Source organism: Microbacterium sp. (assembly GCF_044508325.1).
Lineage (GTDB): Bacteria > Actinomycetota > Actinomycetes > Actinomycetales > Microbacteriaceae > Microbacterium.
Map to the genome: position 1 here is coordinate 102,524 of NZ_JBIQHX010000004.1, position 54,639 is coordinate 157,162.

Here is a 54,639-nt window from a genome sequence, read left to right on the forward strand (position 1 = left end):
GATGCGCGTGGCTGTCAAGCCGACCGTGCGGGGATCACGGCAGGCGCTTGGGGCGGATGACGCGGCCCGGCGCCGTGTTCGTCGAGCGGGCCGGCACCGGCCAGGGGGCGGGCTGCGGATTCGGCTCCTCGCGGGGCTCCGGCTCCGGCTGCGCATCCGAGCGCACCGGGACCGAGCCGGTCGTGAGCTCGAGCGCGACCTTCTGCTCGAGCACCTCGATAGCGCCGTCCGACAGCGAGATGAGCCCGTCGAGCTCCTGCCGTACGCGGCGATAGGCGACCTGGCGCTCGGCCGGGGTCGCGGCCTGGTCGATCGCGACGGTCAGCAGCTGCTTGGCGGTGTCGAGACGCTTTCGCTCGTCCTCGCTGAACGACGAGTCCCGGAGGCGCCGCGCGTCGCGCTCGGCGACGTCGAACGCGACTTCGAAGTCGGTCACCGCGTCGCGGTACTCGGCCAGTTGCTCGGCGGAGACCTTCGCCTTCGCCGAATCGGGGCGGAGGTTGTCCGCCTTCTTCTTCGCGCGCAGGAATGCGGCCGTCAGTGGCTGGCGTCCGTCGCTCATCGCCGGGAACGCGATGAGCTTCGCGACATCCAGCTCGTAGTCCAGCCAGCGATGGGTCACCGCGTCGTGCGCGGCGAAGAGACGCTCCAGCTGCTGCGCCTGCGATTCGGGCTTCGCGGACGCGAGGGATGCCGCGCCGCCCGGATTCGCCCGTGCCGCCGCCTGCGCGGCCTTCAGCTCGCCTTTCGCCCTGATGATCTCCAGACGCCGCCGGTGCCGGCGCTCCAGCGCCTTCTGCCAGGCGCGCCCGAGACCCCCCAACATGCCCATGATGGGGAAGATGAGCCACCAGAAATGGCCCAGCCACTCGAAGAAGGGCTGCACCCTGCCATCGTAACCGCCCGGATTCGGGCGGTTTAGCATGGCAGGGTGGAGACGGTCCTGCTGGTGCTCGCGGGCTGGTGGTGGGTCGCGCCGGCGGCCGCAGGCGCCGGCGCCGCCACCTATGCCGGACTCACCGCGAAGAGCCGCCGCGCTCGCCGGCTCGAGCTCGACGCTGCCCGGCACGAAGAGGCCGAGGCGTATCGCGCGCTCATGCACGCCCGCGCCCTCGTGCGCACCGTCCGAGCCGAGCACCTGGCGGTGCGCGCACGCACCGGGATGCTCTCCTCGGAGACGCTGGAGGCCAAGCGTCGCCTGCAGCTGGCCAAGCGAGCGCACAAGTCCGCGGTGCTGGAGCTGCGGGCGACGCGCGCCCGGGTTCGGGCGGCCGCGGAGCAGTACAGCATCTCGTCGCGCACCGATCCGCTGCCGCTGCAGAAGGTGCTGGCGGCGCACGACGCGGTCACCGCGCAGTGGCTTCCCTACGAGGTGGATGCCGCCAAGGCGCTCGAATATCCCGCGATGACCGATGCCCGCCACCCCGCGACGCTGGCGTTCCTGCGGGCGCAGCGCGAGGCGCAGCGGCTGCGGCCGTCCACGGACGAGCGCGTCAGTCCGCAGCGGTTCATCGAGTACCGCACGGCGGTGCGCGTGCTGGAGGCGGCCTTCGCGGAGGCCGAGCGCCGCCACGGGGAGGGCGTCAGCCGAACAGGAGCGCGAAGACCGTGAATCCGCCGCCGACGAGGATGAGCGCGATGATGGTCACCCAGGCCGTCACCTTGATGCGGCGCTGCCGAGCGGTGCCGTACTCCTCGTCGGTCATGTGCCGATTCTAGGCACGCGGCACGGTCGCGCCGAACGCGGCGGGCAGCGTGTCCGCCGATGCGGACCGCAGCTCGTCGAGGGAGACGGTGAACAGGCCCTGCACCTCGAGCTCGTGCTCGCCGGCGGGGGAGGCGTCGGTCACGCCGATGCGCAGCACCGGGTAGCCGCGGCCGTCGCAGAGGCCGCGGAAGCGGACGTCGTCCTCGCGGGGCACCGAGACCAGGACCCGTCCGGTCGACTCCGAGAACAGGGCGGCCGCGGCATCCACCCCGTCGCGATCCATGAGCTCGTCGAGCCAGACGCGGGCGCCGACGCCGAACCGCAGCACGCAGTCCGCGAGCGCCTGGGCGAGGCCTCCGTCGGCGAGGTCGTGCGCGCTGCCCAGGAGCGACTGCTGGGATGCCGCGTGCAGCAGCTGCGCGAGCCGCTTCTCGTGTGCGAGGTCGACCTGCGGCGGCCGGCCGCCGAGGTGATCGTGGATCACCCCGGCCCAGGCCGAGCCGCTGAGCTCGGTCGAGGTCACCCCGAGCAGGTAGATGTTGTCGCCGGGATCCTGCCACCCGCTGGGCACGCGGCGGGCCACATCGTCGATGATGCCGAGGACGCCGACCACCGGCGTCGGGTGGATCGGGGTGTCGCCGGTCTGGTTGTAGAACGACACGTTGCCGCCGGTGACCGGGATGCCGAGCTCGACGCAGGCGTCAGCCAGCCCGGTCACGGCCTGCGAGAACTGCCACATCACTTCGGGGTTCTCGGGGCTGCCGAAGTTCAGGCAGTCCGTGACGGCTGCCGGAACCGCCCCGGTGACGGCGACGTTGCGGTACGCCTCGGCCAGCGCCAGCTGTGCGCCGGCGTACGGATCGAGCTGACAGAACCGGCCGTTCGCGTCCGTGGCGATGGCGAAGCCCAGCCCCGACTGCTCGTCGACCCGGATCATGCCCGCGTCGTCGGGGAAGGCGAGGGCGGTGTTGCCCATGACGTAGTAGTCGTACTGGTCGGTCACCCACGACTTGTCGGCGAGGTTCGGGCTCGCCACCAGCCGCAGGAACTGCTCGCGCAGCACCTCCGGATCGGTCGAGCGGGGCAGGGCGCTCGCCGAATCGTCCTGCAGCGCGTCGAGCCAGGCGGGGTAGGCGATGGGACGCTCGTACACCGGGCCGTCCACGGCGACCGTGGCGGGGTCGACGTTGACGATCTCCTCGCCGTGCCAGAAGATCTGCAGGCGGCCGTCTCCGGTGACCTCGCCGAGCACCGAAGTCTCGACCTCCCACTTCCGCGTCACCGCGAGGAACGCGTCGAGCTTGTCGGGCGCGACGATGGCCATCATCCGCTCCTGGCTCTCGCTCATGAGGATCTCCTCCGGCGTGAGCGTGGGGTCGCGCAGCAGCACCCGGTCGAGCTCGACGCGCATGCCCGAGCCGCCGTTGGCGGCCAGCTCGCTCGTCGCGCACGAGATACCCGCCGCGCCCAGATCCTGAATGGCCTCGACGAGGTCGCCGCGGTACAGCTCCAGGCAGCACTCGATGAGCACCTTCTCGGCGAACGGGTCGCCCACCTGCACCGCCGGCCGCTTGGTGGGTTTGGCGGTGCCGACGGCGCCGTCGGTCCCTGAGCCCGTCGAAGGGTCGGCGAAGGTGTCGGAGGCGAGGATGCTCGCTCCGCCGATGCCGTCGCCTCCGGTGCGGGCGCCGAACAGCACGACCTTGTTGCCCGCGCCGGACGCGTTCGCGAGCTTCAGGTCTTCGTGGCGCAGCACGCCCACGGCGAGGGCGTTCACGAGCGGGTTGCTCTGATACACCGGATCGAACACCGTCTCGCCGCCGATGTTGGGCAGGCCCAGGCAGTTGCCGTAGAACGAGATGCCGCTGACCACGCCGTGCACCACCCGCGCCGTGTCGGGGTGGTCGATCGCGCCGAAGCGCAGCTGGTCCATGACGGCGACCGGACGAGCGCCCATCGAGATGATGTCGCGCACGATGCCGCCCACGCCGGTGGCCGCACCCTGGAACGGCTCGATGTAGCTCGGGTGATTGTGGGACTCGACCTTGAACGTCACCGCCCAGCCCTCGCCGACATCCACGACGCCGGCGTTCTGGCCCATGCCGACCATGAGACGCTCGCGCATGCGGTCGGTCATCTTCTGCCCGAACTGGCGCAGGTGGATCTTGCTGGACTTGTACGAGCAGTGCTCGCTCCACATCACCGAGTACATCGCCAGCTCACCGCTGGTCGGGCGGCGGCCGAGGATGCTCTTGATCTCGGCGTACTCCTCGGGCCGCAGCCCCAGCGCCGCGAAAGGCTGCTCCCGGTCGGGGGTCGCGATGGCGTTCTCGACGGTGTCGGCAACGGGGGTGTTCACGCGGGGGGACTCCAAGTCTCGGGGCTCTGCCAGTCTATCCGCGCCGATCCGGCGCGACCGGCGTACTGTCTGGTCTCATGGCCGCCGCATCCGATCCCCGCAAGCGCCTTCGCGAGCGCGCCGCCGAGCTCGACGAGATGCTCGCCCGGCTCGACCTCGACGCGGAGGCCGTGCGCGCCGACCGGGCCGACGGCACCGCCGACGACGAGCACGATCCGGAGGGTGTCACCCTGTCGGGGGAGTGGCAGCGTCTGGACGCGGTGCGCCGCGGCGTGCTCGCCGAGCGCACGGAGCTCGCCGAGGCGCTCGCCAGGGTCGAGGACGGCACGTACGGCGTCTGCGTGAGCTGCGGTCGCCGGATCCCCGTGGGCCGCCTGCGGGCCCGCCCCACCGCGACGATGTGCGTGTCCTGCGCGGAGGCCGCCGAGCGGCGCTGAGGAGCGTCGGGCCGGCGCGAGATCCACCTCTACCCCCCGCGACGTCGAAGCCCTATTCTGAGGCCGATTGCGCACGGTTCGCACCTGGGGACCCGGACCGCGGTCATGGCGGCGTGCGCGTGGAAAGGCGCTGTGTCATGCCTGATCTCGTGACCCACCGGCCGCACCGCGTCCGCGATGACGACGGGAATGCGCGCGTCGTCGTCGAGATCGAGGACGCAGCCGCGCTCTGGTTCTCGGTGCCGCCGGACGCGGAGGAGCTGCTCAGCGAGCGTGCAGATCACGTCGCGATCGCTCTGCTTCTTCCGGCGATGCGCTACGGTCGCGACCTTCGTGTCGGGGGAGTGGTGACCGACTCTCTTCTGCATCGCCTGAATCATGACGTGCAGGCGCTGGTCCGCGACATCCATCCGGGCTATCGGCGCATCGTGGTCTCCGCCGACGAGACTGCTCCGGCAGGGCGCCCGCCGTCCGGGGTGGCGACCGGGTTCTCGGGCGGGGTCGACAGCTTCGCCACCCTGATGGAGTACGCAGCCGGTTCCGCCGTGCCGGACAGTCTGCGGGTCACGCATCTGCTCAACAACAATGTCGGAGCGCACGGAGACGGAGGCCGAGCGCTGTGGCAGCGGCGGTTCGAGCGCCTCCGGCCCGTCGCGGACGATCTGCGGCTGCCGTTCATCCGCGTCGACAGCAACATCGAGGATCACTATCCCCGAATGGGGTTCATGCAGACGGTGGCCTTCCGAAACGCCGCTGTCGTGCACCTGCTCGGCGGAGGGATCGGTCGTTCGTATCAGGCTTCCGAAGGAGCGTTCCGCAACATCCGGATGCCGCCGCCCCACGGCGACATCGGGTTGGCCGGCGCCATGATCTTCCCGCTGCTGTCGACGTCCGCGCTGACGATGGAGTCGACGAGTTCGGCGTCGTCTCGGATCGAGCGGACGCTCGCGCTGGTCGGATCCCCCCATGCGCGATACCTCGACGTGTGCATCGCCACCGACCCTGACGGGGACGTGAACTGCTCCTCCTGCTGGAAGTGCATGCGCACCATGCTGACCCTGGAGATCGCATCCAGTCTCGATGACTTCGTTCCGACCGTCTTCCGTCGAGCGCCGTACGAGCGGAATCGCTGGGCGTACTACGCGCAGATCCTGTCGTCCACCGAGCCGAACGACATCGAGCTGGTGGAGTACGGCGATCTGCACGACTGGCGATGGGGGCCGCTGTCCCACGCGCGGGCGCTGCAGCGCCGGATCGGATCCCGCCTCCTGGAGCATGCTCGCGCTGTTCGCGACCGCCTCCCTCGAAGCCGGACCATGCAGGAAGATCTTGACACGGGCCTGTCGTGGCTCTAACGTACAACCAAATGGTTGTAGAAAGAGACCTCACCGACCCTCAGCTCACCGAGGAGGAGACCGACCGTGTCTTCCAGGCGCTCGCCGCGGCGACCAGGCGTGACATCCTGCGTCGCACGATCGAGCGCGAGCAGTCGGTGTCGGCACTGGCCCGCGAGTACGACATGTCGTTCGCTGCCGTCCAGAAGCACGTCGCCGTGCTCGAGGCCGCGCACCTCATCGTCAAGCGGGCCGAGGGTCGTGAGCGTCTCGTTCGGGCGGATCCGGCGATGATCGCCCGTGCCCGCGCGCTGCTGGCGCGCTACGAAGACCTCTGGAGAGCGCGGATCGACCGCCTCGACGCACTGCTGTCACAGACCGAAGGAGACTGACATGCCTGTCACCGAACTGACCACCGACGCCGAGGCGCTCACCATGACGCTCATCGCCGACGTCGACGCTCCCGTCGAGCGGCTCTGGCGCGCGTTCACCGATCCGCGTCAGCTCGAGCGCTTCTGGGGCCCGCCCGGATGGCCCGCGACCTTCACCGAGTTCGACTTCACCGTCGGCGGCCGGGCGCGCTACCACATGACCAGCCCGAAGGGCGAGCTCTCGCGCGGCGCGTGGGAGTTCGTGCGCATCGACGAGCCGCAGAGCTTCGAGGTGCTCGACACCTTCGTCGAGGCTGACGGCACGGTGTTCGAGGGCTTTCCCGCGATGCGGATGGCGTACTCGTTCGAACCCACCGAGACCGGCTCGCGGCTGCGCAACGTGACCTACTTCGCGTCGCACGAGGCGCTCGAGCAGGCCGTCGAGATGGGCGCCGTCGAGGGCTCGCAGCTGGCGATGGGCCAGCTCGACGCGGTGCTGCACGACCTGCGCGAATACGCGCAGGGCAAGGGCACCCGCACCGAGCTGCTCGACGACCAGCACGTGCGCATCACCCGTCTGATCGACGGCCCGCAGGAGCTGGTCTGGCGCGCGCACACCGAGCCGGCGCTGCTGGAGAAGTGGATGCTGGGGCCCGACGGCTGGCGGATGTCGGCGTGCGAGGTCGACGCCGTCGCCGGTGGCCGGTACCGCTACGCCTGGGAGCCGCTCGACCCGGCCGCCGGCACGGCGTTCGGCTTCGACGGCGAGGTCGTGCTGATCGAGCCGATCCGCCGCATGGTCACCACCGAGCACATGACCGACACCGACTACCCGTCGACGCTCAACGATCTGAGCCTGTACGAGGAGGACGGTGCGACGCTCGTGACGCTGCTCGTCGAGTATCCCGATCGCGAGACGCGCGATGCCGTGCTCGCGACCGGGATGACCGACGGCATGGAGGCGTCATACGCCCGGCTCGAGGGCGTGCTCGTGTCGCTGCCGGGCTGACGCGCGGCGCGGCCACTCCACACCGTGCACGATTGCGGAGATGTGCAGAAGTGCGTTCGATTGCGCGGCAGTTCGTCCGCAATCCTGCACATCTCCGCGTTCGCGGCACGGGCCGACCCGGCCGGCCGCTCGGCCGCTCAGGCGCTGCGGCGGCGGTGGATCAGCATCGCCGCCGCATAGGCGATGACGAGGATGCCGACGCACCAGGCCAGAGCGATCCAGATCTCCGCACCGACGGCGGTGCCCGTGAACAGAGCGCGGATCGTGTCGACGATCGGCGTGACCGGCTGGTTCTCGGCGAACCAGGCGAGCGGCCCCGGCATCGACTCCGTGGGCACGAAGGCCGAGCTGAGGAACGGCAGGAAGATGAGTGGGTACGAGAACGCGACCGCCCCGTCCATCGACTTGGCGGTCAGGCCCGGGATCACGGCGAGCCACGTGAGCGCGAGGGTGAACAGCATCAGGATGCCGGTGACGGCCAGCCATGCGCCGAGGCCCGCCCCCGTCCGGAAACCGAGCAGGAGGGCCACCCCCACCACGACCGCGAGCGAGATCACGGTGGCCGCGATCGTGGTGAGCACGTGCGACCAGAGCACGCCGGCGCGGGCGATCGGCATGGACTGGAAGCGCTCGAAGATGCCGCTCTGCAGATCCTGGAAGAGGCGATACGCCGTATAGGAGATGCCGGACGCGATCGTGATGAGCAGGATGCCGGGCAGCAGGTAATCGACGTACGAGCCCGAGAACGAGCCGATGTCGATCGCGCCCCCGAAGACGAAGACGAAGAGCAGCATGAACGCGATCGGCATCACGGCGGTCGTGATGATCGTGTCGGGACTGCGCAGGATGCGGCGCAGCGATCGCCCGGTGAGGACGGTCGTGTCGCCGAGGACGTGTGCGGTCATCATGCCGCCTTTCCGGTGTCGTCACCGACGATCGCGAGGAAGACCTCCTCGAGCGTCGGCTGCTTCTGGATGTACTCCGTCTCCGCAGGCGGCAGCATCGCGGTGAGCTCGGCGAGCGTGCCGTTCGCGATGATGCGACCGTCGTGCAGGATCGCGATGCGGTCGGCGAGCTGCTCGGCCTCCTCAAGGTGCTGCGTGGTCAGCAGCACCGTCGTGCCCTTCGCGGCCAGCTCGGTGACCGCTCGCCACGCCTCGATGCGCGCCTCCGGGTCGAGGCCGGTGGTCGGCTCGTCGAGGAAGACGACCGACGGGTCGCCGATGAGACTCATGGCGATGTCGAGGCGGCGGCGCATGCCGCCGGAGTACGTCCCGGCGCGGCGGGCCGCGGCATCCCCCAGCTCGAACCGCTGGATGAGCGCATCGGCGACCACCGCCGGATCGGTCACGTGGCGCAGCCGGCCCACCAGCACGAGGTTCTCGCGGCCGGTGAGCATCTCGTCGACGGCGGCGAACTGCCCGGTGAGACTGATCGCCTCGCGAACCTGCGCGGGCTGTTCGGCGACATCGAACCCGGCGACGACGGCCTGCCCGGCATCCGCCCGCAGCAGGGTCGAGAGGATGCGCACGAGCGTCGTCTTGCCGGCGCCGTTCGAGCCGAGCAGCGCGAAGATCGTGCCGCGCGCGACGTCGAATTCGACCCCTCGCAGCACGTGCAGGTCCCGGTAGGACTTCTCGATTCCACGGACCTGGATCGCGGCGGTCATGACTGCTCCTTCTCTGCCTCATCGATCGCCGTCATCAGACGCGCGCGCTCCTTGTCGACCCACCGCTTGCCGGTGTACGACTGCGCGAACGTCTCGGCGAAGTCGACCGGGTCGTCGCCGACGACCGCGCGCACGGGGGTGCCGTCGGCCGCAGCGCGATCCCACAGATCGACGAGGTCGCCGAACATGGTGACGAGGGTGTCGCCGTCGGTGACACCGCCGCCGGAGTACATGAGGTACCGGTGCACGGCCTTGCCCGCGTCGCGGTAAGGCCCGGGAAGCGCCTCGAGGCGGGCCATCGCCTGTCGGTACTGCTTCTTCTGCTCGAGCGACCCGGTGAGGGTCTCGAACCATCTGGCCATTTCAGTCCTCTTCCTGCGTGTCGTCTTCCTGCGTGTCGTCTTCCTGCGTGTCGTCGTGCAGCTGCTCGATTCGTTCAGCGAGGAAGGTCCACGTCCTCCAGAACTCGTCGAGGTGGTCGCGTCCCTGCTCGTTGAGTGAGTACACCTTGCGCGGCGGGCCCTTCTCCGAGGGCACCTTCTCGACATCGACGAGCCCGCGCTGCTCGACACGAACGAGAAGCGCGTACACCGTGCCCTCGGCGAGCTCGCTGAACCCCTCTTCGCGCAGCCACGCGGTGATCTCGTAGCCGTACGCCGGGCGGCGCGCGAGGTTCGCGAGCACGATGCCCTCGAGAACGCCCTTGAGCATCTCAGTGAGCTGCCCCGCCATATCGCCTCCCGGCACTACTCAGTGTCATTGACTACCACTAGATAGTAACACTGAGTACCGAGAGTGCAAGTGAATCCGCTCAGCCCTCGCCGTCGCGGGTGCCGAACAGTCCCTTGCCATACAGCCGAATGGCGTCGTACGCCTCGCCGTACGTCTTGGGCGCCTTGGCGCCGGGGTCGAAGCGCGCCAGCAGCAGGCCGAGCAGCCCCTGGGCGGGCGAGGTGAGCGGGCGGTGACGATGCGCCTGGACGGTGGCCGCGGCATCCTTCTCTTCCGGATTCGTCGGGATGTACAGGGCCTTGGGCTGCGGCCAGGTGTACGGCTGACGCGGCGCGGTGAGGTTGACGGCGTTGAAGATCGGATTCGCGTTCTGGTCGCGCAGGGTCAGCGGCTTGAGGCCGTGCTGCCGGCAGAGCGTGTTGATGACCGACCCGTGATGCATCTCGTCGTGGATCACCGTGTTCTGCGCGGTGTAGGCGCTCACCACGATGGCGGGCACCCGCACCCCGAGCCGGTCGAAGAGGAACCCCATCTCACCGGCACCGCTGCGGTCGGGCGGGGTCGCCGCCGGTGGCGGCACGTGGTCGTAGGTGCCGCCATGCTCGTCGAAGGTGAGCACGAGGGCCGTATTCATCGCGTTCGACTTGCCGGGGGTGCGGCTCTTGCGGATGGCGTCGTAGACCTCTTGCACGAGGGCGTCGCCGGCGCGCACGTCGGAGAGCGCGCTGTTGTAGAAGTGGTGGCTGCCGCCGCCGTCTTCGATCGTGGTCTCGCGCACCGCGCCGAACGGCGGGTGCATGTCGTTGTGGTTGATGACCATGCGCGGTTCTATGAAGGAGTACGCGGGGAGGTCGCCGTTCTCGACATCGGCGTGGAACTGATCCATGTCGCGGAAGTTCGTCTTCCAGTACTGATGCAGCACCGGAGCGTGCACCATCCCGGTCAGCGAGACGAGCTGGGTGGCGTCGTAGTACACGCGCCATGAGATGCCGGCCTCATCGAGCCGGTTGAAGATCGTCGGCGCGGCCGGCCCGGTGATCCACTTGTAGAAGCCGTCGCCGCCCTGGTTGGTGACGAATCCGTTCGAGGTGGATGCGTGGAAGAACATGCGGTTGCAGAACGTCTGCGACGGCACGGCGCAGAACCAGCGGTCGTACACCGCGAACTCGCGGGGGAGCGTCGAGATCACCGGCAGCTGCGCGGGGCTGAAGCCGCCCATCGCCACCCGGTACTCCTGCGGGGTCGGGTCGGTGCGCCGCTGAAGGCGGAAGTTGATGACGAAGTCCCTCACGAAGCCCGAGTTGTCGGCGGTGGCACCCAGGGGCGGCGTGTTGAACGGCGGCCGCATGCCGTTGCGGCGGATGTCGGCATTGCCGGGCGGGTCGACCGTGCCGAACAGCTGCGCGTGTTGATGTGCGGATACGCCTCACCCGGGTCGGGCTGCGGCGACTGCATGACCGTGTCGGTCGGCCCGTCGTAGACGTAGGCGGGGACGTCTTCGCCGGAGGCGCCGGGGTTCGAGTACGTGCCCTGCGCGAGACCGTCGAACTCGGCCCGGGACTTCTCGTCGGCCGAATACAGATGCCCGAGCAGGTTGTCGAAGCTGCGATTCTCGAACATGACCACCACGATGTGGTCGAAGCCGGGCACCGAGCGCTGCGGCAGCGGCTCGAACTCGGGCGGGTGCGCCATGGCGGCGGAGGTGATCGCCGCGCCCGCTGAGCCTCCGATGGCGAGGCCCGCCGCCCCGGCGCCGGCCCGCCGCAGGAAGTCACGGCGCGAGGTCTCGCGCTCGCCGTCGCCCATGCAACGGATGCTATCGGCCCGAGGCGCGCTCTATGGTGTGGCTATGGCGGAATCGTTCCCCTTCGACCGTGGCGCGCGGTACGGCTCCGCCCTGGTGGGCACGCTCTTCGCCGGCTACCTGTGCATCGCGACGAGCTTCGACGCGTTCATCGAGGCCACGAACTACGCCGGCGCGATCGGCACCGATGTGCCGCTCGTCGACCTCGTCGAGTTCCTGCTGATCCTGGGGCTGTTCATCGCCGCGTTCACGGTCATGCTGGCCAGCGGCGCGCGGCGGCTCGGCGCGGTGACGCTGGCGTGCGTGGTGCTGCTGCTGTGGGCGACCCTCGGCATCCAGCGGGGCATCGGCAACATCCGGCACCCCATCGAGTTCTGGGCGTTCGTCACCGATCAGGGGCTTGTCACGCTGATCGTCGCCCTGGGCGGCTGGCTGCTCGTGCGCGGTCGGCATCCCCTGTCTTTCGTGGTGCTGCTGCTCGCCCTCGTGCCGCCCGTGGTGACCGGCCTGCTGGTGGGCGCTTCAGTGACCTCCGGCGCCTTCACGCTCGTGTCGCTGGGCGTCGTGATCATGCTCGGCATCGGCGGAGCGTGGCTGGCCGTCGTCATCGATCGGGCGATCGGGCGAGCACGTCCTCCAGCGCAACCCACGCCAGCATCGCGCACTTGACCCGGGCGGTGTACTTCGAGACGCCCGACAGGGCGGAAGCATCGCCGAACACGTCCTCTTCGAGCGTGACGGCGCCGCGCGAGCGCAGCGCCTCGCGGAAAGCGGCGATCCGCTCGCGGGCATCGGCCACCGGCATCCCGCCCTCTTCCTCGACGAGCGACGTGAGCATCGAGGCGGATGCCTGTGAGATCGAGCAGCCGTCGCCCGTCCACGTGATCGCGCGCACAACGCCATCGTCGAGGTCGGCGTGCAGGATCACCTCGTCGCCGCACACCGGGTTGCGCTGGTGCGAGCTCGGCTCGCCCGGCTCTCCGCGCCCGTGCGGGTGCTTGGCGTGGTCGAGGATGAGGTCCTGGTAGAGCGCCTGGAGGTCGTCCATCACGCCGCCCCGAAGAAGGCCCGCACACCCGAGACGGCGTCGAGCATCGCGTCGATGTCGGACTCGGTGTTGTAGAGGAAGGCGCTCGCGCGCACGGATGCCGTGAGCCCGAAGCGCCGGTGCAGGGGCTGCGTGCAGTGGTGGCCGACGCGCACGGCGATGCCGCGGGCATCAAGGAACTGGCCGACGTCGTGGGCGTGTACTCCGGCGACATCGAACGCGCACAGCGCGACCCGCTCGGCCCCGGCGGCGGCGCCGAGCAGCCGCACGCCGGGAATCGAGGCGAGGCCCTCGCGCAGGCGCTTCTCGAGCACGAGCTCGTGCGCATGCACGGACTCCATGCCGACGGTCTCGAGGTAACGCACCGCCGCCGCCAGCGTGATCGCCTGCGAGACCGGCTGCGTGCCGGCCTCGAAGCGCTGCGGCGGCGGCAGGAACCCGGCGCGGTCGAGCGTGACCTCGGTGATCATGGAGCCGCCCGTGAGGAACGGCGGCAGCGACTCGAGCACATCACTGCGTCCGTACATGCCGCCGATGGCATACGGACCGAGCATCTTGTGGCCCGAGAACACCGCGAGGTCGACGCCGAGCGCGCGCAGATCGAGCGGCAGATGCGGGGCGGACTGGCAGGCGTCCAAGAGCGTGAGGGCTCCGGCATCCTGCGCGAGCTCGACGAGGGCAGCCACGGGGTTGACGATGCCCAGCGTGTTCGACACGTGCGGGAAGGCCACGACGCGAGTGCGCTCGCCGATGAGCCGAGCGGCGGCATCGAGGTCGAGAGTGCCGTCGTCGTGCACCGGGATGTGGCGCAGCACAGCTCCGGTGCGCGCGGCCAGCTGCTGCCAGGGGATGAGGTTCGCGTGGTGCTCGGCCTCGGTGACGACGATCTCGTCGTCCGGGCGCAGCCTTTCCGCATTCTGCAGCGCGTGGGCGACGAGGTTGATGCCCTCGGTGGCGCCGGTCGTCCACACGAGCTGCTCGGGCTCGGCGCCGACGAAGCTCGCCACGGTGACCCGGGCATCTTCGAACAGCTCGGTCGCCTCGGCCCCCAGCGTGTGCGCACCGCGGTGCACGGCGCCGTTCGCGCGGGTGAGGAAATCGACCTCGGCGTCGATCACGGCCTGCGGTCGCTGGCTGGTCGCGGCCGAGTCGAGGTAGACGAGCGGCGCGCCGTTCACCTGCTCGCGCAGGATCGGGAAGTCTCGCCGCAGCACGGCGGCGTCGAGCGCGGTCGCAGAAGTCACCCCTCCAGGCTACGTCTCGTCAGCGCTCGAGGCTCGAGCGCTCCGCTCGCAGGTGCGCGAGGGAGAGCGCGTCACGCGGACGTCCGGAGCGATCCTCGCCGGCCATCGGGCGCGAGCGCCGGCCGTAGATGAGCTCTGACGAGTCGAGCAGCCATGGAACGAGGGTGATCGAGACGCCGTGGATGAGCATCAGCTGCTGCGCGATGCGCCGTGCCCGGCGATTGTGCAGCAGCACCTCCCACCAGTGCCCGACGATGTACTGCGGCAGGTAGACGGTGGCCACCGTCGGCCCGTGCTCCTCGCGGTGGTGCGCGATGAACGCGGCGACGGGGCCGGCGTAGGCGCGATAGGGCGACTCGACGATGACGAGGGGCACCGGCATCCCGTGTCTCGTCCACTCGTCCTGCAGCGCGTCGGACTGCTCCTTCGAGACGGCGATGTGGATCGCCAGCGTGCGATCGTGCCTTGCGGCCAGCGCGTAGTCGACGGCCTTGACCACCGGCTTCTGCAGCCGGTTGACGAGCACCAGGGCGAGGTCGCCTGCCGAGCCGAAGTGCACGGTGTCATCCATGCGCAGCTCGGTCTCGACGTCGCGGTAGTACCTGTGCACGCCGATCATCAGCAGCGAGAGCACCGGGATGGCCAGGAACACGAGCCACGCCCCATGGGTGAACTTCGTGATCGTCACGATCAGCAGCACGAGGATCGTCATGACCGCGCCGAGGCTGTTGACGGCAAGGCCCGTGCGGGCCTCGATGAGCTCGGCGCGCGGTCCGGGCTGCCGGCGCGTCGCCCCGGAGAGCCCGCGCAGTCCTCGGAGCGCGCGCCGCCAGTGCCGGATCATGCCGAGCTGGCCCAGCGAGAACGAGACGAACACGCCGATGATGTACAGCTGGATGAGGTTCGTGAGGCTCGCCTGGTAGAGCAGCAGCACCCCGATGGCGATGAGGCCGAGGATGATCATGCCGTTCGAGTACACGAGCCGATCGCCACGGGTGCTGAGCGCCTTGGGCGCATAGCCGTCGCGGGCAAGCACCGCGCCGAGCAGCGGAAAGCCGTTGAATGCGGTGTTGGCAGCCAGCAGCAGCACGCAGGCGGTCGCCGCCTGCACGATGAAGAACGGGATCGATCCGGCGCCGAACGTGGCGGCGGCCACCTGTGCCATCAGGCTCGGCTGCACGAGGTGCGCGCAGTCGAACCCGACGAGGTGGCACGGGTTCTCGGCGTAGTGCACCCCTGAGACGAGGGCGAGCACCGTGAGCCCTGAGAACAGCACGATGGCGATGCCGCCCATCATCGTCAGGGTCAGCTGCGCATTGCGCACCTTCGGCCCGCGGAACGCCTGCACGCCGTTCGAGACCGCCTCGACGCCGGTGAGAGCCGAGCATCCGCTCGAGAACGCCCGCAGCACCAGCAGGATCACGGCCGCCTGCGTGATGTCTTCGGCCTGCACGGCGAACTGCGCGCTTGAGGCGATCGGCGGGTGGCCGAGCATCCAGCGCACGAGACCCACCGCGATCATCACCGCGACCGACCCGACGAACAGATAGGTGGGAACGGCGAAGGCCCGGGATGCCTCGCGCACGCCGCGCAGATTGACCACGATGATCAGCACCACGCAGGCGACGGCGAGCCCGACGCGCCACGAGGCGAGCACGGGGAAGGCCGAGATGATGTTGTCGATGCCCGAGGCGACCGAGACCGCCACCGTCAGCACGTAGTCGACGAGAAGGGCCGAGGCGACGACGACGCCAGGCACCTCGCCGAGGTTGGTTCGGGCCACCTCGTAGTCGCCGCCGCCCGAGGGGTAGGCCTTGACGAGCTGCCGGTAGCTGAGCACCACCACCACGAGCACGACGACCACGGCGGTCGCGACCCAGGGGCTGAACGCCAGGAACGCGATGCCGCCGGTGAGCAGGATCATCAGCAGCTCCTGCGGGGCGTAGGCCACCGACGACAGCGCGTCAGACGCGAAGATCGGCAGCGCCATGCGCTTGGGGAGGAGGTGCTCGTCGGCCTGCTCCGACGACAGTGGTTCGCCGAGCAGGATCCGCTTTGCGAAAGGGGCGTCGGCGGCGCCCGGGTCGCGACTTGCATCAGTCACGGCGGGTGACACTACGCCTGCGTCGATAGTCTCGCAAGGGTGGAGGATCAGATCGCGCTCGGGGTGCTCGCGGTCCTCATCGGGGTCTTCGTCGGGGTGCTGCTGTTCGTGCCATTCGTGGCCGTCAGCTACCGGCGGCGCGGGGGCTTGAGCTTCTGGCGGTTCGTCGGGTGGGCGGCGGCGCTGATCTACTTCTGGGCGATCTGGACGTACACCCTGCTGCCGCTGCCCGACCCCGACGAGCTCCAGTGCCGGCAGCCGAACCTCGACCTGCTCGCGTTCATCGACGACATCCAGCGCGCGATCGCCGCACCCGGGAGCCCGCTGACGAACCCGCTGATCCTGCAGCTGGTGCTCAACGTCGCCCTCTTCCTGCCGCTGGGGTTCTTCGTGCGGGTGCTGGGCGGCCGCGGCGTCGTGGTGGCGACGCTGATCGGCCTCGGTGTGTCGCTGTTCATCGAGACCACGCAGCTCACCGGTGTGTGGGGGCTGTACCCGTGCGCGTACCGCGTCTTCGACGTCGACGACCTGCTCACCAACACGCTCGGTGCACTCCTGGGCGCGCTTGTGGCCTTCGCCGTGCCGAAGCACCATCGCGGCTTCGCGCGATCACCGGATGCCGGCGAGCCCGACCCGGTGACCCGGGGTCGCCGCTTCGTCGCCATGCTCTGCGACTACATGGGCGCCGTCGTCCTCCAGGTGGTGCTCGCGATCGGGGTGCAGCTGCTGCTGTTCGCCGTCGGCGAGGAGCGCCTCATGGAAGAGGGTCAGCTGGCCGGCGTCCTCAGCAGCGGCCTCACCGCAGCCCTCTGGCTCGGGATCGCGCTCGGCACCGGCCGGACGATCGGCGATCTCGCCGTTCAGCTGCGCTACACCGGGAGCACCCTGCCGACCTGGCTGTCGCGGACGCTGCGGTGGCTGGGCGGCATCGGCGGGTTCCTCCTGGTGGGCATGCTCCCGGGATCGTGGGCGCAGCTGAACATCGTGTTCCTGCTCGCGTGCGCCGTGCTGCTGTTCACGACGAAGCAGGGCAGAGGGCTGCCGGGCCTGATCAGCGGTCAGGGCCTGATCGACGCCCGCAGCCGCGAAGCGGTCAGTCCAGGAACTCCCGCGCGGTGACCACCAGCGCCTCGACGCCGTTCTCGATGGTGGGGTGGATCAGGGGTGCGAACAGAGGCGAGTGGTTGGTGGGGATGTCGCGCTCGAGCGTGCCGGCCGCCTGCGCGGCCGCGAAGGCCGCCGGGTCGACGCCGCCCCAGAACCAGAACACGAGCGGCGCGCCCGATTCGCGGGCGAACCAGGAGACGTCCTCGCTGCCGGTGAACATGCCCGGGTCGACGACCGAGTCCGTGCCGAAGCGGGCTGCCAGCGCCGAGACCACGCGGGCGGTGGCGGCGGGGTCGTTGATGGTCGGGGGGAGTGTGTGGTCGGTCACGATGACAGGCTCGTCGTCCGCCCCGGATGCCTGCGCCTCGGCGCGGACGATGCGCTCCACCTTCTCGAGCACCCGCGCGCGGGCCTCGTCGTCCGGGTAGCGCAGGCTCAGCTCGAGCGTCGCCTCCGCGGGGATGATGTTGTTCTTCAGGCCCGCGTGGACCGAGCCGACGGTGACGACGGCGACATCCCGCGGGTCGACCTCGCGCGAGACGATCGTCTGCAGCCGCATGATGGTCGCGGCGGCCATCACCACCGGGTCGATGGTCGCGTGCGGACGCGAGCCGTGGCCGCCGCGGCCCAGGAGCGTCACGGTGAGGCCGTCCGAGGCCGCCATCTGCGTTCCCGGCCGCACGCCGAACACGCCCGCCGGCAGCGGCGTGACATGCTGACCGAGCACCACATCCGGCCGCGGATGGCGCTCGAGCACGCCGTCGGCGATCATCGCCTTCGAGCCGGCCCCGTGCTCCTCGGCCGGCTGGAAGACGGCGACGATCGTCCCCGACCACTCGTCCTTCGTGGCGACGAGGCGTTCGAGCGCGCCCAGCAGGCAGGTCACGTGCATGTCGTGGCCGCACGCGTGCATCACGGGGACGTCGTTGCCGGCCGGGTCGGTGCCGCGCGCGGTGCTCGCGTAGGGCAGGCCGGTCTGCTCGGGCACCGGCAGCGCGTCCATGTCGGCGCGCAGCCACACCACCGGCCCCTCGCTGGAGGTGACCGTCGCGACCACTCCGGTCTTGCCGACGCCCTCCTCGAAGGGGATGCCGAGCTCGCCGAGCTTCTCGGCGATCACACCCGCGGTGCGGGTCTCCTGGAAGGACAGTTCGGGATGCTTGTGCAGATCGACGTAGATCGCTTCGAGGTCCAGGGCCATTCCCCGAGCCTACGCGCTGGACCGCGCGGTGCTGGCGCGGACGACGAGCTCGAACGGGAGCTGCCCGGGCGCGGGATCGGCGCCGGAGGCATCCAGCTCGGCTCCGGCGCCGATCGCCCATGGCGTCCCTCGCTTCATGCAGCGGTGAGCCACACCGTCGTGTCGGTCGGCAGCGTGGCACCGTCCAGCGGCTCGCTGGCGGCGATCACGCGGCCCTCGGGCAGGTCGGCGGGGGCGGCTCCCAGGTTCGCGACGACGATCACATCGCCGTTGCGGAATGCCAGGATGCCACGCCCCGGCAGGTCGAGCCACTCCAGCGCCCCGGTGCCCAGCGCGTGGGCGCGGCGCTCGGCGAGGAGCCGCCGGTAGAGGCTGAGCGTCGACCGGGGGTCGCCGACCTGGACGTCTCTGGCCAGGGACGCCCACTCGGGCGGCTGCGGCAGCCACGATGCGCCGGTGGGGCTGAAGCCGTAGGCGGGCGCAGCGGCTTCCCACGGGATGGGCACACGGCATCCGTCTCTTCCGTACCGCTCGCCGTTCGTGCGGAACCAGGTCGGGTCCTGCCGGGCGCCGGGGGGCATGTCGATCACCTCGGGCAGGCCCAGCTCCTCGCCCTGGTAGAGGTACGCCGATCCGGGCAGGGCGAGCATGAGCGCCGTCGCGGCACGGGCGCGGCGGAGGCCGAGCTCGGGGATCGGCTGTCCGGGAGAGTCGGGGCCGATGCCGTGGCCCTGCGGGTTCTCGGCCGTGAGCGCGAGCCGGGTGGCGTGGCGGACCACGTCGTGGTTCGACAGCACCCAGGTGCTCGGCGCGCCCACGGCCGCGTACGCGGCCAGGGACGCGTCGATGACCGCGCGCAGCTCGTCGGCATGCCACTGCGTCTCGAGATAGGCGAAGTTGAACGCCTGGTGCATCTCGTCGGGGCGCACCCACAGGGCGGTCGCCTCGACGGTGGGCATCCACGCCTCGGCGCAGAGGGCGCGGTCGCCGGGGTACTCGGCGAGCACGCGCCGCCAGTCGCGGTACACCTCGTGCACGCCCTCCTGACCCCAATAGGGCACGTCGGTCTGATCGCCGCCCATCGAGCCCGAGTCGATCGGGGGCACGTAATCGGGCAGGCCCTCCGCCTTGACCAGCCCGTGCGCCACATCGACGCGGAAGCCGTCGACGCCGCGGTCGAGCCAGAACCGCAGGATGCGGCGGAACTCCTCGTGCACCTCGGGGTTCGACCAGTCGAAATCGGGCTGCGAGGCGTCGAACAGGTGCAGGTACCACTGGCCCGGCGTCCCGTCCGGGTCGATGGTGCGCGTCCACGCCGGGCCGCCGAAGACCGACTCCCAGTTGTTCGGCGGCAGCTCGCCGTGGTCGCCCCGGCCGTCGCGGAACATGTACCGGGCTCGCTCACGGCTGCCCGGTGCGGCGGCAAGGGCCTCCTGGAACCAGACGTGCTGGTCGGACGAGTGGTTGGGGACGAGGTCGACGATGACCCGGATGCCGCGCGCATGCGCCTGCTGGAGCAGCTCGTCGAAGTCGGCGAGCGTGCCGAACAGCGGGTCGACGTCGCAGTAGTCGGAGACGTCGTAGCCGGCGTCCTTCTGCGGCGACGTGAAGAACGGGGAGAGCCAGACGGCATCGACGCCGAGCGTCGTGAGCGCATCGAGGCGGGAGGTCACGCCGGGCAGGTCGCCCACCCCGTCGCCGCTCGAATCGGCGAACGAGCGGGGGTAGATCTGGTAGATGACGGCAGAGCGCCACCACTCCGGGCCGAGGGCGGGGGAAGTCATGCGCTCGAGGCTACGGCAAGCGCTTGCATTGCTCTCGGCGGATAGGGTGGGCGAGTGCCCGAGACCGAGCTGGAGCGCGCCGAGCAGCTCATCAGAACCATTCCCGACTACCCGGAGCCCGGAGTGCTCTTCCGCGACATCACACCCCTGCTGGTGGATGCCGCAGCCCTTCGTGCTGTGATCGACGCCATGATCGCGCCCTTCGCGGGTGGGTTCGACGTGGTCGCCGGCATCGAGGCGCGTGGATTCCTGCTCGCCGGCGCGGCGGCGATGGCCGCCGGGGTGGGCCTGGTGCCGATCCGGAAGGCAGGCAAGCTGCCGCGACCGGCGGCGGCGGTGTCGTACGCCCTGGAGTACGGCACGGCGACGATAGAGGCTCACGACGACATGGCGCCCGGCACGCGGGTGCTGCTCGTGGACGACGTGCTGGCCACGGGCGGCACGCTCGCGGGAGCGCACGAGCTCGTGCCGCGCCTGGGCGGGGTCGTCGTGGGCACGTCCGTGCTTCTCGAGCTCGAGGCGCTCGGAGGGCGCGCCCTCGTGCCGGACGTGCGGACGGTGTTCTGCGCCTGAACGGCCGAGGTCAGGACTGCGGCGTGAAGCTCATTCCACGTCGTGCGAGTGGTCTCTGACGTCGGGCTCGGTCCGCAGCTCGTCGGCGATCTCCTCCTCCGGGCGGGGCGGGATGTCCTCGTCCTCCTCGAGTTCGGGGATCGTCGGCTCATCCGGTGCAGGCACGTGATGCGCACCGGGATCGTTGGCGTGCATACTCCAGTGTCGCCTGCGGGCGGGCGCCGCGGTAGACCGTCTCGGGCTTCAGTCGTCTCCGTGCGAACCAGCCGGCGCGGGCGGGTGGTGGGGGATCGGATCCGGGCGCTCCGACCGCTTCGGCGTCCGACTGCTCGGCGTCGGAGCCGCCTTCGGGGCGGCGGTCGGCCCCGAGGCGCGGGCCGACGGTGCGGGCCGCAGCTCCTTGGCGAAGCGACGCCCTGTGACCGAGTGCGGCGTGATCTTGATCACGTAGGGCTTGCGCGTCGGGGTGAGCGAGACGACATCCATCACGCCGCTCCGGCGGATCTCGTCCTCGTCGCGCAGCTGGCCGGCGGCGCCGCGCACGACCACGCTCCAGCGGCTCTGCTCGTCCTCGCCGTCGATCTCGAACGCTGCGACGGGCCTCAGGTGGAGGTGACGCAGCTTCGAATCGCGCGCGGTGCGCAGATAGATCGCCCCCTCGTGGGTCGTGAAGTTCACGGGGTAGATCTCCGGCACGCCGTCACCGTCGACGAGGGCGAGACGCCCGACCTGGGGGATCTGCAGGAGCGACCAGCACTCCGCGGTGCGCAGGCGCGCTGCGCCCGAGGCGCTCGAAGGCGAGGCCATGCCGGCTCCTTCCGTCGCGAGCCGTCGCGGAGTTCCGTGGAACGCCACGGTAGTCAGCGCATCGCCCCCCTGCAAGGGCTTGGCCCGGCGGCCGGGAGGCGCGCCGGGTGCGGCCCGGTCAGCTGCGCAGCACGACGTTCACCGGCTCGTCGCCACGCAGCATCCGCTCGATCTGCGTGCGCACGAGACGCGCGATGCGCGGGCGCATGGCGCCGGACGCCCCGCCCACGTGCGGCGCGATGAGCACGCCGGGCAGCGACCACAGCGGGTGCCCCTCGGGCAGCGGCTCGGGATCGGTGACATCGAGCGCCGCACGGATGCGGCCGCGGCGGACGTGGTCGACCAGCGCGTCGGTGTCGACGAGCGGGCCGCGGCCCACGTTGACCACCAGCGCGTCATCGGGCAGCGCCGCGAGGAACGCGTCGTCGACGATGCCTTTCGTCGCGTCGCCGCCGGGCAGCGTCAGCACGGCGATCTCGGCATCGGGCAGCAGCGCGGGAAGCTCGTCGACGCCGTGCACGTGCACGCCGTCCTCGTCGCGGCTCCGCGATGCCACCACGGTCAGGTCGACCTCGAACGGCGCCAGCCGGGCGGCGACCGCCTTGCCCACGCCGCCGTAGCCGAGCAGCAGCACCCGGCGGTCGGCGAGGCCGGCGGTGAACAGCGTCTGCCAGTGCTCGCGCTCCTGGGCGCGCACGAACTCGGGAAGCCCGCGCTGCGCGGCGAGGATCAGCGCCAGCGCCAGCTCGGCCGTGGCGGCCTCGTGCACGGTCGCCGCGTTGGCGAAGACATGCCCCGGCGGCAGCGCCTCGGCGACCCCGTCGTACCCGATCGACTGGCTCTGCACCAGGCGCGCCCGCACCTCGGCCAGCCGCGGATAGAGCTCGCTCACGTCGAGGTAGGGCGGCACGACGATGTCGATGTGATCGCGCGGCGGAGCATCCTTCATCTCCCAGACGATGACCTCCACTCCCTCGGGAAGCGGCGCGATGTCGTCGCGGAGCCGCGTGGTGGGAACCGACACGATGAGAGGGGCAGTCACTCTCTCGAGCCTACCGCGAGTAAGGTCGGCCGCAGAGAGCGAGGAGACGCACATGACGATCCCCGAGATCAACTACTGGGCGGTGCTGCTGGCGACGCTCGCGAGCATGGTGGTCGGCTCGATCTGGTATACCCCGAAGGTGTTCGGCGACCGGTGGATGCGGCTGGCGAAGGTGCCGAGACCGACCACCAGCGCGCAGGCATGGCTGCCGCTGCTGCTGTCGGTCGTGCTGTCTTTCCTGCTGGCGTGGGTGCTGGCCGGATCGGTGACGATCGCCTGGCACTTCTACGGCGGGGCGTTCCTGTGGACGGCGATCGTCACGGCCGTGACGCTGTGGGCCGGGTTCACCGCCGGGCGCCTCATCGTGCACGACATCTTCGAGGGACGGCCGACCAATCTCACCGTGCTGAACATCGCCCACGAGCTGGTGACCGTGCTCGCGATGGCCGTCATCATCGGCGTGTGGCCGCCCGCCGGCACGGTGTAGCGGCGGCCTGAGCCGGTTCCCGGTGTCTGCCCGTTCGCAATTCAGTCTCCGCGTGCGGGTGGGGCCGTGCCGGTCCCGAAATCTCGCAGGCGACCCCAGCACCGGCGAGCGGCGAGACTGAATTGCGAACCGCGCGGGGGCCGCAGTCGCCGGGGGAGCGCTGCGTCCTACGCCGCGGCGGCGACGACCGCAGCGATCGCCGACGTGAAGAACGGGATGCCGTCCTCACCCGACCGCATCGCCAGCCGCGTGTCGGGGCCGAAGCCCGGCTCGGTCGCGTGCTCGGGGTGGGGCATGAGGCCCACGACGTTGCCGCGCTCGTTCGTGACCCCGGCGATGTCGCGCAGCGACCCGTTCGGGTTCACGCCGACGTACCGGAACGCGACGAGCCCTTCGCCCTCGAGGCGGTCGAGCTCCTCCTCCGAGGCGATGTAGCCGCCGTCGGCGTTCTTCAGCGGAATGATGATCTCCTGGCCCTGCTCGAAGTCGCTCGTCCACGCGGTGGAGGCGTTCTCGACGCGAAGCCGCTGGTCGCGGCGGATGAACTGCTGGTGCGCGTTGCGGATCAGGCCGCCCGGCAGCAGATGCGCCTCGACGAGCATCTGGAAGCCGTTGCAGATGCCGAGCACCGGCATCCCCTTCGCCGCGGCGTCCTTCACCTCGGCCATGATGGGGGCGTGCGCGGCGATGGCACCCGCGCGCAGATAATCGCCGTAGCTGAACCCGCCCGGCAGCACCAGCGCATCGACGCCGTCGAGGTCGTGCGAGCCGTGCCAGAGCGCGACCGGCTCCGCCCCCGCGATCGCGATGGCACGACGGGCGTCACCGTCGTCGAGCGATCCGGGGAAGGTGATGACCCCGATCCGGGCGGTCACTCGACCACCTCGACGCTCACGACGTCCTCGATGACCGAGTTGGACAGGATGTCGTCGGCCACCTGGCGCGCCGTGGCCAGCACCTCGTCGGTGACCTCGCCGTCGACGGTCAGCTCGAAGCGCTTGCCGATGCGCACCCCGCCGAAGTGGTCGATCCCGAGCCGGGCGAGCGCGCCGGCGACAGCCTTCCCCTGCGGATCGAGCAGCTCGGCCTTGGGCATGACGTCGACGACGATGGTGGGCATGAGTGCGCTCCGGAGTTCGCGGAAAGGGGCCGATCCCAGTCTACGGGCGGCGCGCACGGGCACGTGCGCCCCGGCGCCCGAGGGCCGTGATGCAACCGTGACCCAATTCGTGGGAGCGCTCCCTTGCGTTCGTGGGAGCGATCCCATACTCTCTGAACTGTTCGGTGAGAGCGCTCCCACGACGCGGGACGGGAAACGCGAACACGCACCCAGCACGAAGACCCACACAAAGGAGTGACAGTGAGATCACGCGCATGGCGTCGCATCGGCCTGGTGGCCGGCGTCGCGACTACCTCCGCCCTCGTCCTCGCCGGCTGCGCCGGCGGTGGCGGCGGCGAAACCACCGAGGGCGGCGACACGCCGGCCTCGATCACCCTCGCCACCTTCAACGACTTCGGCTACACCGACGAGCTGCTCGCCGAGTTCACCGCCGAGACCGGCATCGAGGTCGTGCACAACAAGGCGGCCACCTCCAACGACGCCCGCGCCAACTTCTTCCAGAAGCTCGGCAAGGGCGGCCTCGCCGACGTCGAGGCCGTCGAGGTCGACTGGTTCACCGAGATGATGCAGTACTCCGACCTCGTGGTGCCGGTTCCCGACGACCTCAAGGGCCGGTGGCTCGACTGGAAGGAGGCCGCCGCGACGGATGGCGCCGGCAACCTCGTCGCGTACGGCACCGACGTCGGACCCCAGGCCGTCTGCTACCGCGGCGACCTGTTCGAAGCGGCGGGGCTCCCCAGCGATCGCGAGGAGGTCGCCGGCCTCTTCCCGACGTGGGACGCCTTCTTCGACGTCGCCGACGAGTACAAGGAGAAGACGGGCAAGCCGTTCATCGACTCCGCGAACTCGGTGCTCCAGGGCCTGGTGAACCAGCTCGAGTACGCCTACGAGGAGCCTGACGGCACCATCATCGCCGCCGACAACCCCGAGATCCGCGCCGCCTACGACACGGTCGTCGACCGCGCCATCCCGGTCTCGAGCTTCGCCGGCCAGTGGAGCGAGGACTGGTACGCGGCCATGGCCAACGGCGAGTTCGCCGCCATGCTCTGCCCGCCGTGGATGCACGGCATCATCCAGGGCGAGGCGCCGGATGTCACCGGCTGGGACATCGCGAACGCCTTCCCCGAGGGCGGCGGCAACTGGGGCGGGTCGTACCTGGTCGTCCCGGCCGACGGCGCCAACATCGAGGCTGCCCAGCAGCTGGCCGACTGGCTGACCTCCCCCGAGGTCCAGATCAAGGCGTTCAACAACGCCGGCACGTTCCCGAGCCAGCTCGAGGCACAGCAGAGCCCCGACCTCACCGGCTACGTCAACGCGTACTTCAACGACGCCCCGACCGGCGAGATCGGAATCGACCGCTCCAACGCGATCACGGTCTCGACCTACAAGGGCGAGAAGTACTTCCAGTTCCACGATGCGCTGCAGAACGCGGTCACCCGCGTCTTCGACGGCCTCGAGGACAAGGAGACGGCCTGGAACAACTGGCTGACTGAGATCGCCTCGTTCTGAGCGATTCCGATGGGAGGGGTGCAGGCCGGCAAGCACCTGCACCCCTCCTTCTCACGGACGAGGAGATGACCGTGACATCCACGAGCACCGGCCGCGCCCCGCGAGTGATCTCGTTCTCGCACCGGCTGAGCAGGTGGGACCTGAAGGTGTCCCCCTACCTGTACATCTCGCCGTTCTTCATCATGTTCGCGATCGTGGGCCTGTTCCCCATCGCGTACACAGCCGTGATCTCGTTCATGGACTGGGACCTGGTCCGCAACTCGGGCGAGTTCATCGGGTTCGACCAGTACATCTGGATCCTCACCCAGCCCCACTTCTGGACGGCGCTGCGCAACACCTTCAGCATCTTCGTGCTCTCCAGCGTCCCCCAGATCATCCTCGCGATCTTCATCGCCGCCGTGCTCGACCGCAACATCCGCGCCAAGACGTTCTGGCGCATGAGCGTGCTCGTGCCGTTCGTCGTCGCGCCGGTGGCGGTCGGGCTCATCTTCAACGCGATGTTCGCCGATCAGTCCGGCCTCATCAACACCTGGCTCGGCAACATCGGCATCCCCGCCATCCCATGGCACAAAGACCCGTTCTGGAGCCACGTCGCCATCGCGACGATGGTCAACTACCGCTGGACCGGCTACAACGCCCTGATCCTGCTGGCTGCCATGCAGGCCGTCGACCGCAACCTCTACGAGGCGGCGACCGTGGACGGCGCAGGCGCGTTCCGGCAGTTCTTCTCGGTCACCCTGCCCTCCCTCAAGCCCACCCTGATCTTCGTCATCATCACCTCGACCATCGGCGGCCTCCAGATCTTCGACGAGCCACGGGTGTTCGACCAGTTCGGCCGGGGCGGCGCGGGGCAGCAGTGGCTCACCATCACGCTGTATCTGTACGACATCGGCTGGGGCCAGTGGAACTTCGGCCGCGCCGCCGCGATGGCGTGGATCCTCTTCCTCATCATCCTCGGCATCGGCCTGATCAACCTCCTCATCACGCGCACGCTGGTGCGCGACGAAGGGCTCAGATCCGAGCTGTCCAAGCGGCGGCGCCGCGAGCTCGCCCGAACCGCCAAGAGCGACCTGAAGGAGGCCGCACGATGAGCATCGGCACCCCGCCTCCCCTGGCGATCATGGAGGAGGCCATCCCGCAGACGCCGCAGCGCCGACGCGGAGCCAAGGCCATCCGCATCCGAGGCTCCCGCCCCGGCTTCTGGGCGTATTCGATCCTTCTCGTCGTGTTCCTGTCGGCGATCTTCCCGCTGTACTGGTCGTTCATCATCGGGTCCGGGGACTCGACCACGCTGCGCGGCGAGTTCCCGTGGCTGCCGGGCGGGAACTTCATCTCCAACTCGCTGTCGGTGGTGACCAACCCGGCGGTGAACTTCTGGCCGGCGCTGTGGAACTCCATCTACAGCTCGGCCCTCATCGCCGGCGCCGTGGTCATCACCTCGACCCTGGCCGGCTGGGCCTTCGCCAAGCTCCGGTTCCTCGGCGGACCCGCGCTGCTCATCTTCGTCATCGCGACGATGGCCGTCCCGCAGCAACTGGGCGTCGTGCCGCTGTACATCCTGTTCGCCGAGCTCGGCTGGACCGGCCAGATCGGCGCCATCATCATCCCGGCGCTCACCAGCGCATTCGGGGTGTTCTGGATGACCCAGTACCTCAAACAGACCGTTCCCGACGAGCTCATCGAAGCGGCGCGCGTGGACGGCGCGACGATGTTCCGCACCTTCCTCACCGTGGGCGTGCCCGCGGCGCGCCCCGCGGCGGCCATGCTGTTCCTGTTCACCTTCGTGGGCGCCTGGAACAACTTCTTCTGGCCGTTCATCGTGCTCGACCGGCAGAATCCGACGCTGCCTGTTGCGCTGTCGCTGCTGCAGTCCAACTACTTCGTCGACTACTCGATCGTCCTCGCCGGCGTGGTGCTGGCGACGATCCCGCTCCTGCTGCTGTTCATCTTCGCCGGCAAGCAGCTCGTGAGCGGCATCATGGCCGGCGCCGTGAAGGGATGAGACCATGCCCACCACTCGTATGAGAGAGCCTGCTCCGATGCCCCAGAGCGCGACCCGTGCCTTCCCCGACGACTTCCTGTTCGGCGTCGCGGCGGCGGCGTACCAGATCGAGGGCGCCGCCTTCGAGGACGGCCGCACCGCCTCGATCTGGGACGCCTTCGCGCGCGTCCCGGGGGCGGTCGTCAACGGCGACAACGGCGATGTGGCCTGCGACCACTACCACCTCTACCGGGACGACGTCGCGCTCATGAAGAGCCTGGGCGTGCAGACGTACCGCTTCTCGGCGTCGTGGGCGCGGGTGCGGCCGGATGCGGGCGCGGTGAACGCGAAGGGCATCGACTTCTACAGCCGCCTCGTCGACGAGCTTCTCGCCGCCGAGATCGTGCCGTGGCTCACGCTCTACCACTGGGACATGCCGCAGGCCCTGCAGGAGCGGGGCGGCTGGGCGGTGCGCGAGTCGGCCGAGCGGTTCACCGAGTACGCGCTGTCATTGCACGATGCGCTCGGCGACCGCGTCGACATCTGGACGACGCTCAACGAGCCGTGGTGCGCGTCCTTCCTGTCGTACACCGCGGGCGCGCACGCGCCTGGCCTCTTCAGCGTGGAGGAGGGGCTGCTCGCCGCGCACCACCTCCTGCTGGGGCACGGACAGGTGATCGGCGAGCTGCGGGGGCGCGACGCATCCCTCAATCTCGGTCTCACCCTCAATCTCACCGTCGTCGACCCGGCCGACCCCGACGAGCCGGCCGACGTCGACGCCGCACGGCGCGTCGACGGCCAGTTCAACCGGTGGTTCCTCGATCCGGTCTTCCGCGGGGTCTACCCCGCCGACATCGTCGAGGACATCAGAAGAGTGGATGCCGGTGCCGTCGCCGCGCTCGAGGAGGCCATCCGTCCCGGCGACCTGCAGACGATCTCGACGCCCATCGACACCCTCGGCGTCAACTACTACCAGGGCGACTTCGTCGGGGGCACCCCGGGCCCGGTGCCGCCGCCCAGCGACCCGGTGATCCCCCGGCAGACCCGGTCGCCTTACCCGTCGCACGAGGGCATCCACTGGCACGAGCGCGGGCTGCCGCGCACCGGACAGAACTGGGAGGTGCAGCCGGAGGGTCTCACCCGCGTGCTGACGCGGGTCTGGGAGGAGTACGCGCGCCCGGCCGGCGTCGCGCTCTACGTCACCGAGAACGGCGCCGCCTACGACGACGACGTCGTCGAGGGCGACGATGGAGTCCGCATCGCGGACCCGGAGCGCACCGAGTATGTGCGCGAGCACCTCAACGCCGTGCTCGATGCGGTGGAGGCGGGCGTGGACGTGCGGGGATACTTCTACTGGTCGCTGCTGGACAACTTCGAGTGGGCGTGGGGCTACGACAAGCGGTTCGGCATCGTGCATGTCGACTACGAGACGCAGCGTCGCACGGTGAAAGACAGCGGTGCAGAATACGCTCGGATCATCGCCGACCGCGCCATCGATCGGTGACGCTGAACGCAGAAGGGATGCGATGACCACCGAGGCCGTGCGCGGGAGCGTGACGATCGAAGAGGTGGCCGCTGCCGCGGGCGTCTCGCGGTCGACGGTGTCGCGGGTCGTGAACGGCTCGACGGCCGTGTCGCCAGCGGCGCTGGAGGCCGTGCAGCGCGCCATCGCCGAGCTCAACTACGTGCCCAACCGCGCCGCCCGCTCGCTCGCGAGCCGGCAGACGCACGCGATCGCCCTCATTGTGCCCGAAGACACCACGCGCTTCTTCGGGGATCCGTTCTTCGCCTCGATCGTGTCGGGCATCAGCGCCCGGCTCACCCGGTCGGACTACGTCCTCAATCTCATCATCGCCAGCGACGATCCCGGCGACAAGACGACCGCGTATGTGCGCTCGGGCGCCGTCGACGGCGCGATCGTCGTCTCGCACCACACCAGTGACACGTTCATCGACCGCATCGCCGCCGCCGTCCCGGTGGTCTACGGCGGGCGGCCGGTGCGCGAGCGCGAGCGCGACCACTACGTCGACGTCGACAACCGGCGCGGGGCGCAGGTCGCCACCGAGCACCTGATCGGCCTGGGCCGGAGGCACATCGCGACGATCACCGGACCGGCGACGATGCCCGCCGGCGTCGATCGTCTCGACGGGTTCCGCGCGGCGCTCGCCGACGCGGGGCTCTCAGAGGCGGGCGCGGAGGACGGCGGCTTCACGGCGGCCGGCGGTGCGGCGGCGATGCGCCGCATCCTGGACTCCGGCGCCGATGTGGACGCGCTCTTCATCGCGAGCGACCTGATGGCCCGCGGCGCCCTCGACGTGCTCGCCCTCGCCGGCCTGGGCGTGCCCGACGACGTCGCCATCGTCGGGTTCGACGACTCACCCGTGGCCACCTCGGTGACGCCGAAGCTCACCACGATGCGGCAGCCCTCCTTCGAGCAGGGCGAGCGGATGGCGGGCGTGCTGCTCGACATCCTCGCCGGGCGCAGCCCCGAGCACGTCACGATCCTCGACACCGAACTGGTGCGGCGCGAGAGCGCGTAGCGGGGCGGCGGGCGTCAGGCGGCGACGGATGCCTGCAGCACGTTGCTCCACGGATCCTCGAAGCTGAGCGTGCGCCCGTCGTCACGGGTCTGGAACCCGTGGTGGCGCAGCCGCTCGTGCAGAGCGCCCAGGGAATCGGCGTCGGGCAGCTGCAGGTCGATGCGGCCCAGGCCCAGCGCAGGCATGCGCGGGCCGGCGCCGCGCGAACTCCACACGTTCATCGCCATGTGGTGGTGATAGCCGCCGGCGCTGACGAACAGCGCCGTGTTCCCGAGGGTCGCCGTGGTGTCGAAGCCGAGGGCGTCGACGTAGAACGCGCGGGCGGTGTCGACGTCGCCGACCGAGAGATGCACGTGCCCGACGGTGGCCGCGTCGGTCGCGGTCGAGCCCTCGAGCGCCTCAGGGGTCAGGTGCTCGCGCAGGAACGCGTTCGGGTCGAGGAAGATCGTGTCCATCTCGACCTGGCCGTGGGTCCACGACCACGCGCTGCGCTCGCGGTCCCAGTACAGCTCGATGCCGTTGCCCTCGGGGTCGGTGAAATAGAACGCCTGGCTGACGAGGTGGTCGGCGCTGCCGGTGAACGTCTGCGGCGCGTGGCGGGCGACCGAGTACAGGGCGGCGGCCAGCGCGGCCTGCGTCTCGAAGAGGATCGCCGTGTGGTACAGCCCGGCCGAGCCGGGTGCGGCGTGCCGCAGCTGCGGTTCGCGGCGGAGCACGACGATGGGCCGGCCGGCGCGCCCGAGCGTGACGGTGTCGCCCTCGGCGGCCAGCACCTGCAGGGTCACCACGTCGCGGTAGTACGCGGTCATGCCGTCGAGGTCGGAGACGAGCAGCGTCACCGCGCCCATTGCGGTGTCGGCGGCGATGCGGTCTCTAGTTGCCACGGCAAGTTTCTCCATGCTGGATGCAACGGCATCCCTCACCCCACTATTCCCGGGGTGAGGGATGCCGCGAAAGGCCGCGACTACTGCGGGTCGCCGCCCAGCTGCCCGATCACCGGCAGGCCGCCGCCGTCGTCGGCGCCGGTCTTGCGCCACCGCGCGATGAGGTTGCCCAGGTGGTAGATGACGAGCGCCGCCGCCGAGCCGAGCACGATCGCGCCGAGCTGGAAGCCGTCGCCCCAGACCATCGTGAAGCCGGCGATCGCGATCACCAGGCCCACCGCACCGGTGTACTGGTTGACCGGACGCGAGAAGTCGACGCGGTTGTCGACCCAGATCTTGATGCCGATGATGCCGATGAGTCCGTACAGCGCGGTCGTGACGCCGCCGAGCACGCCCGCGGGCACCGAGTTGAAGACCTCGCCGACCTTGGGCGACATCGCCAGCAGGATCGCCACGACGCCCGCCACCCAGTAGGCGGCCGTCGAGTACACGCGGGTCGCCGCCATGACGCCGATGTTCTCGCCGTAGGTCGTGGTGCCCGAGCCCCCGAAGAAGCCGGCGAGGGTCGTCGCGGCGCCGTCGGCGATGAGCGCACGGCCGGTCTGCTTGTTCACCGACGGGTCGGTCATGGTGGCGACCGCCCGCACGTGGCCGACGTTCTCGGCGATGAGGACGAGCACCACCGGCAGGAACATGACGATCACCGACCACGTCCCCGGGGAGGCGAAGTCGGCGATGTGGAAGGTCGGGAAGCCGATCCACGGAGCGGCGTCCACGGCCGACCAGTCCACCTCGCCGACGATCGCCGCGAAGATGTAGCCGACGATCACTCCGAGGAAGATCGAGATGCGCCCGAGGAACCCGCGGAACAGCACGCTGAACAGGATCACCGCGACCAGCGTCACCGTTCCGGTGACCGGCGCCACGGCGAAGTTGTTCCACGCGACGGGCGCGAGGTTGAAGCCGATCAGGGCGACGATGGTGCCCGACACGACCGGCGGCATGAGCTTGTCGACCCAGCCGAGGCCGGCGAACTGCACGATGAAGCCGACCGCCGCCAGCAGCACGCCGACCGCGACGATGCCGGCGAGGGCAGAGCCCATGCCGGCAGTCGCGGTGGCCGCGGTGATCGGCGCGATGAACGCGAACGACGACCCCAGGTAGCTGGGCAGCTTGTTGCGGGTGATGAGCAGGAACAGCAGTGTGCCGATGCCGCTGAACAGCAGCGTCGTGGGGACGGGGAAGCCGGTGAGGATCGGCACCAGGAACGTCGCGCCGAACATGGCGACCACGTGCTGAGCGCCGATCGCGATCGTCGCCGGCCAGTTCAGGCGCTCCCCGGGGCCGACGACCTTTCCGGGTTCGACGGTGCGTCCGTTTCCGTGCAGGGTCCAGATGGGCATTCGCGCTCCTTTGCGACAGGTGTGACGGGTGACGCTGTCACCCTACCTGGGAGTTCGCTGGGAGCGCGCGTCAGACGCCGGTGAGGCGCGCGACGAGCTCGCGATATCGCTCCGCGGTGCTCGCGACGACCGCGTCGGGAAGCGCCGGCGGCGTGCCCTGCCGGTCCCAGTGCGCGGCGAGCCAGTCCCGCACCGGCTGCTTGTCGAAGCTCGCCATGCGCGCGGCGGGGGTCGTGCCGGACTGCCAGGCCGCGGCATCCCAGTACCGCGACGAGTCGCTCGTGAGCACCTCGTCCGCAAGCCTCAGGATGCCCTCGTGGTCGAGGCCGAACTCGAACTTCGTGTCGGCCAGGATCAGGCCGTGCTCGTGCGCGATGCGCGCGGCGCGCCGGTAGATCTCGAGCGAGAGGTCGCGCAGCTGCTCGGCGCGCTCGGCGCCGACGAGCTCGACGGTCCGTGCGAACGAGATGTTCTCGTCGTGCGCGCCGAGCGGCGCCTTGTGCGCCGGGGTGAAGATCGGCTCGGGCAGTCGGTCGCCGTCCTGCAGGCCGGGGGGCAGAGGGATGCCGCACACGGTGCCCTGAGCGCGGTATTCGGCCCAGCCCGACCCGGTGAGGTACCCGCGCACCACGCACTCGATCGGAAGCATGTCCAGGGCCCGCACGACCATGGCCCGTCCGGAGACGGCCTCGGGCACCGGGTCTGCGTCGGCGACGAGGTGGTTCGGGATGGCGGGTCCGCCGTCCGCACCGGAGAGCTGATCGAACCACCACAGGCTGAGGCGCGTGAGCAGCTCGCCCTTGCCGGGGATGCCCGGGCTGAGCACGTGGTCGAAGGCGCTGATGCGGTCGCTGGCGACCACCAGCATCCGGTCGGCTCCCGCCCCGCTCCCGGCTCCGCTCCCGCCGCCGCTTCCGCTTCCGCTTCCGCTTCCCGAGCTTGTCGAGGGACTTGTCGAGGGACTTGTCGAGGGACCTGTCGAGGGACGGTACAGGTCCCTCACCTTGCCCGAGTACACATGCGCCCAGCCGGGCAGGTCGAGGGGGGTGGTCACGCGTCCATCCTCGCAGAGCGGTGGCTGATCAGTCCGGGTCTTCCGGGTCGACCGGGGTGTGGTGGTCGAAGGCGACGACGCCGCGGCGCCAGTAGCCGCTGATCGCCGTCTGCTCGTGGGGCAGGCCCAGGGCGCCGCGCAGATGGCGGCGCAGCGGCAGGAGAGCGGATGCCTCGCCGGCCGCGAACACGAACGTGCCCTCGTCGATGGGGTCGATTCCGGCCAGCGCCTGCACGAGCGCGTCGCCCTCGGCCGGGCCCTCGACGTGCTGCATCCGGATGTCGGATCGGCCCGAGGCATCCGCGAGGTACCCCGGCACCCACGCCCCGTCGTCTCCGGTCACAGCCACGACGTCGACGGAGGTCGAGGCCGGCACCTCGCGGGCGAAGCGTGCCGCGGCGGGCAGGGCGGTCTCGTCGGCGAACACCAGCAGACGCGATGCACCCTGCGGTGCGCCGCGGGATCCGCGCGGACCGGCGACGACCAGCTCGTCGCCGGGCTCGGCGCGTGCGGCCCAGCGCGACGCCGGCCCGGCAGAGGGGTGCAGGAAGAAGTCGAGCTCGACCGCGACGTCGTCGCCGTCGCGGACGATATGCAGCGGGGTGAAGTCGCGGGGGAACGCCGGGCCGTCAGGGCGGATCACGCCGTCCTCGCCGGGCCCCGCCGGCTCGGGATGGTTGTACTCTCCGGTGTCGGGGTCGGGGAAGTACACCCGCGCGTGATCGGACGGGCCGTCGCTGGCGAAGTCGGCGAAGTCGGGGCCGGTGAGCCGCACGCGCAGCATCACGGGCGCCACCTCGGTGACCGACACCACTCGGCCGCGTCGGGCGGTGAGACGATGCCGCGCGCCGACGCGGTGGAAGCGGCTCGCGCCGCGGACTTCCTGAGCCACAAGAACCTCCTGAGGGCGCACCGGAAACAGCCGGACGCCCCTTCAAGCCAATCATGGAATGCGGCCGGCGGGCTCGCCGAGGCCTCACCGACGGTGCGGCAGGTAGCGCGGCACGTACACCGCGAAGCCCACCGCCCCGAGCAGGCCGATGACCCCGATGACGAGGGTGGCCGCCGGCAAGGAGACAAGGGCGGTGATGCCGGTGATCAGCAGAGGAGAGCCGGCGGCGCCGGCATCCGACAGCATGCGCCACGACCCGAGGAACGGGGCCGGGTCGGCGGCAGGCGCGAGGTCGGCGCCGAGGGTCATCAGGATGCCGCTGGAGAGCCCGTTGCCGATGCCGACGACGACGGCTCCGGCGATGAACCATGCGGTCGGAGAGGCGAGGTCGTGTGTGAAGGCCAGGCCCGCGAACGCTCCGCCCATCAGGATCATCGACGGCAGGCAGGCCCACAGCCGCCCCCAGCGGTCCATGATCTGGCCGCTCGTGTAGAAGAGCAGGAACTCGAGGGCGCCGGTGAGCCCGATGATCAGCGCGATCTGCTCCGGCCCCAGCCCGAGCGAGACGCCCCACAGCGGCAGCAGGTAGATCCGCGCCTGCCGCATCCCGGAGAGGGTCGCCGCCGCACCGCCGACGCGCACGAGCACGCCGCGGTGCCGCCACATGGTGCGGAAGACGCCCTCGGGCTTCGACGGCTCGGTCTTCGGCGGCGTCACCCGGCCCAGCTCGTCCTCGGGGTCGCGGCCGAGCAGCACCAGCAGCACGAGGGCCGCAAGGCATCCCGCGAAGAACCATCCCGCCGCCTGCTCGGTGCCGGTGGCCGCGACCAGGCCCGCGGCCACGAACGGCCCGGTGAACATTCCGAGCCGGAACGAGCCGCCCAGCGTCGACAGCGCCCGCGCCCGGTACCGCAGGGGAACGCGCGTGGTCATGAAGGCGTGCCGGGCCAGTCCGAATGCCGCCGCGCACAGCCCGATGCCGAAGACCGACACCCCGAGCAGGATGAGCCCGCGGGCGAAGATGAGACCCAGCACGCCGACGAGCGCGAGCCCGCCCGCGATGGCCATGGTCCAGCGCTCCCCGATGCGGGCGACCAGCCATCCGGCGGGCAGGTTGCCGATCAGGCGCGCCACCACGAGCACCGACGCGATGAGCGCCGCCTGGGACAGGTCGGCCCCGGCGGCCGCGGCGATCGACGGCAGCAGGGGCAGCAGCGCTCCCTCGCCCAGTCCGAACAGCAGGGTGGGCCCGTAGATCATCGGCGCGAAGCGCCAGAGCACGTCGCGGGTGCTCAGCCCGCCGGCGCCGCTCATCCGTCTGCCGAGGTCGTGTCGAGGTGGTGTTCGACGACGTGCGCGGCGATCGCCATCGAACTGGTCGCCGCGGGTGACGGCGCATTGCGCAGCAGCGTGACGGGACCGACCTGGTCGACGGCGAAGTCGTCCAGGAGCGAGCCGTCGCGGGCCCACGCCTGGGCCCGCACCCCCGCTGCGGATCTGTGCGCCAGGTCGCGCATCGACAGTTCCGGCACGAAGCGCCGCGCCTTGCGGACGTAGAGCGGCTTGATGAGCGAGGCCGCGATCTCGTCGACGCCCATGCGCCAGTGCCTCCGGGCGAGCGCCCCGGCACCGGGCCAGCGCAGCGACTCCCAGGTGTCCCTGGCCGAGAACCGCAGCCAGCTGTATCCCTCCCGCGCCAGCGCGGGCACGGCGTTGGGGCCGACCTGCACGTCGTCGTGCACGCCTCGGGTCAGATGCACCCCGAGGAACGGGAAGCGCGGGTCGGGCACCGGGTAGATCATGCCCTTCACCAGGTCGGTCCGCTCAGGGCGCAGCTCCCAGTACTCGCCGCGGAACGGCAGGATCTTCGGACTGGGGTCGGCGCCGACCATGCGCGCCACGACGTCGGAGTGCAGCCCCGCGCACACGACGACGCGATCGAAGACGTCGTCCGAGACCGCGGTGAGGACACGGGCTGTCCCCCGTTCGAGACGGACCCCGGTCACCTCGTGGCCGAGACGGATCTCACCCCCCGCCGCTCGCACGTCCTGAGCCATCGCCTCGGTGATCGCCGCATAGTCGACGGCGGCGGTGTGCGGCGAGTGCAGCGCGGCGACTCCGGCGACGTGCGGCTCGATCTCGCGCAGGCGGTCGAGCCCGTCGACCCGCGCGAGGCCGGGCACGCCGTTCTCGATCGATCGCCGCTCGATCTCGGCGAGCGCCGGCAGTTCGGACTCGTCGACGGCGACCACCAGCTTGCCCACCTCGCGGTACAGCAGCCCCTTGTCGACGCAGAACTCGCGCAGCGACGCCCGCCCGGCCGCGCACAGCGTCGCCTTGAGCGAGCCCGGCGCGTAGTAGAGGCCGGCGTGCACGACGCCGGAGTTGCGGCCGGTCTGGTGCGCGGCCAGGCGCGACTCCTTCTCGAGCACGGTCACGGTGTCGCCGCGTGCGGCGAGCAGCCGCGCCAGGGCCACCCCCACGATGCCCCCGCCGACCACGCCGACCCGCTGCGCTCCCATCAGTGCGTCCGCAACGCGGCGGTCTGCGCGCTCAGGTCTCCCTCACGCGGGCCGCGATGTCGCTGCGGTGCTGCGCGCCCTCGAGCCGGATGTGGCCGACCGCCTCGTACGCCCGCGCCGTCGCCTCGGCGAACGAGCTGCCCAGGGCCACGATGCTGAGCACGCGCCCGCCGCTGGAGACCAGCCCCCCGTCGGGGGCCACAGCGGTGGCCGCGTGGGCCAGGTGCACGCCGGGTACGGCTGCCGCGGCATCCAGCCCCTCGATCATCCGCCCGGTCACCGGCGCTGCCGGATATCCCTCGCTGGCCACCACCACGGTGACCGCCACCGCCTCGGCGAACGCAGGCACCGGGTGGTCTTCGAGGTGGCCCGATGCCGCCGACAGCAGCAGCTGCGACAGCGGGTCGACCAGTCGGGGGAGCACCACCTGGGTCTCGGGGTCGCCGAAGCGCGCGTTGAACTCGACCACCTTGACGCCGTCGTCGGTGAGCACGAGGCCGGCGTAGAGCAGTCCGATGAACGGGGTGCCCTCGGCATCCAGCTGCCGGATGACCGGCTCGGCGATCGTGTGCGTGACCTCTTCGGTGAGCGCCTGCTCTCCGCCGAAGCGCTCGGTGAGCCAGGGGAGGGGCGAGTACGCGCCCATGCCGCCGGTGTTCGGGCCCTCGTCGCCGTCGCGCAGACGCTTGTAGTCCTGGGCGGGGGCCAGTGGGCGGACGGTGTCGCCGTCGCTGAGGAAGAAGAGCGAGACCTCGGGGCCGTCGAGGTACTCCTCGACGAGCACGGGGCCGAGCGCCAGGTACGTCTCGGCGTGGGCGAGCGCGGCGGCGCGGTCGGAGGTGACGATGACCCCCTTGCCGGCGGCCAGGCCGTCGGCCTTGACCACGTGCGGGGCGCCCAGCTCGTCGAACGCCGCCTCGACCTCGGCGGTCGTGCGGGCATGCACGGCGCGAGCGGTGGGGACGCCCGCGGCCTCCATGATCCGCTTGGCGAAGGCCTTCGAGCCCTCCAGCTGAGCGGCGGCGCGCCCGGGGCCGAACACGGGGATCCCGCGTTCGCGCAGGGCGTCGGCGATGCCGGCGACCAGAGGCGCCTCGGGCCCGACCACCACGAGGTCGATCCGCTCCTGGTTGACGAACGCCGTGACCGCTGCGGGATCGAGCGGGTCGACGGCGACGACCGTGGCATCGTGCGCCATGCCGGCGTTGCCGGGTGCGGCGAACAGCTCGTGACCGGCGTCTTCGGAGCGCAGAGCGAGGATGATGGCGTGCTCGCGCGCGCCCGAGCCGAGGACCAGGATTCTCACGTGGCCAGCCTATCCGCGGCTCGCCGGACGGGTGCGGCCCCGCCGATCGTCCGCAATTCAGTCTCGGCGGGTGCGCCGCCTGCGGCCGGGCCGGTGATCCCGGGCGGCAGCGCCCGGCCTGCAGGCGCGGAGACTGAGTTGCGAACCGGTTGTGCGGGGTACCGTGGGGGCATGGCCCGCCGCATCCGCACCGAGGACGGCCGCGCCGCGCTCGCGGGGGTCCGCAGCGGCGCGCCCGAGACCAGCGACCTGCCGACGGCGGTGCGCTATCTGCTGCAGCTGCTCGCCGAGAAGGCCCCCGGCAATTCGGTCGAGGTGCGCGTGCCGCCGTTCGGCGCGGTGCAGGCCATCGAGGGTCCCCGGCACACCCGCGGCACGCCCCCGAATGTGGTCGAGATGGACCCCATGACGTGGATCGCCGTCGCCCTCGGCGAGCAGGACTGGAACGTCGCGCTCTCGGAGGGGTCGATCCTCGCGTCCGGCACCCGGGCGCATCTGGCCGACGTGCTGCCGCTGCGGCCCTGAGCCGCCGCCGCGGGCGAAGCCGGGGTGCGGGTGTCAGCGGCGGGGCACCACCACCGGCACGCCCGTGCCCGGGTGGGGGAACACATCGACCGGCTGCCCGTACACCTCCTCGATGCGCGCGGCGGTCAGCACCTCGCCCGGCGCACCCGCGGCGACCACCCGCCCCCGCGACAGCAGTGTCACCCGGTCGGCGTACGCCAGCGTGACGTTGAGGTCGTGCAGCACGATCGCCACCGCTGCACCGGCGAGCGCCCGCGCCCGCACGATGCGCAGCACGTCCTCCTGATGCTTCAGGTCGAGCGCCGCGGTGGGCTCATCGAGCATGAGCACCGGCGTCGCCTGCGCGAGCACGCGGGCCAGCGCCACCCGCGCGCGCTCGCCGCCGGACAGCGATGGGAACGTGCGCGCGGCGAACCCTGCGACATCCGTCTCGGCCATCGCGTCGCGCACCGCGGCGTCGTCCTGGTCCTCTGCGGGCGTGCGTGCCCAGGGCGCCCGCCCCATCCGCACCACCTGCTCGACGGTGAACGGGAACGACACGGTGTTCGACTGCAGCAGCACGGCGCGCCGGCGGGCGAGCTCGCGGGGGTGGATGCCGCCCAGCGGCGCTCCGTCGAGGGTGACCGTTCCGCTCGCCGGCGTCAGATCGCCGGCGAGCACTCCGAACAGGGTCGACTTGCCCGCACCGTTGGGCCCGACGAGGGCGTGGACCTCGCCCGCGCGCACCTCGATCGACGCGTCGGCGAGGATGAGGCGCCCGTCGTCGACGGCGACGGACACGCCGGAGGCGACGAGGCGGCTCATGCCCATCCTCCCGACCGGCGACGGGTGCGCACGAGCAGCCACAGGAAGAACGGTCCGCCCACGAGTGCGGTGAGCATGCCGATCGGCAGGTCGGCGAGGGGAACGGCCGTGCGCGCGACGAGGTCGGCGACGGCCAGCAGCAGCGCGCCGCCGAGCGCGCTCGCGATCAGCAGCGGCAGGTGTGCGGGCCCGATGATCATGCGCATCAGGTGCGGGACGATGAGCCCGACGAAGCCGATGATGCCGGCGAACGCGACGGCGGCGCACACGAGGACCGCCACCGTGATGATGACCACGACCCGCAGCAGCTCGACCCGCACGCCGAGGTGACGGGCGGTGCGCTCGCCGAGCGCGAAGAGGTCGAGCCGGCCGGCCACCAGCATGCCTGCGAGGATGCCGACGGCGGTGAGCGGGGCGACGAGGGCGATGTTCTGCCAGAGCGCGCCGTTGAGCGAGCCGAGCTGCCAGAACACGATCTGCTCCCGCGTGGACGTCGTGCCCAGGAATGTGAGGAAGGCCAGTCCTGCTCCGGCGATCGCGTTGATCGCGATGCCGGTCAGCAGCAGCGTCACGACCTCGGTGCGCCCTCCGGCGCGGCTGATGAGATAGACGGCGATCACCGCGGCCAGGCCGCCGAGGAAGGCGGCCCCCGGAGTCGTCCACAGGCCGAACACGGTGAGACCGAAGGTGAGGCTCGCGGCGGCGCCCAGTGCCGCACCCGACGACACGCCGACCACGGCGGCGTCCGCCAGAGGGTTCCCGAAGATCGCCTGCATGAGCACGCCCGAGACGGCAAGGGCCGCCCCCACGAGCAGTCCCAGCACGATGCGCGGAAGGCGTATGTCGAGGATCACCCCGTCTGCGGTGGGGGCGGCCGGCGCGAGGTCCGTGTCGACTCCGATCGCGCGCAGGAGGATGCCCACCACCTCCGAGGGTGACAGCGCGTACTGGCCGAGCCCGAGCGAGATGACGCAGACGGCGATGAGCGCCAGCGCGAGCACGATCGTCGCGACGGCGAAGCGCGACCCCCGGTGCCGGGCCGGAGTCGGGACGACGACCTCCTCGCTCACGACGCCGGGTCGTCGGCGGTGCTGCTCGCCGGCGCGTAGAGGGCGCGCGCCATCGCGCGGATGATCTCCGCCGAGCGGGGCCCGAAGCTGAGGATCTCGGTGTCGTCCATGTCGATGACGCGGCCGTTGCGCCCGGCGGGGGTCTGCGCGACGGCGGGCACGCGAGCGATCAGGCCCTCCACGCCGCCGACCGATTCCAGCCCATCGGTCATCATCACGAGCACGTCGGGCTGTGCGGCCACCAGCGCTTCCGCGGTCATGGGCTTCGTGCCCTCCCACCCGATCTCGGAGGCGACGTCGATGCCGCCCACGGCCTCGATGAGGGAGTCCGCGCCCGAGTCGTGCCCGAAGATGTAGTACACGTTCGCGGCGCCCCGCGCGTAGAGGAAGAGCAGGCGCGCCCGGTCGCCTTCTGCCTCCGGGGCGACCTGGGCGATCTCGGCCTGCGCCGCGGCGATGTCGGCATCGAGCTGGGCGATCAGCGCGGCGCCGCGGCTGGGCACGCCGAGCGCGGTTGCGATCTCGCGGATGAGGTCGTCGGCCGTGTCGAGCCGGCGCTCGTCGGAGAGCACGACCACGGCGACGCCGGCGTCGCGCAGCTGCTGGCGAACCTCCTTCGGTCCGATCGTCGTGTCCGTGAGCATGACCGTCGGCGCGAGCTCGAGGATCGCCTCGGCGTTGAGCGTGTGGCCTGCTCTGGTGACCACGGGCAGGTGCTCGGTGCCGTCGAACGCTGTGGCGACGTCGCGCCCGACGACCTTGTCGCCCAGGCCGAGGGCGAACACGGTCGAGGCGATGCTGCCGGAGATGTCGACCGGAAGGATGCGGCTGACGTCGGTGATCTCGACGCTGCGGCCCTCGGCGTCGGTCACCGTCACCGGGAGCTCGGGCGGGGTCGTGTCGTCGACGGCGGCGATCGCGTGAGTGGGCAGGCATGCGGTGGAGCGGCCCGTCGCTGCGCGCACATCGTCGACGAGAGTGAGCGAAATCAGCGGCTCCGCAGCGTGCGGGCAGTGCTCGTCGGCGGATCGGGGGGATGCCTGTGCGCCCGCGCAGGCGGTGAGCCCGAGCGCCACGACCGCGACGAGCAGCAGCGAGGGACGTCGGCGCATTAGGCAAGCCTAACCTGAAATTTGACGTTCCCTGTACGCGTGCCGTACGTTCGGTGACCGTGGGTTTAGGCCAGCCTAACTCGACTCTCACCCCGGAGAAACTGTGAACAGCACCCTCGCGTCCGCGTCCGACCGCATCCGCTCCCTCGGCGCGACGATCCTGGCCTGCCTCCTCGTGGCGGCGGGGGTGAGTCTGGCGCCCCCGGCCGCCGCCGCTGACGGCCCGTCGATCACGGTCAGTCCCGCGACCGATCTGGACCCCACCGTCGAGAACGTGCTCACGGTGACGGGCTCGGGATTCACCGGTGATGGCGCGGCCGACGGCGCCTACGTCTCGTTCGGCGAGGCGTCGGTGTGGTCCGGCGGTTCTGCCTACCCGTCCTCGGGCTGGGTGGCCGTGTCGTGGGTGCAGCCCGCCCAGATCGTCGACGGCGCGTTCACGACGACGCTCACCATCCCGGCGGGAGCCCTCGATCCGGAGGCCGCCTACCAGGTCGCGACCTCCGCCGCTCACGCGCTGTCGGCCACCGATCGGTCGCTGGACACGTTCGCCGCGGTGTCGGTCGCCGCGAACTCGCCCGGCGACGGTTCGCCCGGCGACGGTGAGCCGGGCGACGGTGAGCCCGGCGACGGTTCGCCCGGCGACGGTGAGCCGGGCGACGGTGAGCCGGGCGACGGCGAGCCGGGTGTGACGACGCCGTCCGTCTCCGTCTCGAAGACGACGGACCTCGCCCGCGACGGCGAGACGATCACGGTGACCGGAACCGGATTCGTTCCCGACCCGCCGTCCACCGACGGCACGCGCCCGCCGCTGGCGGGCAGCTTCGGCGGCGCGTACGTCGTGTTCGGCAAGTTCGCCGACGAGTGGAAGCCGTCGGAGGGGGCCCCGGGGAGCACCCGCACGGTCATCACGCAGCGGTGGGGTGTCGCCGAGGCGGATTTCGGCGGCGCGGTCAACGCCGGCAACGGCGGCTTCCCGATCGCGGCGGACGGCTCGTTCTCGATGGACATCCTCGTGTCCGCATCCGAGGCGGACGACCTGCTGAGGGGGAACTACGGCATCTACACGTACCCCGGCAGCGGCGCGACCCACGCCCCGTTCGAGACGTTCACGCCGCTCAGCTTCGAGCCCGCGCCTGCGCCCGAGCCCGTCTATGAGCCGGTGCTCGCGGTGTTCGCGGACGACGGCATCACGCCGATCGGCGACACCCCGCTGAAGGCGGGTGACACGATCGTCGTGAAGGGGTCGGGGTACGACCCGGGCGCCAATGTGGGCGGCCGCGGGGTGCCGATCCCGAACACCCTTCCGCAGGGCACGTACGTCGTGTTCGGCTCCTTCGCCGACGTGTGGCAGCCCTCTGCGGGCGCACCGTCCTCGAGCCGCGCCGTGGGCGCGCAGAAGTGGGCGCTGGCGGCATCCGTGCTCGATCAGGTTCCGCCCCAGTACCAGGGCGCGATCCGGGCGCAGTGGGTCGAGCTCGCACCCGATGGCACCTTCACGGCCGAGCTGACCCTCGAGGACGTCGTCCCGCCGGCGTCAGGCGGCACCTACGGCGTCTACACGTACGGCGCCGGCGGCGTCGTCAACGCCGCGCAGGAGCAGTCCGTCGCGCTCGACTACGCGTCCGCGCCGCAGCTGTCGACCACCGTGACCGATGCCTCGGCAGACGGGCTCACCGTCCGGGCGCAGGGCGCCGGCTTCGCCGGGGTGACCGGAGCGTACGGCGCGATCATCGAGAAGGGCACCGAGGACGGCGTGACCTCCGGCGGAGGCTACGTCGCCTTCGGGTACTGGGCCATCCCCGGCATCTTCGTGGACGGCGCATTCGATCAGACCGTCGTCGCGCCGGCGGACGCGCTCGACCCGACCAGGCAGTACGAGCTGATCGTGTGGCGCACCCATACGAACCCGACGGCCGAGACGATCCTCGCGCGGGCCGACATCGCGGTGACGGAGGCGCAGTGGGCGGCGGTCACCGGCGCTGCGGGTCCGACCGATCCCGGAAGCGAGCCCGGCACGGAGCCCGGCACGACCCCCGGCACGCCGAGCACACCGGTCACCGTTCCCGGCGGCTCACTGCGCTGGGCGATCTCGTCGAGCTTCGCCTCGTACGTGGTCGGCGGCATCGCGAAGGGCAGCATCTCGGTCGGCGGCGGAGCGACTCGCGCGAACGGACTGTTCCAGTTCGGCCAGGTCGGCGGCAGCACGTACAACCCGTCGACCGGCACCGGCACGGTCGGCTATGCGGGCTCGGTGCGCTTCACCGGGCACGGCGGCGCCCTCGATGTCACCGTCGCGAACCCGCAGGTGCGCATCACCTCGGCCACCCGGGCGGCGCTCTACGTCACCAGCGGCGGCAGTCGGGTGCACTTCGCGAACCTCGATCTCGCCGCGGCGAAGCGCACGTCCGCCGGCGGGGCCGTCACCTACACGGGCGCGCCGGCCTCGCTCACCTCGGCCGGCCTGAGCCAGGTCCTCGCCGGCTACGACACGACGCTGAACCCGGTGACGTTCACGATCGGCTCACCGGCGTCGGCGCCTTCGGGCAGGTCCGGCACGGTCGCCGCCGCCGCGGCGATGAAGACGACGCAGATCCCGCCGGCCCCGCCGGCCACCGCGGGCATCGAGCTGGACGCGGCGACCCTCGCGGCGCTGGAAGCGGGAGAGTCGGTGACGGTGTCCGCCTCCGGTTTCACGGCGAATGAGCAGGGGATCAAGGTCGTCGTCTACTCGACGCCGGTGCTGCTCGGCACGGTGGCGGCGGATGCCTCGGGCACGGCGACATGGACAGGGTCGCTGCCGGCCACGCTCGCCGACGGCGCCCACACCCTCACCTTCCAGGGCTCGGTGGACCTCGGCATCCCCTTCACCCTCGCTCGCGCCACCACCGCGGCCGGCCAGTGCTCGGTCGAGGGCGCGACCCTGCGCTGGGGATACAAGGAGTCGTTCCGCAGCTACGTCGAGGGGATCGCCCACGGCGGGTGGGAGCTCGACGGCATCGTCTACGAGTTCCCCGAGTATGTGTGGAGTGACGGCAGCGGGTCGGTCGATCCGGAGACCGGCGCCGGGCTCGTCGAGTTCGGCGGCGCGCTCCGGTTCACGGGACATGAGGGCACCCTCGACACCACGCTGCGCAATGCGCGTATCGAGCTCGCCGGCAGCACGGGGTACATCGTGTTCGACATCGACGGCGAAACCCAGGACGGTGCCTCCGTCGACGCCACCGACGTCCGCTTCGCCGAGTTCGCCGTGCCCGCAGCGGTGGACGGCGTCATCGCGATCGACGGTGCGCCGGCGACGCTGACCGACTCCGGTGCTGCGGCGTTCGGCACCTATCCGGCAGGCGAGGAGTTCGACCCGGTGACCGCGACGATCCCGGTCAGCGGCGACTGCGCGATCGCGCCGGCGGCCGTGGCCGAAGGCGGAGAGGCGGCTGCGGCCGGTGCAGCGGTCACGCCGATCAGCGCGCAGGAGGCGCCCCTGTGGCCGTGGATCGTCGGAGGCGGAGTGCTGCTGCTGGTCGCCGCCGGCGTCACGGTCATGGTGATCTCGCGGCGCCGTCAGGGGACGAGCGCCTGAACGCACCACCCGCGCGCCGGGGGTGGGACAATGGAGGCATGGCCGACACGGCGCCCACCCCCCAGAACGCGCCCACCCCCGAGAACGCGGACGCACCCGCATCCCCCGAGCACCTCGAGGCGATCAGCGATCGCCTCGAGCACGCCACCATCCGCCGCTCCCCTCGCTACGGCATCTTCCTCGTGCTGGGCGCTGCCCTGGGCGTGTTCGTCGCGATGATCCTGACGTTCGCGTTCAACGGCAACGACCGGCCGGCCGACAACGGAGCGGTGTACTCCGACGGCCAGGTCTTCGGATTCCTCGCGCTGGTCGGCGTCGCCGTCGGCCTGCTGGTCGGAGGCGGTGTGGCCCTGATCCTCGACAAGGTCTCCAGCCGCCGCGCGACGCCGGTCGAGGTCGACCACAAGACCGTCGAGTCGCTCGACTGAGGTCGACGGCGGCTACGCCAGTTCCGCGATGATCGGGTGGATCGCCGCGTCGAAGGCGACGACGTCGCCGCGCAGTCCGTCGGTGACGGCGATGGTGAGCGAACCGATCCACCACACCCCCCGCTGCGTCAGCGGCAGGACCTGCACGTTGAGCTCGAACGAGTGCGCCCGCCGGCCCACCTGACGCTCGTGCTCGGCGATCGCGCTCGCGTAGGCCCGGTACGAGACGCCGGGCTTGGCCGCCGCATCCTTCGCGTAGCGTGCGTTGACGGACTGCGAGTAGGCCACGGCCTCGACCGCGTGCGGGGCGATGGCCTCCCGCAGGACCTCGGCGCCTTCGACCGGGAGGGCCACCAGCGTCTCGAAGCCGTCGACGAGGTCGAGGGGCACCTGGGACGGATGCGCCTGCGGCTCGACGGTCATCGCCCAGTACTCCCGCCACTGCCGCTCGAGCAGGGACTGCGTCTGCTCGTCGCGGTCGATCGTGCGGGGCGGGATGCCGCGCAGATGCGGCAGCTCGTCGGGCGAGCGGATTCCGAGCACCTGGCGCAGGTACAGCGCGAGGATCACGGGCTGCCCCGCGTCCTCGCGAATCACCCATTCGGGCGTGCCGCCGACCATGCCGACAATTGTAGGCCGGGGGTGTGACCGCCCCGCTCGCGGCGTCCGCCCAGGGTCGCCGCCGGTAGGCTTGGCCTGTGGCACAAGCCCCCCACGATCCCTACGCCGCAGCCGGCGTCGACACCGCCGCCGGAGACCTCGCCGTCGAGCTGATGAAGTCGGCGGTCCGGCGCACCCACGGCCCCGAGGTCCAGGGCGGGGTCGGCGGATTCGCCGGGCTCTTCGACGCGTCGGCCCTGAAGGACTTCGTCAAGCCGCTGCTGGCCACCAGCACCGACGGCGTGGGCACAAAGGTCGCCATCGCCCAGGCGATCGACAAGCACGACACCGTCGGGCTCGACCTGGTCGGGATGGTCGTCGACGACATCGTGGTCGTGGGCGCCAAGCCGCTGTTCATGACCGACTACATCGCCTGCGGCAGGCTCGTGCCCGAGCGCATCGCCGACCTCGTCCGCGGCATCGCCGCCGGGTGCGAGCAGACCGGCACCGCACTCGTCGGCGGCGAGACCGCCGAGCACCCCGGGCTGCTGGGGCCCGGCGACTACGACCTGGCCGGCGCCGCCACGGGCGTCGTGGACGCGGATCGGATGCTGGGGGCCCACCGCGTCCGCTCCGGCGACGCCGTGCTCGCCCTCGCCTCCAGCGGACTGCACTCCAACGGATACTCGCTGGTGCGCCACATCGTCGCCGGCGCGGGCATCCGCTATTCCGAGCACGCGGCCGACTTCGGCACGACCTGGGGGGAGGCGCTGCTCGAGCCGACCCGGCTGTACACCCGCCCGCTGCTCGAGCTCATCGGCTCCTCGGCAGGCTCGCCGGCCGACGGCGTGCACGCACTCAGCCACGTCACCGGAGGCGGGATCGCCGCCAACCTCGCGCGCGTGCTGCCGTCGGGAACCTGGGTCGAGGTCGACCGGTCGACCTGGTCGCCGCCGCCCGTGTTCCGCGTGCTGGCCGACGCCGGCCGACTCGAGCTCACCGCCACCGAGGGCACCTGGAACCTCGGCGTCGGATTCCTCGCGGTGGTGACCGAAGCCGCGGCGGAGGCCGTGGCATCCACTCTCTCGCGTGCCGGAATCGCGACCTGGCGGGTCGGCACGGTCAGTGACGGCGTGCGCTCCGACGGCGACTTCGCCGAGGGCGCCAAGGGCGTGGACGGCGGCGCGGTGCGCCTGGTCGGCGCGTATCCGGAAGCGGGAGCGAAGTAAGACCCATGTGCGGCATCGTCGGAATGGTCGGGCAGGGCCCGGTCAACCAGGAGATCTACGACGCGCTCCTGCTGCTGCAGCATCGCGGGCAGGACTCGACGGGCATCTCCACGTCCGAGGCCAACGGCGTGTTCCACCTCTTCAAGGCGAAGGGCCAGGTGCGCGAGGCATACCGCACCCGCGACATGCGGTCGCTGCTGGGCAACATCGGCCTCGGTCATGTGCGCTACGCGACTCAGGGCGTCGCGTCCAGCGAAGAGGAGGCGCAGCCCTTCTACGTCAACGCGCCCTACGGCATCGTGCTCGTCCACAACGGCAACCTCACCAACACCCGGGAGCTGACCGACGAGCTGTTCCACAAGGATCGCCGGCACCTGAACACGAGTTCCGACACCGAGCTGCTCGTGAACGTGCTGGGGGGCGAGCTGCAGGCCACCATCTCCGGTCTCGAGCTCGACCCCGACCAGGTCTTCGAGGCCGTCGCCCGTGTGCACGAGCGCGTCGAGGGGTCCTATGCGGCGGTGGCGCTGATCGCCGGGTACGGTCTGCTGGCCTTCCGCGACCCCTTCGGCATCCGGCCTCTCATCCTCGGGACGCGCCCCGCGACGGGCTCGGGGAGCGGAAGCGGCGGGTACGAGTGGGTGGTCGCGAGCGAGTCGCTCGTTCTCGAGAACGCCGGCTTCGAGGTCGTGCGGGATGTCGAGCCCGGAGAGGCCGTGTTCATCACCGTCGACGGGAAGCTGCACACCCGCCAGTGCGCGAAGAGCCCGCAGCTGGTGCCGTGCTCGTTCGAATACGTGTATCTGGCCCGCCCCGACTCGATCATGAACGGCATCTCGGTCTACGAGGCCCGCCTGCGCATGGGTGAGCGCCTCGCCGACACGATCGCCAAGCACACTCCGCCCGGATCGATCGACGTGGTCATGCCGATTCCGGACTCGGCGAGGCCGCAGGCGATGCAGGTCGCCCGCAAGCTGGGCATCGAATACCGCGAAGGCTTCTACAAGAACCGGTACGTCGGGCGCACGTTCATCATGCCCGGGCAGGCGGTGCGCAAGAAGAGCGTGCGGCAGAAGCTGAACGCGATGTCGAGCGAGTTCAAGGGCAAGAATGTGCTGCTGATCGACGACTCGATCGTGCGCGGCACGACCAGCCGGCAGATCATCCAGATGGCGAGGGATGCCGGTGCCCTCTCGGTCACGTTCGCCTCGGCGGCGCCGCCGGTGCGGTTCCCCCACGTCTACGGCATCAACATGCCGTCGCGGCAGGAGCTGGTCGCGCACGGCCGCACGATCCCTGAGATCGCCGAGGAGCTCGGCGCGGACCATCTCGTGTATCAGGAGATCGACGACCTCAAGGCGGCGATCCTCGAGGGCACCCCGGACGTGGAGGACCTCGACATGAGCTGCTTCGACGGCCGCTACGTCACCGGCACGGTCACCGAAGAGTACCTCGCGTGGGTCGAGGACGTCGTCGCGAGCTGAGGGTTGTCCGCGTTCGGCGCAGCCGTCCGCCGAGCTTGAACATCTCAGGGATCGAGGCGGAGGCCGTCGATGAGCTGACCTGCGAGACCGCTCGCGAACGCCTGCACCTCCGGTCGGTCATCGCGTCTGGCCCAGCCGAGCACCGCCAGGAGCACCGCCCCGAGGATGGCGTCGGCGGCCGATGTGACATCGCCGACCTTGAGGATCCCATCCGCTGCACCCGCCCGGAGCAGCTCCCGCAGAGAGTCCGCGATCGCGGCGTCGTTCAGTGCGAGCGCGGATGCGAGCCGGCCCCCGCTCCCGAGCGAAGCCAGGATGAACGGGCGGATGCTGCGGGCGGCCGCAGAACGACTGGACGACGCCACACCGAGCTCGTCATGATCGACCCGGTCAGCTCGGTGCAGGACTGCTGGTGGTTCCCGTGCCCGGACGAGGAGACCTGCTGAGGGCACCACGGGCGGGGGCAGCCGGACGTCCCGTCACCTAGAGTGAGGACGATGCCCCGACGAGCAGCACCGCCGCGCTCCGAGACCCCGCGCGCTGCCATCGTGACCGGTGCCGGAAGCGACGCCGGTATCGGCTTCGCCGCAGCGCGCCGACTCGCTGCCGCGGGGATGCACGTCCTGGTCACGGCGACGACCGATCGTGTGCTCGCGCGGGCCGCGGAGCTGCGCGCTGCAGGGGCCGAGGCGGTGGGCGTCGTCGCCGACCTCACCCGGACCGAGGATGTCGAGCGGGTGATCGGAGCCGCGATCGAGGCCTTCGGGCGGATCGACGTGCTCGTCAACAATGCGGGCATGACGTCGGTGTCCGACCCCGACGAGCCGGGCGCGATCGACGTGCTGACGCTCGGCGCCTGGCACGCGTCGCTGGAACGGAACCTCACGACCGCCTTCCTGATGACGCAGGCGGCGATCACCCCGATGCGCGCAGCCGGGTATGGCCGGGTGGTCAACGTCGCGTCGCTGTCCGGCCCGGTCCAGGCCTACTCCGGCGACGTCGGGTACCACGCCGCCAAGGCCGGGATGCTGGGACTGACCCGGTCGGTCGCCCTCGATGTGGTGCGCGCAGGCATCACCGTCAACGCTGTCGCCCCCGGCTGGATCGCAACCGCCTCGTCGAGCGACCGTGAACGGGCGATGGGCCGGGCGACGCCGATCGGGCGGCCGGGCACTCCCGACGAGGTGGCCCATGTGATCGCGTTCCTCGCGAGCGAGGGCGCGTCGTACCTGACCGGCCAGCTCATCACCGTCGACGGCGCGAACTCCATCAACGAGGAGCGCGCGGTGGACCCGTCCCCGTGAGGCGGTGAGGAGCCGGAGCGTCAGCGGAAGGCGGCCTCTCCGGTCAGCAGCTGACCGAGGATCAGGGTGTGCATCTCGACGGTGCCCTCGTAGGTGAGGACGGACTCGAGGTTGTTCATGTGCCGGATCACCGGGTACTCGAGCGAGATGCCGTTGGCGCCGAGGATCGTGCGCGCGGTGCGGCAGATCTCGAGCGCCTCGCGCACGTTGTTGAGCTTGCCGATGCTGACCTGCTCGGGGCGCAGCAGCCCCGCGTCCTTGCGGCGGCCCAGGTGGAGGGCGAGCAGGTAGCCCTTGATGAACTCGAGCGACATGTCGGCGAGCTTCTGCTGTGTGAGCTGGAACGCGCCGATGGGCCGACCGAACTGCTCCCGCTCGCGGGCGTAGCTGCGGGCCGCCTCCAGGCTCGACCGGGCGGCGCCGAGCGAACCCCACACGATGCCGTACCGGGCCTCGTTCAGGCACGAGAGCGGGCCCTTCATGCCGCGGGCCTCGGGGAGCATGGCGGATGCCGGAAGCCGCACGCCGTCGAGGACCAGCTCGCCGGTGGCCGAAGCGCGCAGCGAGAGCTTGTGCTTGATCTCGGGCGCGGAGAACCCGGGGCTGTCGGTGGGGACGACGAACCCGCGGACCCCCTCCTCGGTTCCCGCCCAGACGATGGCGACGTCCGCGAAGGGCGCATTCGAGATCCACATCTTGCGCCCGTCGATGACCCAGTCGTCGCCGTCGCGACGGGCACGTGTCTTCATCGCCGCGGGGTCGGAGCCGACATCGGGCTCGGTGAGGCCGAAGCATCCGATCGCCTCGCCGGCTGCCATGCGGGGCAGCCACTCCTGCTTCTGCTCCTCGGAGCCCCACCGCCAGATCGCGAACATGGCGAGCGACCCCTGCACCGACACCAGCGAGCGCAGGCCCGAGTCGGTCGCCTCGATCTCCAGGCACGCGAGGCCGTACTGGGTGGCGGTCATCCCCGCGCACCCGTAGCCGTCCAGGTGCATGCCCAGCACCCCGAGCGAGCCGAGCTCACGGGTCAGCTCGCGGATGTTCGGGATGCCGCCCTGCTCGAACCACTCCGCGATGTACGGCTCGGCGACCGCGTCCAAAGTCTGCCGGACGGCGGCGCGGATCTGGATCTCGTCGTCGGTCAGCAGCTCGTCGAGAGCGGCCGGGTCGGCCGGATCGGGTGCGGGCAGCGACATGGGGTCGATGTGACTCATCGGCGGTTCTCCTCCTGCAGCCAGCGGCGCACGGCGTCGCTGTGTTCGCCGAGTCGCGGCGGCGCCGTGTACTCGGTGACGGGTGTGTCGGAATAGGTGATGGGATGCCGCACCTGCGCGGGGACGCCGGGACCGACATCCACGAGCGGGTCGAGTCCGAGGTCGGCGGCGAGGGCGAACCCCTCAGCGACGGTGCCGACCTTGCCGGCGGGCACGCCGACATCGACCAGACGCGCGACCCAGGTGTCGGCGTCGCCTGCGGCCAGCAGGGCGCCGAGCGCCTGCACGAGGGCGGACCGGTGCTGGACCCGGGCGGCGTTCGTCGCGAAGCGCTCGTCGTCGGCGAGCGTCTCGTCGCCGAGGACCGCGGCGAGCCGGCGGAACTGACCGTCGTTGCCGCAGGCGATCGCGACCGATCCGCCGGCGCACGGCAGCAGCTCGTACGGCGCGATGGACGGGTGCGCGTTGCCCATCCGGGCGGGGGCGGCGCCGGTGGTGAGGTACGACGACGCCTGGTTCACGAGCGATCCCAGCAGGCTCGACAGCAGATTCACCTCGACCCGCTGCCCGCGGCCGGTCGCCTGTCGGGCATGGAGGGCGGCGAGGATGCCGGTGGCGGCATCCTTCGACGTGAGGACATCGACGAGCGCGACGCCCACCTTCATGGGCGTGCCGCCCGCCTCGTCGGGGTCGCCGGTGATCGACATCAGACCGCCCACCGCCTGCACGAGGAAGTCGTAGCCGGGCAGGTGCGCCCCGCCGCCGGCGCCGAATCCGGTGATCGAGCAGTACACCACGCCGGGGTTGGCTGCCCGCACCCGCTCGTAGTCGAGTCCGTGCCGGGCGAGCGACCCGGGGCGGAAGTTCTCGACGAGGACATCTGCGCGCCGAGCCAATTCGCGGGCGAGCTCCACGTCGGCAGGATCGGCGAGATCCAGCAGCACAGACTCCTTGCCTCGGTTCGCGCTCTCGAAGTAGGCCGCCGAGTTCTCGGTCCAGGGCGGGCCCCACGACCGCGTGTCATCGCCTGAGCCGGGACGTTCGACCTTGATCACGCGAGCACCGAGATCGGCGAGCATGGTCGTCGCGAGCGGCCCCGCCAGGACACGACTGAAGTCGGCGACCAGGATGCCGTCGAGAGGAAGGCGCATGTGTCCAGTGTGCGGGAGCCCGACGATAAGCTGAAGGACCGATTTCGACGCCCGACGATACCGTCACGGTATCGAAGGCTCCCGGATGACGTCGACGAGCGCCGCCAAGGCCGGGTTCGGGTCCTCGCGCCGCCAGGCCAGCCGCACCTCGACCGCTCCCAGGCTCGGCGACAGCGGCAGGTAGACGACGGAGTGCACGGGGATGCTCTCGCGCACGCCCGAGAATGTCAGGGCGACCCCCACTCCGGCATCCACCATCAGCAGCTGTGTGGCCGAGTCGACCGCGGTCTCGACCACCCGGGGGACGAATCGGCCGCGCATCGCGAGCTGATTCAGCCGCGCCGACAGCGTCGCGCCTCCGCCGCCGGGAAGGACGATCCACGGCTCGTCGGCGACGTCGGCCGCGGTCACGCTCGGCCTGCCAGCCAGCGGATGGCTCTCGGCGACGGCGATCAGCAGCTCCTCGTGCGCGATCACCCGAGAGTCGACGTCGCGCGGAAGGGCGTCCCACCGCCCGATGACGGCGTCGAGCGCCCCCGAGCGCAGATTCTCGAGCCCGGGCTGCGACAGCTGGGATCCGTACAGCTCCAGCGAGATGTCCGGGCGGCTTCGGCGGAATCGCCGGGCGACGTCGCTGACGATCATGTTGACCGAGGCCCCGGCGAAGCCGAGCCGGATCCGTCCGGTCTCGCCGCGCCGGACGCGCTGGGCGAGCTGTGCGATGCGCTCGGACTGCATGACGAGCTCACGCGCCGGCTGGACGAGCGCCTCACCGACGGCGGTGAGTGCGACCCGGCGCGGGCTGCGTTCGAACAGCTCGGCGCCGAGTTCCGCCTCGAGCGACTTGATCATCCGGCTCAGCGGCGGCTGGGCGATGTGCAGCCGCTGAGCGGCGCGCCCGAAGTGCAGCTCCTCGGCGACCGCGAGAAAGGCGCGGGCCCTGTGCACGTCCATCGAACGAAGCATAGGCGCACCGCCCGCCGGGCGCGGCGCCTAGGCTTGCCGGGTGAGCCCGGCCCCTCGACCCCTCTGGCGCGGTCGCGCGCTCGCGGTGATCGGCGTCGTCCTGCTGGCATTCTCGCTGCGGTCGGCCGTGGCATCCCTCTCCCCGGTCCTGGCCCGCGTCGAGGCCGACTTCGATGTGCCGACGTGGGTCGTGGGCGTGATCGGCAGCGTTCCGCCGGTCTGCTTCGCGATCTTCGGCCTGCTGACCCCCGCCCTCGAGCGCCGATTCGGGCTCGAGCGGCTGGCACTCACCGCTCTGGTCGTCGCCGCGGTGGGGATGCTGGGGCGCACGCTGGCCCAGGACGCCTCGTTGCTGCTGGTCGCCACCGTGCTGATCTTCGCGGCATGCGGCGTCGGGAATGTGCTCCTCCCCCCGCTCGTGAAGGCCTACTTCCCCGACCGCCTCTTCCTGATGACGGCCATCTACACGACCGTGCTCTCCTTCGCCGTGTTCGCCCCGGCGCTGGTGGCGGTGCCGGTGGCGATCGCCGGCGGCTGGCGCGTCTCGTTGGGCGTGTGGGCGGTGCTCGCCGTCGTCGCGCTCATCCCATGGATCGGTCTCGTCGCGCGCGGGCGTGGTGGCCAGGCGCGCGTCACCGGCCCGGACGTCTCCGCCCTCGGCCGCATGGCGCGCATCCCGATGGCGTGGGCGCTCGCGATGGCCTTCGGATCGTCGTCCGCTGTCGTCTACACGATGGCGATGTGGATGCCGCAGCTGCTCACCGATGTCGCCGGCCTCGACGATGCCGCCGCGGGGGTGCTGCTCGCCGTCTTCGGCGGAATGGGACTGCCCCTCGGGCTGCTCGTGCCCCTGCTGGTGCGCCGCGTGGGCCGGATCGGCCCGCTGTTCGTCTGGGCGATCGCGGCGGGGACGCTGGGACTGCTCGGCCTGATGGCGGTGCCGACGGTCCTGCCGTGGCTCTGGGTGAGCCTGCTCGGGCTGGGCCTTCCTACCCTGTTCCCGCTCGTGCTGGTGCTGATCGGCGTCCGCACGCGGTCGCACGAGACCGCCGTCGCCCTCAGCGGCTTCGCGCAGTCGGCGGGCTATGCCGCCGCCGCGACCATTCCGCTGGCGTTCGGCCTGCTGCACGAAGTAACC

General features: G+C 70.9%; 56 protein-coding genes (1 of these 56 running past the window's edge). 21 read left to right on the forward strand and 35 right to left on the reverse strand.

Going from position 1 to position 54,639, the window contains the following annotated elements; genetic code table 11:
• Nucleotides 1-34: 34 nt before the first annotated feature.
• Nucleotides 35-886 (reverse strand): hypothetical protein, encoded by an 852-nt coding sequence (locus ACIWQI_RS04850; RefSeq protein WP_396655987.1) that lies wholly within the window; start codon nucleotides 884-886, stop codon nucleotides 35-37.
• Between the two features lie 45 nt (nucleotides 887-931).
• Between ACIWQI_RS04850 and ACIWQI_RS04855 the strand changes: the two genes are divergently transcribed.
• Nucleotides 932-1,612 (forward strand): hypothetical protein, encoded by a 681-nt coding sequence (locus ACIWQI_RS04855; protein WP_396655988.1) that lies wholly within the window; start codon nucleotides 932-934, stop codon nucleotides 1,610-1,612.
• Here ACIWQI_RS04855 and ACIWQI_RS04860 read toward each other — a convergent pair.
• Both ACIWQI_RS04860 and purL read right to left on the reverse strand, forming a co-directional pair.
• Nucleotides 1,584-1,706 (reverse strand): hypothetical protein, encoded by a 123-nt coding sequence (locus ACIWQI_RS04860; RefSeq protein ID WP_396655989.1) that lies wholly within the window; start codon nucleotides 1,704-1,706, stop codon nucleotides 1,584-1,586. The genes ACIWQI_RS04855 and ACIWQI_RS04860 overlap by 29 nt on opposite strands.
• A 9-nt stretch (nucleotides 1,707-1,715) precedes the next feature.
• Nucleotides 1,716-4,067, reverse strand: a complete 2,352-nt coding sequence (gene purL / locus ACIWQI_RS04865; protein WP_396655990.1) for a phosphoribosylformylglycinamidine synthase subunit PurL — start codon at nucleotides 4,065-4,067, stop codon at nucleotides 1,716-1,718.
• A 77-nt stretch (nucleotides 4,068-4,144) separates the two neighbouring features.
• Here purL and ACIWQI_RS04870 point away from each other — a divergent pair, with 77 nt between their 5' ends.
• The 4 genes from ACIWQI_RS04870 (at nucleotide 4,145) to ACIWQI_RS04885 (ending at nucleotide 7,218) form a co-directional block, all read left to right on the forward strand.
• The gene (locus ACIWQI_RS04870) at nucleotides 4,145-4,504 is read left to right on the forward strand and encodes a TraR/DksA family transcriptional regulator (protein WP_396655991.1); all 360 of its coding nucleotides are present in this window, start codon (nucleotides 4,145-4,147) and stop codon (nucleotides 4,502-4,504) included.
• A 137-nt stretch (nucleotides 4,505-4,641) separates the two neighbouring features.
• Entirely contained in the window at nucleotides 4,642-5,859 is a 1,218-nt protein-coding gene (locus ACIWQI_RS04875) for a hypothetical protein (RefSeq protein ID WP_396655992.1), read from the forward strand.
• Nucleotides 5,860-5,870: 11 nt separating this feature from the next.
• Nucleotides 5,871-6,230 carry an ArsR/SmtB family transcription factor gene (locus ACIWQI_RS04880; protein WP_396655993.1) on the forward strand — a complete coding sequence of 120 codons (360 nt, stop codon included), beginning with the start codon at nucleotides 5,871-5,873 and terminating at the stop codon, nucleotides 6,228-6,230.
• Nucleotide 6,231: 1 nt separating this feature from the next.
• Nucleotides 6,232-7,218, forward strand: a complete 987-nt coding sequence (locus ACIWQI_RS04885) for an SRPBCC domain-containing protein (protein ID WP_396655994.1) — start codon at nucleotides 6,232-6,234, stop codon at nucleotides 7,216-7,218.
• Between the two features lie 137 nt (nucleotides 7,219-7,355).
• Here the strand turns inward: ACIWQI_RS04885 and ACIWQI_RS04890 are convergent, their stop codons facing one another.
• The 6 genes from ACIWQI_RS04890 to ACIWQI_RS04915 all read right to left on the reverse strand — a co-directional run bounded on the left by ACIWQI_RS04890 (nucleotide 7,356) and on the right by ACIWQI_RS04915 (nucleotide 11,425).
• Nucleotides 7,356-8,123 carry an ABC transporter permease gene (locus tag ACIWQI_RS04890; RefSeq protein ID WP_396655995.1) on the reverse strand — a complete coding sequence of 256 codons (768 nt, stop codon included), beginning with the start codon at nucleotides 8,121-8,123 and terminating at the stop codon, nucleotides 7,356-7,358.
• Nucleotides 8,123-8,887, reverse strand: a complete 765-nt coding sequence (locus tag ACIWQI_RS04895) for an ABC transporter ATP-binding protein (RefSeq protein WP_396655996.1) — start codon at nucleotides 8,885-8,887, stop codon at nucleotides 8,123-8,125. The genes ACIWQI_RS04890 and ACIWQI_RS04895 overlap by 1 nt, the downstream gene beginning before the upstream one ends.
• Nucleotides 8,884-9,249 (reverse strand): DUF1048 domain-containing protein, encoded by a 366-nt coding sequence (locus tag ACIWQI_RS04900; RefSeq protein WP_396655997.1) that lies wholly within the window; start codon nucleotides 9,247-9,249, stop codon nucleotides 8,884-8,886. The genes ACIWQI_RS04895 and ACIWQI_RS04900 overlap by 4 nt, the downstream gene beginning before the upstream one ends.
• Nucleotide 9,250: 1 nt before the next feature.
• Nucleotides 9,251-9,619, reverse strand: a complete 369-nt coding sequence (locus tag ACIWQI_RS04905) for a PadR family transcriptional regulator (RefSeq protein ID WP_396655998.1) — start codon at nucleotides 9,617-9,619, stop codon at nucleotides 9,251-9,253.
• 79 nt (nucleotides 9,620-9,698) lie between these two features.
• On the reverse strand, nucleotides 9,699-10,910 hold the full coding sequence (locus ACIWQI_RS04910; protein WP_396655999.1) for an alkaline phosphatase family protein: 1,212 nt from the start codon (nucleotides 10,908-10,910) through the stop codon (nucleotides 9,699-9,701).
• Nucleotides 10,907-11,425, reverse strand: a complete 519-nt coding sequence (locus ACIWQI_RS04915; protein ID WP_396656000.1) for an alkaline phosphatase family protein — start codon at nucleotides 11,423-11,425, stop codon at nucleotides 10,907-10,909. Before ACIWQI_RS04915 ends, ACIWQI_RS04910 begins: the two co-directional genes overlap by 4 nt.
• A 43-nt stretch (nucleotides 11,426-11,468) precedes the next feature.
• Here ACIWQI_RS04915 and ACIWQI_RS04920 point away from each other — a divergent pair, with 43 nt between their 5' ends.
• Nucleotides 11,469-12,092: a hypothetical protein gene (locus ACIWQI_RS04920; RefSeq protein ID WP_396656001.1), complete on the forward strand. Its 624-nt coding sequence runs from the start codon at nucleotides 11,469-11,471 to the stop codon at nucleotides 12,090-12,092.
• Here the strand turns inward: ACIWQI_RS04920 and sufU are convergent.
• The 3 genes from sufU to ACIWQI_RS04935 are packed head-to-tail and all read right to left on the reverse strand — an operon-like array spanning nucleotide 12,028 to nucleotide 15,831.
• Nucleotides 12,028-12,471, reverse strand: coding sequence for a Fe-S cluster assembly sulfur transfer protein SufU (gene sufU, locus ACIWQI_RS04925; protein ID WP_396656002.1), 444 nt, complete (start codon nucleotides 12,469-12,471; stop codon nucleotides 12,028-12,030). The genes ACIWQI_RS04920 and sufU overlap by 65 nt on opposite strands.
• Nucleotides 12,471-13,715: a SufS family cysteine desulfurase gene (locus ACIWQI_RS04930; protein ID WP_396656003.1), complete on the reverse strand. Its 1,245-nt coding sequence runs from the start codon at nucleotides 13,713-13,715 to the stop codon at nucleotides 12,471-12,473. Before ACIWQI_RS04930 ends, sufU begins: the two co-directional genes overlap by 1 nt.
• 19 nt (nucleotides 13,716-13,734) lie before the next feature.
• Entirely contained in the window at nucleotides 13,735-15,831 is a 2,097-nt protein-coding gene (locus tag ACIWQI_RS04935; RefSeq protein ID WP_396656004.1) for an APC family permease, read from the reverse strand.
• Nucleotides 15,832-15,858: 27 nt separating this feature from the next.
• Here ACIWQI_RS04935 and ACIWQI_RS04940 point away from each other — a divergent pair, with 27 nt between their 5' ends.
• On the forward strand, nucleotides 15,859-16,938 hold the full coding sequence (locus ACIWQI_RS04940) for a VanZ family protein (protein WP_396656005.1): 1,080 nt from the start codon (nucleotides 15,859-15,861) through the stop codon (nucleotides 16,936-16,938).
• Here ACIWQI_RS04940 and ACIWQI_RS04945 read toward each other — a convergent pair.
• Genes ACIWQI_RS04945 through ACIWQI_RS04955 form a run of 3 tightly spaced genes read right to left on the reverse strand, consistent with a single transcriptional unit; the run spans nucleotide 16,913 to nucleotide 19,911 of the window.
• Nucleotides 16,913-18,127, reverse strand: coding sequence for an amidohydrolase (locus ACIWQI_RS04945; protein ID WP_396656006.1), 1,215 nt, complete (start codon nucleotides 18,125-18,127; stop codon nucleotides 16,913-16,915). The genes ACIWQI_RS04940 and ACIWQI_RS04945 overlap by 26 nt on opposite strands.
• Nucleotides 18,128-18,136: 9 nt before the next feature.
• Nucleotides 18,137-18,265, reverse strand: a complete 129-nt coding sequence (locus ACIWQI_RS04950; RefSeq protein ID WP_396656007.1) for a hypothetical protein — start codon at nucleotides 18,263-18,265, stop codon at nucleotides 18,137-18,139.
• Entirely contained in the window at nucleotides 18,262-19,911 is a 1,650-nt protein-coding gene (locus ACIWQI_RS04955) for a glycoside hydrolase family 13 protein (RefSeq protein WP_396656008.1), read from the reverse strand. Before ACIWQI_RS04955 ends, ACIWQI_RS04950 begins: the two co-directional genes overlap by 4 nt.
• A 54-nt stretch (nucleotides 19,912-19,965) precedes the next feature.
• Here ACIWQI_RS04955 and ACIWQI_RS04960 point away from each other — a divergent pair, with 54 nt between their 5' ends.
• Complete coding sequence (locus ACIWQI_RS04960; protein WP_396656009.1) at nucleotides 19,966-20,484, forward strand: adenine phosphoribosyltransferase; 519 nt, start codon at nucleotides 19,966-19,968, stop codon at nucleotides 20,482-20,484.
• Nucleotides 20,485-20,514: 30 nt separating this feature from the next.
• Here the strand turns inward: ACIWQI_RS04960 and ACIWQI_RS04965 are convergent, their stop codons facing one another.
• The 3 genes from ACIWQI_RS04965 to ACIWQI_RS04975 form a co-directional block, all read right to left on the reverse strand.
• Nucleotides 20,515-20,679, reverse strand: a complete 165-nt coding sequence (locus ACIWQI_RS04965) for a hypothetical protein (RefSeq protein WP_396656010.1) — start codon at nucleotides 20,677-20,679, stop codon at nucleotides 20,515-20,517.
• A 48-nt stretch (nucleotides 20,680-20,727) separates the two neighbouring features.
• On the reverse strand, nucleotides 20,728-21,291 hold the full coding sequence (locus ACIWQI_RS04970) for a pyridoxamine 5'-phosphate oxidase family protein (RefSeq protein ID WP_396656011.1): 564 nt from the start codon (nucleotides 21,289-21,291) through the stop codon (nucleotides 20,728-20,730).
• A gap of 118 nt (nucleotides 21,292-21,409) precedes the next feature.
• Nucleotides 21,410-22,333, reverse strand: coding sequence for a 2-hydroxyacid dehydrogenase (locus ACIWQI_RS04975; RefSeq protein WP_396656012.1), 924 nt, complete (start codon nucleotides 22,331-22,333; stop codon nucleotides 21,410-21,412).
• A gap of 52 nt (nucleotides 22,334-22,385) precedes the next feature.
• On the opposite strand from ACIWQI_RS04975, the gene ACIWQI_RS04980 reads away from it, so the two are divergent.
• Nucleotides 22,386-22,820 carry a DUF1761 domain-containing protein gene (locus tag ACIWQI_RS04980; RefSeq protein ID WP_396656013.1) on the forward strand — a complete coding sequence of 145 codons (435 nt, stop codon included), beginning with the start codon at nucleotides 22,386-22,388 and terminating at the stop codon, nucleotides 22,818-22,820.
• A 167-nt stretch (nucleotides 22,821-22,987) separates the two neighbouring features.
• Here the strand turns inward: ACIWQI_RS04980 and purQ are convergent, their stop codons facing one another.
• Together purQ and purS are read right to left on the reverse strand one after the other, a co-directional pair.
• Nucleotides 22,988-23,695 (reverse strand): phosphoribosylformylglycinamidine synthase subunit PurQ, encoded by a 708-nt coding sequence (gene purQ, locus ACIWQI_RS04985; RefSeq protein ID WP_396656014.1) that lies wholly within the window; start codon nucleotides 23,693-23,695, stop codon nucleotides 22,988-22,990.
• On the reverse strand, nucleotides 23,692-23,940 hold the full coding sequence (gene purS / locus ACIWQI_RS04990; protein ID WP_396656015.1) for a phosphoribosylformylglycinamidine synthase subunit PurS: 249 nt from the start codon (nucleotides 23,938-23,940) through the stop codon (nucleotides 23,692-23,694). Before purS ends, purQ begins: the two co-directional genes overlap by 4 nt.
• Nucleotides 23,941-24,180: 240 nt before the next feature.
• Here purS and ACIWQI_RS04995 point away from each other — a divergent pair, with 240 nt between their 5' ends.
• From ACIWQI_RS04995 to ACIWQI_RS05015, 5 genes are all read left to right on the forward strand, one after another.
• Nucleotides 24,181-25,449, forward strand: coding sequence for an ABC transporter substrate-binding protein (locus ACIWQI_RS04995; protein WP_396656016.1), 1,269 nt, complete (start codon nucleotides 24,181-24,183; stop codon nucleotides 25,447-25,449).
• A gap of 65 nt (nucleotides 25,450-25,514) precedes the next feature.
• Nucleotides 25,515-26,540, forward strand: coding sequence for a carbohydrate ABC transporter permease (locus ACIWQI_RS05000; RefSeq protein WP_396656017.1), 1,026 nt, complete (start codon nucleotides 25,515-25,517; stop codon nucleotides 26,538-26,540).
• A complete protein-coding gene (locus ACIWQI_RS05005; protein WP_396656018.1) occupies nucleotides 26,537-27,451 on the forward strand; it encodes a carbohydrate ABC transporter permease in 915 nt (304 codons plus the stop codon). Before ACIWQI_RS05000 ends, ACIWQI_RS05005 begins: the two co-directional genes overlap by 4 nt.
• A 37-nt stretch (nucleotides 27,452-27,488) precedes the next feature.
• Nucleotides 27,489-28,934: a GH1 family beta-glucosidase gene (locus ACIWQI_RS05010; RefSeq protein WP_396656019.1), complete on the forward strand. Its 1,446-nt coding sequence runs from the start codon at nucleotides 27,489-27,491 to the stop codon at nucleotides 28,932-28,934.
• Between the two features lie 22 nt (nucleotides 28,935-28,956).
• On the forward strand, nucleotides 28,957-29,970 hold the full coding sequence (locus ACIWQI_RS05015) for a LacI family DNA-binding transcriptional regulator (protein ID WP_396656020.1): 1,014 nt from the start codon (nucleotides 28,957-28,959) through the stop codon (nucleotides 29,968-29,970).
• Between the two features lie 14 nt (nucleotides 29,971-29,984).
• Here the strand turns inward: ACIWQI_RS05015 and ACIWQI_RS05020 are convergent, their stop codons facing one another.
• The 7 genes from ACIWQI_RS05020 to purD all read right to left on the reverse strand — a co-directional run bounded on the left by ACIWQI_RS05020 (nucleotide 29,985) and on the right by purD (nucleotide 38,031).
• On the reverse strand, nucleotides 29,985-30,869 hold the full coding sequence (locus ACIWQI_RS05020) for a VOC family protein (RefSeq protein WP_396656021.1): 885 nt from the start codon (nucleotides 30,867-30,869) through the stop codon (nucleotides 29,985-29,987).
• A gap of 65 nt (nucleotides 30,870-30,934) precedes the next feature.
• Nucleotides 30,935-32,257, reverse strand: a complete 1,323-nt coding sequence (locus ACIWQI_RS05025) for a uracil-xanthine permease family protein (protein WP_396656022.1) — start codon at nucleotides 32,255-32,257, stop codon at nucleotides 30,935-30,937.
• A gap of 70 nt (nucleotides 32,258-32,327) precedes the next feature.
• Complete coding sequence (locus ACIWQI_RS05030) at nucleotides 32,328-33,311, reverse strand: phosphoribosylaminoimidazolesuccinocarboxamide synthase (protein ID WP_396656023.1); 984 nt, start codon at nucleotides 33,309-33,311, stop codon at nucleotides 32,328-32,330.
• A 28-nt stretch (nucleotides 33,312-33,339) separates the two neighbouring features.
• A complete protein-coding gene (locus tag ACIWQI_RS05035) occupies nucleotides 33,340-34,203 on the reverse strand; it encodes a siderophore-interacting protein (RefSeq protein WP_396656024.1) in 864 nt (287 codons plus the stop codon).
• 84 nt (nucleotides 34,204-34,287) lie between these two features.
• Complete coding sequence (locus tag ACIWQI_RS05040) at nucleotides 34,288-35,517, reverse strand: MFS transporter (RefSeq protein ID WP_396656025.1); 1,230 nt, start codon at nucleotides 35,515-35,517, stop codon at nucleotides 34,288-34,290.
• Nucleotides 35,514-36,725 carry an L-2-hydroxyglutarate oxidase gene (gene lhgO, locus ACIWQI_RS05045; RefSeq protein WP_396656026.1) on the reverse strand — a complete coding sequence of 404 codons (1,212 nt, stop codon included), beginning with the start codon at nucleotides 36,723-36,725 and terminating at the stop codon, nucleotides 35,514-35,516. The genes ACIWQI_RS05040 and lhgO overlap by 4 nt, the downstream gene beginning before the upstream one ends.
• Nucleotides 36,726-36,756: 31 nt before the next feature.
• Nucleotides 36,757-38,031, reverse strand: coding sequence for a phosphoribosylamine--glycine ligase (purD, locus tag ACIWQI_RS05050; protein WP_396656027.1), 1,275 nt, complete (start codon nucleotides 38,029-38,031; stop codon nucleotides 36,757-36,759).
• A gap of 171 nt (nucleotides 38,032-38,202) precedes the next feature.
• Between purD and ACIWQI_RS05055 the strand changes: the two genes are divergently transcribed.
• A complete protein-coding gene (locus ACIWQI_RS05055) occupies nucleotides 38,203-38,556 on the forward strand; it encodes a sterol carrier family protein (RefSeq protein WP_396656028.1) in 354 nt (117 codons plus the stop codon).
• Nucleotides 38,557-38,589: 33 nt separating this feature from the next.
• On the opposite strand, the gene ACIWQI_RS05060 is transcribed toward ACIWQI_RS05055, so the two are convergent.
• From ACIWQI_RS05060 to ACIWQI_RS05070, 3 genes are read right to left on the reverse strand one after another with little or no spacing between them, the layout of a single operon-like run.
• Entirely contained in the window at nucleotides 38,590-39,360 is a 771-nt protein-coding gene (locus ACIWQI_RS05060) for a heme ABC transporter ATP-binding protein (RefSeq protein ID WP_396656029.1), read from the reverse strand.
• On the reverse strand, nucleotides 39,357-40,430 hold the full coding sequence (locus tag ACIWQI_RS05065; protein WP_396656030.1) for a FecCD family ABC transporter permease: 1,074 nt from the start codon (nucleotides 40,428-40,430) through the stop codon (nucleotides 39,357-39,359). The genes ACIWQI_RS05060 and ACIWQI_RS05065 overlap by 4 nt, the downstream gene beginning before the upstream one ends.
• Nucleotides 40,427-41,542 (reverse strand): hemin ABC transporter substrate-binding protein, encoded by a 1,116-nt coding sequence (locus ACIWQI_RS05070; RefSeq protein ID WP_396656031.1) that lies wholly within the window; start codon nucleotides 41,540-41,542, stop codon nucleotides 40,427-40,429. Before ACIWQI_RS05070 ends, ACIWQI_RS05065 begins: the two co-directional genes overlap by 4 nt.
• Nucleotides 41,543-41,645: 103 nt before the next feature.
• Between ACIWQI_RS05070 and ACIWQI_RS05075 the strand changes: the two genes are divergently transcribed.
• Both ACIWQI_RS05075 and ACIWQI_RS05080 read left to right on the forward strand, forming a co-directional pair.
• Nucleotides 41,646-45,122, forward strand: a complete 3,477-nt coding sequence (locus ACIWQI_RS05075; protein WP_396656032.1) for an HtaA domain-containing protein — start codon at nucleotides 41,646-41,648, stop codon at nucleotides 45,120-45,122.
• A gap of 38 nt (nucleotides 45,123-45,160) precedes the next feature.
• Nucleotides 45,161-45,550 carry a potassium transporter Trk gene (locus ACIWQI_RS05080; RefSeq protein WP_396656033.1) on the forward strand — a complete coding sequence of 130 codons (390 nt, stop codon included), beginning with the start codon at nucleotides 45,161-45,163 and terminating at the stop codon, nucleotides 45,548-45,550.
• Nucleotides 45,551-45,562: 12 nt separating this feature from the next.
• On the opposite strand, the gene ACIWQI_RS05085 is transcribed toward ACIWQI_RS05080, so the two are convergent.
• A complete protein-coding gene (locus tag ACIWQI_RS05085) occupies nucleotides 45,563-46,171 on the reverse strand; it encodes a zinc-binding alcohol dehydrogenase (RefSeq protein ID WP_396656034.1) in 609 nt (202 codons plus the stop codon).
• 77 nt (nucleotides 46,172-46,248) lie between these two features.
• Here ACIWQI_RS05085 and purM point away from each other — a divergent pair, with 77 nt between their 5' ends.
• Nucleotides 46,249-47,379 (forward strand): phosphoribosylformylglycinamidine cyclo-ligase, encoded by a 1,131-nt coding sequence (gene purM, locus ACIWQI_RS05090; RefSeq protein WP_396656035.1) that lies wholly within the window; start codon nucleotides 46,249-46,251, stop codon nucleotides 47,377-47,379.
• Between the two features lie 5 nt (nucleotides 47,380-47,384).
• The gene (gene purF, locus ACIWQI_RS05095; protein ID WP_396656036.1) at nucleotides 47,385-48,863 is read left to right on the forward strand and encodes an amidophosphoribosyltransferase; all 1,479 of its coding nucleotides are present in this window, start codon (nucleotides 47,385-47,387) and stop codon (nucleotides 48,861-48,863) included.
• A gap of 44 nt (nucleotides 48,864-48,907) precedes the next feature.
• Here purF and ACIWQI_RS05100 read toward each other — a convergent pair whose 3' ends face one another.
• Entirely contained in the window at nucleotides 48,908-49,228 is a 321-nt protein-coding gene (locus tag ACIWQI_RS05100; protein ID WP_396656037.1) for a hypothetical protein, read from the reverse strand.
• Nucleotides 49,229-49,360: 132 nt separating this feature from the next.
• Between ACIWQI_RS05100 and ACIWQI_RS05105 the strand changes: the two genes are divergently transcribed.
• Nucleotides 49,361-50,167: an SDR family NAD(P)-dependent oxidoreductase gene (locus ACIWQI_RS05105; protein WP_396656039.1), complete on the forward strand. Its 807-nt coding sequence runs from the start codon at nucleotides 49,361-49,363 to the stop codon at nucleotides 50,165-50,167.
• Nucleotides 50,168-50,187: 20 nt separating this feature from the next.
• Here ACIWQI_RS05105 and ACIWQI_RS05110 read toward each other — a convergent pair whose 3' ends face one another.
• The 3 genes from ACIWQI_RS05110 to ACIWQI_RS05120 form a co-directional block, all read right to left on the reverse strand.
• Nucleotides 50,188-51,384 (reverse strand): acyl-CoA dehydrogenase family protein, encoded by a 1,197-nt coding sequence (locus ACIWQI_RS05110; protein WP_396656040.1) that lies wholly within the window; start codon nucleotides 51,382-51,384, stop codon nucleotides 50,188-50,190.
• The gene (locus ACIWQI_RS05115; protein WP_396656041.1) at nucleotides 51,381-52,535 is read right to left on the reverse strand and encodes a CaiB/BaiF CoA transferase family protein; all 1,155 of its coding nucleotides are present in this window, start codon (nucleotides 52,533-52,535) and stop codon (nucleotides 51,381-51,383) included. Before ACIWQI_RS05115 ends, ACIWQI_RS05110 begins: the two co-directional genes overlap by 4 nt.
• Nucleotides 52,536-52,598: 63 nt before the next feature.
• Nucleotides 52,599-53,489, reverse strand: a complete 891-nt coding sequence (locus ACIWQI_RS05120) for a LysR substrate-binding domain-containing protein (protein ID WP_396656042.1) — start codon at nucleotides 53,487-53,489, stop codon at nucleotides 52,599-52,601.
• A 52-nt stretch (nucleotides 53,490-53,541) separates the two neighbouring features.
• Here ACIWQI_RS05120 and ACIWQI_RS05125 point away from each other — a divergent pair, with 52 nt between their 5' ends.
• Nucleotides 53,542-54,639 carry the 5' portion of a CynX/NimT family MFS transporter gene (locus ACIWQI_RS05125; RefSeq protein WP_396656043.1) on the forward strand. The gene runs 138 nt beyond the window's last position, so only the first 1,098 of its 1,236 coding nucleotides appear in the window; it begins with the start codon at nucleotides 53,542-53,544; the stop codon falls past the right edge of the window.

What these genes read in the sequence shown, in the direction of transcription:
- ACIWQI_RS04890 (WP_396655995.1), bottom strand. Translation starts at nt 8,123, where the DNA reads ATGACCGCACACGTCCTCGGCGACACGACCGTCCTCACCGGGCGATCG.
- ACIWQI_RS04885 (WP_396655994.1), top strand. Translation starts at nt 6,232, where the DNA reads ATGCCTGTCACCGAACTGACCACCGACGCCGAGGCGCTCACCATGACG.
- ACIWQI_RS05010 (WP_396656019.1), top strand. Translation starts at nt 27,489, where the DNA reads ATGCCCCAGAGCGCGACCCGTGCCTTCCCCGACGACTTCCTGTTCGGC.
- ACIWQI_RS04905 (WP_396655998.1), bottom strand. Translation starts at nt 9,619, where the DNA reads ATGGCGGGGCAGCTCACTGAGATGCTCAAGGGCGTTCTCGAGGGCATC.
- ACIWQI_RS05020 (WP_396656021.1), bottom strand. Translation starts at nt 30,869, where the DNA reads ATGGAGAAACTTGCCGTGGCAACTAGAGACCGCATCGCCGCCGACACC.
- ACIWQI_RS05060 (WP_396656029.1), bottom strand. Translation starts at nt 39,360, where the DNA reads ATGAGCCGCCTCGTCGCCTCCGGCGTGTCCGTCGCCGTCGACGACGGG.
- ACIWQI_RS05055 (WP_396656028.1), top strand. Translation starts at nt 38,203, where the DNA reads ATGGCCCGCCGCATCCGCACCGAGGACGGCCGCGCCGCGCTCGCGGGG.
- lhgO (WP_396656026.1), bottom strand. Translation starts at nt 36,725, where the DNA reads ATGGGAGCGCAGCGGGTCGGCGTGGTCGGCGGGGGCATCGTGGGGGTG.
- ACIWQI_RS04950 (WP_396656007.1), bottom strand. Translation starts at nt 18,265, where the DNA reads ATGAAGCGAGGGACGCCATGGGCGATCGGCGCCGGAGCCGAGCTGGAT.
- ACIWQI_RS05015 (WP_396656020.1), top strand. Translation starts at nt 28,957, where the DNA reads ATGACCACCGAGGCCGTGCGCGGGAGCGTGACGATCGAAGAGGTGGCC.
- ACIWQI_RS05070 (WP_396656031.1), bottom strand. Translation starts at nt 41,542, where the DNA reads ATGCGCCGACGTCCCTCGCTGCTGCTCGTCGCGGTCGTGGCGCTCGGG.
- ACIWQI_RS05085 (WP_396656034.1), bottom strand. Translation starts at nt 46,171, where the DNA reads ATGGTCGGCGGCACGCCCGAATGGGTGATTCGCGAGGACGCGGGGCAG.
- ACIWQI_RS04860 (WP_396655989.1), bottom strand. Translation starts at nt 1,706, where the DNA reads ATGACCGACGAGGAGTACGGCACCGCTCGGCAGCGCCGCATCAAGGTG.
- ACIWQI_RS05025 (WP_396656022.1), bottom strand. Translation starts at nt 32,257, where the DNA reads ATGCCCATCTGGACCCTGCACGGAAACGGACGCACCGTCGAACCCGGA.
- ACIWQI_RS05080 (WP_396656033.1), top strand. Translation starts at nt 45,161, where the DNA reads ATGGCCGACACGGCGCCCACCCCCCAGAACGCGCCCACCCCCGAGAAC.
- ACIWQI_RS04915 (WP_396656000.1), bottom strand. Translation starts at nt 11,425, where the DNA reads ATGGGCGACGGCGAGCGCGAGACCTCGCGCCGTGACTTCCTGCGGCGG.
- purS (WP_396656015.1), bottom strand. Translation starts at nt 23,940, where the DNA reads ATGCCCACCATCGTCGTCGACGTCATGCCCAAGGCCGAGCTGCTCGAT.
- ACIWQI_RS05005 (WP_396656018.1), top strand. Translation starts at nt 26,537, where the DNA reads ATGAGCATCGGCACCCCGCCTCCCCTGGCGATCATGGAGGAGGCCATC.
- ACIWQI_RS04965 (WP_396656010.1), bottom strand. Translation starts at nt 20,679, where the DNA reads ATGCACGCCAACGATCCCGGTGCGCATCACGTGCCTGCACCGGATGAG.
- ACIWQI_RS05110 (WP_396656040.1), bottom strand. Translation starts at nt 51,384, where the DNA reads ATGAGTCACATCGACCCCATGTCGCTGCCCGCACCCGATCCGGCCGAC.
- ACIWQI_RS04880 (WP_396655993.1), top strand. Translation starts at nt 5,871, where the DNA reads ATGGTTGTAGAAAGAGACCTCACCGACCCTCAGCTCACCGAGGAGGAG.
- ACIWQI_RS04980 (WP_396656013.1), top strand. Translation starts at nt 22,386, where the DNA reads ATGACGATCCCCGAGATCAACTACTGGGCGGTGCTGCTGGCGACGCTC.
- ACIWQI_RS05115 (WP_396656041.1), bottom strand. Translation starts at nt 52,535, where the DNA reads ATGCGCCTTCCTCTCGACGGCATCCTGGTCGCCGACTTCAGTCGTGTC.
- ACIWQI_RS04920 (WP_396656001.1), top strand. Translation starts at nt 11,469, where the DNA reads ATGGCGGAATCGTTCCCCTTCGACCGTGGCGCGCGGTACGGCTCCGCC.
- ACIWQI_RS04955 (WP_396656008.1), bottom strand. Translation starts at nt 19,911, where the DNA reads ATGACTTCCCCCGCCCTCGGCCCGGAGTGGTGGCGCTCTGCCGTCATC.
- ACIWQI_RS05000 (WP_396656017.1), top strand. Translation starts at nt 25,515, where the DNA reads ATGACCGTGACATCCACGAGCACCGGCCGCGCCCCGCGAGTGATCTCG.
- ACIWQI_RS05105 (WP_396656039.1), top strand. Translation starts at nt 49,361, where the DNA reads ATGCCCCGACGAGCAGCACCGCCGCGCTCCGAGACCCCGCGCGCTGCC.
- ACIWQI_RS04900 (WP_396655997.1), bottom strand. Translation starts at nt 9,249, where the DNA reads ATGGCCAGATGGTTCGAGACCCTCACCGGGTCGCTCGAGCAGAAGAAG.
- ACIWQI_RS04945 (WP_396656006.1), bottom strand. Translation starts at nt 18,127, where the DNA reads ATGGCCCTGGACCTCGAAGCGATCTACGTCGATCTGCACAAGCATCCC.
- ACIWQI_RS05040 (WP_396656025.1), bottom strand. Translation starts at nt 35,517, where the DNA reads ATGAGCGGCGCCGGCGGGCTGAGCACCCGCGACGTGCTCTGGCGCTTC.
- sufU (WP_396656002.1), bottom strand. Translation starts at nt 12,471, where the DNA reads ATGGACGACCTCCAGGCGCTCTACCAGGACCTCATCCTCGACCACGCC.
- purF (WP_396656036.1), top strand. Translation starts at nt 47,385, where the DNA reads ATGTGCGGCATCGTCGGAATGGTCGGGCAGGGCCCGGTCAACCAGGAG.
- ACIWQI_RS05120 (WP_396656042.1), bottom strand. Translation starts at nt 53,489, where the DNA reads ATGGACGTGCACAGGGCCCGCGCCTTTCTCGCGGTCGCCGAGGAGCTG.
- ACIWQI_RS04895 (WP_396655996.1), bottom strand. Translation starts at nt 8,887, where the DNA reads ATGACCGCCGCGATCCAGGTCCGTGGAATCGAGAAGTCCTACCGGGAC.
- ACIWQI_RS04870 (WP_396655991.1), top strand. Translation starts at nt 4,145, where the DNA reads ATGGCCGCCGCATCCGATCCCCGCAAGCGCCTTCGCGAGCGCGCCGCC.
- ACIWQI_RS04970 (WP_396656011.1), bottom strand. Translation starts at nt 21,291, where the DNA reads ATGGCCTCGCCTTCGAGCGCCTCGGGCGCAGCGCGCCTGCGCACCGCG.
- ACIWQI_RS04875 (WP_396655992.1), top strand. Translation starts at nt 4,642, where the DNA reads ATGCCTGATCTCGTGACCCACCGGCCGCACCGCGTCCGCGATGACGAC.